Raw genomic sequence first — 55,960 nt, forward strand, 5'->3', positions numbered from 1 at the left:
GGATATGCAGATCAAGGTTGAAAAAGGTCGCGGCTATGTGCCCGGCACCATGCGCCGCCACGCAGATGAGCCTAACAAGTCCATCGGCCGCATCGTTTTGGATGCGTCGTTCTCGCCCGTCAAGCGCGTGAGCTACACCGTCGAAAGCGCACGTGTCGAGCAGCGTACCGATCTGGACAAGTTGGTTGTCGAAATTGAAACCAATGGTGCCATTTCTGCTGAAGATGCCGTTCGCGCGTCTGCCAAGATTTTGGTGGAACAACTGGCGGTGTTCGCACAGTTGGAAGGCAGCGAGTTGGCCGCATTTGATGCGCCTGCACCACGTGGCAATACGCAGTTCGATCCTATCCTGTTGCGTCCTGTGGACGAGCTGGAATTGACAGTTCGCTCTGCCAACTGCCTGAAGGCCGAAAACATCTATTACATCGGTGACCTGATCCAGCGTACCGAAAACGAATTGCTCAAGACCCCGAATCTGGGTCGCAAGTCGCTGAATGAAATCAAGGAAGTCTTGGCTTCCCGCGGTCTGACACTGGGGATGAAGCTGGAAAGCTGGCCACCTGCAGCGTTGGAAAAACGTTGATTCAACGCTTTCACTAAAAGCGCAAATTTTTTCGAACCCTCCGGGGTTCAACGCACAGGGCAGTACCTGATACGGCTGCCCACTTAAAACTCAAAGGAAATCTACCATGCGTCACGGACACGGACTACGTAAACTCAATCGCACCAGCTCACACCGCCTGGCAATGCTGCGCAACATGATGAATTCGCTCATCGAGCACGAAGTCATCAAGACCACAGTACCCAAGGCCAAGGAACTGCGCCGCGTGGTTGAGCCCATGATCACCCTAGCGAAGGAAGCCACTGTTGCCAACCGCCGTCTGGCGTTTGACCGCCTGCGCGACCGTGACAGCGTGACCAAACTGTTTAATGACCTGGGTCCCCGTTTTGCGGCCCGTCCAGGCGGCTACACCCGCATCTTGAAAATGGGTTTCCGTGTTGGCGACAACGCGCCCATGGCTTTGGTGGAATTGGTTGACCGTCCTGCTGCTGCAGAAACAAATCCTGAAACAGCTGCAGAATAAGCTATAATAGAAATCTACCGCGAGATGGAGCAGTCTGGTAGCTCGTTGGGCTCATAACCCAAAGGTCGGAGGTTCAAATCCTTCTCTCGCAACCAAATCAGTAAGCGGTCTCCGCTGACAGCAAACGCCCACTTCAAGTGGGCGTTTTGTTTTGTGCGCCTATCAGTTGTGGCGCAGCAGGTCACCAAAAACTGTGCGCTGACCCTCTCGTCGATCGTCGCCTGGCGCGTCGTACAAGACCAGCCAGCTAGGCTTACCGCCCGACAATGCTGGAGGCAGGTCGCAGATGGCCTCGGCGCGGTTGGTACCGCGTCCGTGCGGCAGTACGATCGACTCGGTCAGAGTCGACTCAAAACGAATCGGTTCTCGGTTGGCTGCCAATACTGCTTTCGCCGCTGGCCATTTGAAAACGCGGATTTCTCCGTTCAGCACCATCGTCGGGCCGGCCAGGATATAAAGGTCCTCACCACAAAAGTGCAGGTCGCGCACACCCAGACCGTCTAGTTGCAAGAAGTGTTTGCGCATCAGCAAGCCGCTGTCATCCAGCGGCGCCAGACGCAACTGATCGCCCCGTGCTTCTAACTTGATCTCCAGCAGCGCAGACCAGCCACGCAGCACCGGCCCACGCAGACCCAGCAGCAACCTGGGGCCATTTACCGCCAGGCCTTCGATGTCAAAGCCATTGTCCTTGCCCGGTATTGCCATATAGGGCCCGAAGTGCGGGTCGTTGGCCAGTGCGCGGGTCAGCAGGTTGTCGTGTGAGTCGCCTTTCAGCCGCAGTGCTTGCCGCCCATCCTTGGCCCTGCGAACGAGGCAGGGCGCGCCGTGTGCGTCGGGCTCGATGGGTATGCAGGCCAGCAGCCGACGGTTGCCGTCAAGCGTAACCTTGGCCAGGCGCTTGGCGTTGTCTGCGTGGTCCCTGTCCGGCTTGGCGTTTTTGCGTTTCAGGCCATGTGATCCGACCACCCAAAGAAAGCCTTCCGCTACCGCCATGCCTTCCAGGTCGGCCTCTTCTTCGGCTGAGCCGGGCAGGTCCAGCAGATCGGACAGTGGAAAGTCGCGCACTTCGCCAAACCGCAGAGACTCGGGCCCGACGGGGTCGAGCCGCCGCAAACGGTCGATGCCGCAGGCTTCATCACCCGCTACCCAGAGCCAGTCGCCTGTGAAGGCGGCACCCGACAGGTTGGTCTGAACTAACGAGTCCGGCGCAAACTCCAGACGGACAGCATTCGCGTTTCGGGCATTAGGCATCGGATAGGTTCTCTGGTGGATACATTGCGAAGCAGACCTGCGCCTCAGACCGCATGGCCCGCACAGGGCTCAGATTCGGCGCACAAAAGAAGCGGACACATGACAATCATGATTTTTTCTACCGAAGGTTTTCATGACTATCCCCGCATCTATAGCAGCCTTCTGGGCTGATTTTTGCGCCGCATCTGGCGGCGACCATTCGGCCCGCTTTTGCGAAGCCTACCACTTTGACGATAACCAGCCGAGTGCAGATGAATTGGCGGTGCTTGTACTGCGGGGTATCAAGCGTGCAACCGCCGGATTGGCCTGGTCATTCGAGGAGGAGGGCAGGGCCCTCCCCAAAGTTGGCGATCTGAATGTGGTGACCGACTGGTCCGGAAAGCCCGTGTGTGTGATTGAGACTGTCACAGTGGACATCGTGCCGTATGACCAAGTTGGCGCGGAGTTTGCCGCGATAGAAGGAGAAGGCGACGGCTCCCTGGCGTACTGGCAGCGTATCCACAGCGCCTACTTCGCACGGGAATGTGCGCGTATTGGCCGGCAGCCCAGCGGCACCATGCCCATCGTGTGTGAATGTTTTCACGTCGTCTATCGCCCGAACACCCCGCAGGCCACCTAGGCCGTGTGTAGTGGCTGGCACAACATTGCTGAACCCGCGTGCAGTGTGGCGTGTCGCACAGAAGGATTGGGCTCTGCAAAATACGATGGCGTCACTTTGAACGAGGACAAGCAACCATGAAACGTATGAAATGTATCGGTGCCCAATGTGTCGACGAGACGGAACTGACAGCCCCGCCGACCACTGTACCCATGGCATGCCGACGCAACCATGGCGACAGCGAGAACCGCAGCTTTGTCAGTGCCAGCTATTACTCGGATGAACCTGCAATGTCTGCTCTGCAGATGGCATTGTTTGATGACCCCCGCATGGGTGCACGTCTGTAGACGAAAGCGTGTGCAGCTTGGGCCGGGACCGTGCAGAATGCTCGGACCAAGAGGAACCATCCTATGTACCCATTCCCCGCGGACAGGCCAGCAAAGATGTTACTGGCGTCCATCGTTGCACTGGGCGTCGTCGCCTTCCACAATACTGCGGCCCTGGCCGCTGCGCCCGATGTACGCACGTTGCGGGTGCCAGCTGGGTTTCAGATTGAGGTGCTGACCGACGCAGTGCCCAATGCGCGCCAGATGGCACTGGGTGCGTTCAAGGACGGCAAAGGTGTGTTGTACGTCGGAAGCAGAAGCGCTGGAAACGTCTATGCCGTAGAGATAGACCAGGATCGCGCCAAAGCAGTGCACACGGTGGCATCCGGTCTGCAGATGCCGGTTGGCGTGGCCTGGCGCGACGGGCAATTGTTTGTGTCTGCCGTGTCCCGGATCCTGCGCTTCGACGGCATTGACAACCGCATCACCAACCCTCCGGCTCCGGTCACCGTCACCAGTGGTTTTCCGGCGGATACGCACCACGGGTGGAAATTCATCGCCTTTGGCCCCGACGGCCTGTTGTATGTACCGGTGGGCGCGCCTTGTAATGTGTGTGAGTCTGACGCGCGTTACGCCAACATCCAGCGCATGAAGCCCGATGGCAGCGCACTCGAAACCGTGGCGCACGGAGTGCGCAATTCGGTCGGGTTCGACTGGTATCCGCGTGACCGCGCGTTGTGGTTCACCGATAACGGGCGTGACCTGCAGGGCGACGATCTACCCAGTGACGAACTCAACCGCTTGGAAAAAACCGGCCAGCACTTTGGCTTCCCGTATTGCCACCAGGGCGATGTGCGTGACCCTGAATTCGGCAGCAAACGCCTATGCACGGAATTCGTAGCCCCGGTTGCCAAACTCGGTGCCCATGTGGCTGCGCTGGGCATGCGGTTTTACACCGGCCAACAGTTTCCCGTGGCCTACCGCAACAGTATCTTTATTGCCGAACATGGTTCGTGGAACCGCAGTTCCAAAGTCGGCTACCGGGTTGTGCGTGTGATGCTGGACGCGCAGGGCAAGGTCACGGGGCAGGAGACTTTTATGGACGGCTGGCTGGGCAAAGATGCGGCCGGCAAGGAGACCGTCAGTGGGCGCCCGGTGGATGTGCTGGTGATGCCCGATGGCTCCCTGCTCGTCAGCGACGACAGCGCCGGTGTGATTTACCGCGTTCGCTACCAGCCGTGAATGCCCTTGGGCAGGCGCACACAAACTAAGTCGGACCGATCCAACGGCCAGAACCCGGGCACACACTGGCCGGTGCGCCGTTACGCCAGACCTGCTCTTGTGAGACTAACAATGCAGTCGATGGGTCGGTGTCAAAGCGGATCTGCAAAGCCTGCGCAACGCCGGCATGTTCAATCGCAAGCTCCCAGGTCAGGAATGCCAAGGTGCAATCCAGATCGACCGGAAAATCGGCCGCATCAAAGCCACTGGCACCGCGCGGAATCACGGCATGCGGCTGGCACGTATCAAATATCACCACCGTACCTCGGCCCAATGCAATGCGCTGGCCGGTGGACGGGAAGTGCAAATCCAAACCCCTGTCATCACCCAGAAAAAGATTGCAGAAAGCCGAGCCACCGTACTGGGCGCCGTCGTGGTGGTAACGCGCACCACGGCAGACCATCAAGGCCATGTCGCTGCTTGCCAGCAGGCCCGTCAGACCCAGCGTGTGGGTCCACGCGCTTACCGCCTGCACACAACGCCCGTAGTCCGGCCAGCGCATCCGCGCGCGCGCCAAGGGCAGCTCCTCAACGTCACCAGGCTCCAACGCCAGGTGGTGCCGTATCTCGCGCTCCCAATCCGCCACCAGCTTCGCGGGCAGCGCGGGGATATCGACGGTGCCAGACAGCACCCCGCCACCCACACTGCGGCTGCGCATGGAACCATGGCTCCGGTAATAACAGCTCAGGGCCTCGCGCATGTCGTGGTTTTGCGGGGATGGAAGCATGGTGAGGATGCAGAGAAGAAAGCGAAATACTATAAAAATAGTAGCAAAACAGTTAATAAATACGGGGGCTAGAGGCCAATTCTACAAACAACAAAGGCCCACAAGGGGCCTTTGTTTTGGGTGCCACCGTGGGGTGGCCATGCACATTACTTCTTCACGACTTTCTTCGCAGCCTTCTTGGCAGGCGCAGCAGCCTTGGCGCTGGTCTTGCCCTTGGCGGCAACCGGTGCAGCTGCAGGCGCGGCTGCAGTCTTCAACGCGGTGCGCTGGTCACGCAAGGCCTGGATCTCTGCGCCCAGTTTGTCTTTGCGCTCGGTCAGCTTTGCAATGCTGGCCGTGATCTTGGTGATGGCCTTGGCTGTTTTGGACACTGGGGCTTTTTTGGGAGCCGCTTTGACCATGGGCTTGGTTGCCTTTGCGGGGGTCTTTGTTTTAGAAGTTGTTGCCGCCTTGGGGGCCGCTTTTTTCGCAGTTGCCATTTTTAAAATTCCTGTTTTTTATACCCGACACAGAACTTGTGCCGGACCCGTATTGTCGCAAGATTCTCGCGGGCCAAAAAATTACGTGAAATGTTGGTCGCGGACTCGCGCGATTCCACCCGTCACCGTATTAACCCTTGGTATCACGCCCAGCCGCAGTTCGTCACATACCAGATGCAATCGCAAGCTGGCGCAAATACATTCTCTTCAACGGGCCGCAGTGGTCTGACTTTCAGGAGAGATCAAATGTTTACAGCCACCAACAACAACACACGTCTGACTGCTTTCACCTTTGCCGTATTGATGACGATGATCGTGCATGGCAGCATGTTGCTGACCTTTCACGATGCAGCCAACGATGCCACGTTGGCGCAGACCACGCAGACCACGCAGACTCGCAACGTGGCCGTGCTCGATACCGTTACCATTGTTGGACGCCGTATCTAACAATAGTATGCAAACCTTCACGCCAGTTTCCATGCCATCCCCATCGGGGGCAGAGCTCAAAGCCGCACGCCTTGCCGCGGGGCTGAGTCAGGTGGATGCGGCTGAGCTGATGGCGTATCCGGTTCAGCCGGGTAGCCGTGGTGGCCTGCAGTCCCGCACCTGGCAGGCCTTGGAGAGTGAAAGTGATCCGCGCAATATGCCGGGCCCCATCTTTGCGATGTTTCTGCTGTTGACCCGGCAGCATCCGCTTTATGCGCTGGTGGGCAAGGACACCACTACACCGGCAGGCCAATAGGTCGCGCAAAATTCGGGCGGCATGCGCCGTGGCTGCCCTGTGCTCAGTTCAATACACACCAGGTCCCAGCGGCCACGCAGAATCGTGGCGTGGTCCCGGTTGCGCACCAGTTGAAACCTGCGCTCCATGCTTAGTTTGCTGGTGGTGGCCATGAGCCAGGTGGCCATGGTCAACTCCTCCAGCGCACCTGTGGGCAACAGGTAGTCGTACTCACCGCGGCGAATGGCCATGGCCCTGTCCAGGCGCTGGTAGTCCGCCAGTGCCAGGCCCAGAGATTCGGAATGTGCCCAGCCTATCTTTTCGCACCACTGCACATAAACTGCATTGTTGGTGTGCTGCAAACCATCGATGTCGTCAACCTGTGGCTGGGCGGGCAGGGTGAATGGATTTGGATAGTCCCACACCATCGGCCTAACCCAGCAGCGCCTGCTCTACGGCGGCCTTGGCGTCTTCAATGCCGGGGAAGAAGCGCGTAGGCTGGGGGGCGGCCTTGGGCATATGGCTGGGGGGAGGCCATAGGCGGTCATTCAGCCAACTGGCGGTAACGCCGCCAATATCCTTGGTTTTGAGCTCACACACGGGCACCCCATCCAGCAGGGCGGTGTACAAACCAGGCGACCCGTTCCAACTGATATTTGCCATAGTGTCCTCGCATAAAGCTCTGAGCCCAGCTGAGAGATTGACCGTGGAAACCACGTACGTCAAGCAGAATTTGGGTCCCTGGCTGTCATCAACACCCGCTAAGATGGGCGCCTGGCAGGCACCGCAGACCTGTTATTACACACGTCGTTTGGACCTATGGAACTGAAATTGGTGTCGAAATCCGCGCGCGCAAAGGGCCGCCGCCTTGTGCATGCCGTGTTGGTGGTGCTGCTGATCCAGATTGCAGCCTGTACCTCGGTTCCCAGAACAGCGAGCACCGATAGCGGTCCCATCGCATCGGCCACCCGCGACGCAGCACCGCCGTTTGAACAGTGGCAACACTACCCCTTGCCGGGCAAGGAAGCCACCGATTTCTCCCTCGTACAGCTGGATGGACGCAAGGTGGTGGCGGCATCGGCCAACGCATCGGCCAGCATGTTGCGCCAGGTGCTTCGCCGGGAGCCCGCCGATCTGGGCAAGATCAACTTCTCCTGGATGGTGCCCCAGCTGATTGAGCAGGCCGACATGGGCGTGCGCCAGACAGACGATTCACCGGTCCGCGTGGTGCTGGCGTTTGACGGCGACCGGTCCAAGTTCTCGATGAAGAATGCGATGTTGTCCGAGCTGTCGCTCACCATCACCGGCGAGCCCTTGCCCTATGCCACGCTGATGTATGTGTGGTGCAACACCCGACCGCCGGGCACCGTCATCATCAATCCACGCACCGACCGCATCCGCAAGCTGGTGGTGGAGTCGGGCGCCAAGGGCCTCAGCCGCTGGCTGAACTACGACCGCAATATCCGTGCAGACTTTGAAAAAGCCTTTGGAGAACCACCCGGCGCCCTGGTTGGCATAGGCATCATGACGGACACCGACAACACCAAAACCCAGACCCGTGCCTGGTACGGCCCGCTGAACCTGACCGCCGTCCAATGAGCGGCGGCCCTGGCCTGCAGTCCCTGCTGGGCACCATTGCGGCAATTGACTTGCCCGATGGTGCACAACGTGTCTTCCATGGCCGCGGCGGTCTGCACCCCGGCTGTGAGCATCTGGCGCTGGACTTTTTCCCGCCGGTCTGGGTGTTGACCAGTTTCCAGCCGATGGCGGAGGAGGAGCTGGCCGCCATCCACACCGCCCTGTCCGAACGCTGGAGCCAGCTGGCCCCGGGTGCGGCCCTCAACTGGGTCTTGCAGTGCCGCGTGGACGGCACAGCAGAGACCCGCCTGATGGCGGGCAGTGTGCCCACGCCCCATGTGGTCACAGAAGAGGGCGCACGCTACCTGGTGCACGTGCTCAAGGGCCAGAACCATGGCCTGTTTCTGGACATGGCCCACGGCCGCCGCTGGGTGCGTGAACACGTTGCTGCGCACCCGGGTTGCAAGGTACTCAACCTGTTTGCCTACACCTGTGCCTTCTCGGTGGTCGCGCGCCAGGCTGGGGCCGCCCACGTGAGCAACCTCGACATGAGCCAGGGTGCGTTGGCCATTGGCCAGCAAAACCACCAGCTCAACGGCTTGGCATCGGGCGCCGGTTTTTGGGCCCACGACATCTTTACCACCTGGGGCAAGATCAGCCGAGGCGGGCCGTATGACCTGATCATCGTAGACCCACCCAGCTACCAGAAGGGCAGCTTTGTGGCCACCAAGGACTATGCCCGCCTGATGCGGCGCCTGCCGGATCTGCTGCAGCCCGGCGGGCACGCGTTGCTGTGCCTGAACGCACCCGAACTGGGCATGGCCTTTCTGCAAGACCAGATGCAGGCGCTGGCGCCCGACCTGGCGTTTGTGCAGCGTGTGGCCAATCCCCCGGTGTTTGCCGATGTGTCGGAAGACCGCTCGCTCAAGGTGCTGGTCTACCGGGCGCCTGCCTAAGGCTTGCAGCGCTGCAAGCTATTCACGATTGGTATAACAAGGAGTCACAAATCCCTATTGCATGGGTTGGGCTTTACACGCATAGTGGCGGCAAGCCAAGAAGCGCTTCCCCAAAACCGGAGACCCACGATGCACAAGCGACAGGTATTTAAGGCCATAGCCCTCGCGGTTGCTGCTTTAGCAGCTACACAATCCATAGCAGACAGCGGCACCTTCAAGATCGGCCTGATCCTGCCCATGACTGGCCAACAGGCCAGTACCGGCCGCCAGATCGAGGCCGCCGCCAAGCTGTACATGGCGCAACACGGCGACACCGTGGCCGGCAAAAAGATCCAGCTCATCATCAAGGACGACACCACCATCCCCGACGTGACCAAACGCCTGGCGCAGGAGCTGGTGGTCAACGAGAAGGTGGACGTGCTGGCCGGTTTTGGCATCACACCTGCGGCCCTGGCCACGGCGCCCATCGCCACCCAGTCCAAAACCCCCATGGTGGTGATGGCGGCTGCTACCAGCAGTATCACCCAGGCCTCGCCCTACATCGTGCGCACCAGCTTCACGCTGGCCCAGGCCTCGGTCGCCATGGGGGACTGGGCGCCCAAAAATGGCATCAAGAAAGTGGTGACCCTGGTCAGCGACTATGGCCCGGGCATCGATGCCGAGAAGTACTTCATCGAACGGCTGCAGTTCAACGGTGGCCAGGTGGTGGATTCCCTGCGGGTGCCTATGCGCAACCCCGACTTTGCGCCCTTCTTGCAAAAGGTGCGCGATGCCAAACCCGATGCACTGTTTGTGTTTGTGCCCTCCGGCGCCGGCGCGGCGGTCATGAAGCAGTTTCTGGAGCGCGGCATGGACAAGGCCGGCATCAAGCTGATCGGCACGGGTGACGTGACCGACGACGACCAGTTGAATGACATGGGCGACGGCGCGTTGAACGTGGTCACCTCCCACCATTACGCGGCGGCGCACCCCTCGGCCGTCAACAAGAAGTTTGTCGAGGCCTTCCAGAAGGCCAACAAGGGTATGCGGCCCAACTTCATGGCGGTGGGCGGTTATGACGGCATGCGCGTGATTTATGAAGCGCTGAAAGCCAGCAAGGGCCAAGGCGGTGGCGACGCATTGCTGGCGGCCATGAAGGGCCAGATTTTTGAGAGCCCGCGCGGTCCCATGTTCATCGACAGCCAGACGCGTGACGTGGTGCACAACATCTACCTGCGCAAGGTGCAGCGGTTGGATGGGCAACTGCACAACGTGGAGTTTGATGTGATCAAGGATGTCAAGGATCCTGGCAAGAGCAAGTGATTGCTGGCCCCGCGTTTTGCCTGGTGACAGGACAAAACGTTCTGTCTGTCTGGCACACTGATTTTCTATGCTGACCATTTTGTTTGACGGCATTGCCTACGGCATGCTGCTCTTTATCCTCGCCGTGGGCCTGTCCGTGACCATGGGGCTGATGAACTTCATCAACCTGGCGCATGGGGCATTTGCCATGGTGGGCGGCTACATCACGGTACTGCTGATGCAGAAGTTTGGCGTGCCATTTCTGGTCTGCCTGCCGCTGGCCTTCCTGGGCTCCGCGCTCTTGGGTGCCGTGCTGGAGCGCACCTTGTACCGGCCGCTGTACCACAAGCCACACCTGGACCAGGTGTTGTTCTCCATCGGCCTGACCTTTATGGCCGTGGCCACGGCCGACTACTTCATTGGCTCCAGCCAACAAATCGTGCAACTGCCGGAATGGCTCAAGGGCCGTACCGAGCTGGGTGAGGGCGCCTGGATGTTGGGCATGGGGCATTACCGGCTGTTCATCATCGCCGTGTGTGCGGCGCTGACCGTGGGTTTGCAATACGTGCTGACGCAAACCCGTTTTGGCAGCCGCCTGCGCGCCGCGGTGGACGACCAACGGGTGGCGGCCGGCCTGGGCATCAATGTGAACTGGGTGTTCCTCGGCACATTCGCCGTGGGCTCGGGCCTGGCTGGACTGGGGGGTGCGCTGGGGGCTGAGGTGCTGGGGCTGGACCCGAGCTTTCCACTCAAGTTCATGATCTACTTTTTGATTGTGGTGGCCGTGGGCGGCACGTCCAGCATCACCGGGCCGCTGCTGGCTGCGCTGTTGCTGGGCATTGCCGATGTGGCGGGCAAGTACTACATCCCCAAACTGGGCGGATTTGTTGTGTACAGCCTGATGATTGTGATCCTGGTGTGGCGGCCACACGGCCTGTTTGTGCGCAAGGGGGGCAAGTGATGCCACACACCACAACATCCCCTTCGCAGAACACGCTGCTCAGCCGTGCTCGCTGGACCTGGTGGGAAGTGTTGCTGTGGGCGTTGGCACTGGCCTCGCCGTTGCTGCTCTCCAGCCATGCGCTGATCATCAACGAGATTGCCATCGTGGCGCTGTTTGCGCTCTCGCTGGATTTGATTTTGGGCTACACCGGCATCGTGTCGCTGGGCCATGCGGCTTTTTTCGGCATGGGTGCTTACAGCGCGGCGCTGTTTGCCAAACATTTTATGCCCGACCCGCTGGTGGGCCTGCTGGTGGGCATGGGCACGGCGGGTCTGCTGGGCGCGTTGTGCAGCGCCACCATCTTGCGCGGCACAGACCTGACGCGGCTGATGGTCACGCTGGGTGTGGGCCTGATCCTGATGGAGCTGGCCAACAAGCTGGACTGGCTGACCGGCGGTGCCGACGGCCTGCAGGGTGTGGTCATGGGGCCGCTGCTGGGGCGGTTTGAGTTTGATCTGTATGGCCGTGTGGCGGCCTGGTATTCGTTGACCGTGCTGCTGATCGTGTTTGTGGTTGCACGGCGCTTTGTCAGCTCGCCCTTTGGTGCCACGCTGAAGGCCATACGCGACAACCGGCTGCGCGCCATGGCCATTGGCATTTCGGTCAACAGCCGCCTGGCCGTGGTCTACACCGTGGCCGCCACGCTGGCGGGTGCGGCGGGCGCGCTGCTGGCGCAGACCACGGGTTTTGCGTCGCTGGACGTGTTTGAGTTCCACCGCTCGGCCGATGTGATGCTGATCCTGGTGATTGGCGGTGTGGGCTGGCTGTATGGCGGCGTGGCCGGGGCTATTGTGTTCAAGCTGATGCAGGATACGATCTCCAGCATCACACCGCAATACTGGACCTTCTGGATTGGTCTGTTCCTGGTCGTGCTGGTCTTGGTCGGGCGCGAACGCCTGATTCGCCCGTGGACCTGGTTTGGCGCCAAGGGCAAGAAGAGCGGAGGTGCACCATGAGCAAGACGGTGCTGTCCGCACAAGGCCTGGTCATGCAGTTCGGCGGCATCACCGCCACCAACAATGTGACGCTGGACCTGCACCAGGGTGCCCGCCACGCGCTGATTGGCCCCAATGGCGCGGGCAAAACCACGTTGATCAATCTGCTGACCGGCGTGTTGCAACCATCCAGCGGCAAGATTGTGCTGGAAGGTGAAGACATCACCACACTGGCGCCGCACCAGCGGGTGCGCCGTGGCATGGTGCGCACCTTCCAGATCAACCAGTTGTTTGACACACTCACACCGCTGGAAACCCTGGCCATGGTTGTCTCGCAGCAGCAGGGGCTGGGCGGCAAGTGGTGGCAGGCGCTGGGCCGCTCGGCCAGGGTGACCGAGCGTTGTGAACAATTGCTGGAACAGTTCCACCTGACCGCGGTGATGGCACAACAGACCCGTGTGCTGGCCTACGGCAAACGCCGCCTGCTGGAGATTGCGATTGCACTGGCATGTGAACCGCGGGTGTTGCTGCTGGATGAACCGGTGGCCGGTGTGCCGGCGGGCGAACGTGAAGAGCTCTTGCAAACCGTGGCTGCCTTGCCGGAAGACGTGTCCATCTTGCTGATCGAGCATGACATGGACCTGGTCTTCAGTTTCGCCCAACGCATGACGGTGCTGGTCAATGGCACGGTGCTGACCGAGGGCGATCCGGACCAGATTGCGAATGACCCTCGGGTCAAGGCGGTGTATCTGGGGCATGGGGATGACGCACCCCACGCGGCGCAGGGTGCGGAGGTCCAGCATGGCTGAGCTGCTGAAAGTCGAAGGCTTGAGTGCCGGTTATGGTGAAGCGGTGGTGCTGCACGGGGTCTCGTTCTCCATCAATGAAGGTGAGACGCTGGCGCTCTTGGGCCGCAACGGCACCGGCAAGACCACACTGATCAATACGCTGGCTGGGGCCACGCGCCAGCACGCTGGCAGCATCGCGCTGGGCACGTCCGCGTCCACTGTTGTCGCCTTGCACAAACTCCCCTCCCACGAACGCGCCGCCGCCGGCATAGGCTGGGTGCCGCAGGAGCGCAATATCTTCAAGTCGCTGACGGTGCACGAAAACCTGACTGCTGTGGCGCGGCCGGTGCGCGCCGGGCGTGCCAGCAGTCCGTGGACGCCGGAGCGTGTCTACGAACTCTTTCCCCGGCTGGCCGAGCGCAAGACCAACCTGGGTACCCAACTCTCCGGTGGTGAGCAACAAATGCTGGCCCTGGGCCGCGCACTGGTGCTCAACCCCACGCTGCTGCTGCTGGACGAACCCTGCGAAGGCCTGGCGCCCATCATCGTGCAGGAGCTGCTGCGCGCCATACGCCGCATCACGCGGGAAGAGGGGCTGTCCGCCATCATCGTGGAGCAGCACCCGCAGGCGATTCTGGCCATCTCCGACACCGCCGCCGTGCTGGACCGCGGCACCGTGGTGCACAGCGGCACCGCGCGGGGTCTGCTGGAGCAGCCCGCGCTGCTGGACAAGCTGCTGGGCGTGGCACGCTGATTCCAATTTACTCCTGATTTAATAGCGGTAGTCTTATATTCCACGGGGGCTAGAGCCCTATTTGACGTAAGGCATAGGCGGTAGAAGCATGAACATCCAACACATCGGCATGGTGGGTTACGGCGAGGTGGGCAAGATTTTCTGTGCCGCGCTGCAAAGCCACGTGGCCCGCGTCAGCGCCTGGGACCGAACGTTTGACCCCGAGGCCACACCCGTCAACCCACACAATGCCGCACTGGCCCACGCGGCCCAGGCCGGTGTGGTTGCCAGCACATCCCTGCAAGACCTGTGCGAGGGCGGGGTGGACATCATCATCTCCGCCGTCACCGCGTCCAACACGCTGGCCGTGGCCCAGGCGGCTGCGCAGCACATCCGCGTGGGCACCATCTTTCTGGACCTCAACTCCGCATCCCCCGGCACCAAACAACAGGCCGCGCAACTCATCGACGCGGCAGGTGGCCACTATGTGGAGGCGGGCGTCATGACCTCGGTGCCGCCCTACGGCATCCGCGTGCCCATGCTGCTGGGTGGCGCGTACGCAGCGGAGCTGGCCGACACACTCAACGGCTGGGGCATGGACGCCAAGGCCGTCGCCACCGAGATTGGTATCGCATCGGCCATCAAGATGTGCCGCAGCGTCATGATCAAGGGGCTGGAGGCGCTGGTCATCGAGAGCTACACCACCGCCCGCCACTATGGCGTGGAAGACCACATGATCCCCACGCTGGCGGAGACCTTTCCGTCCATAGACTGGCAAAAAACTGGCGCCTACTTCTTCAGCCGTGTGGCCCAACACGGCAAGCGCCGCGCCGAAGAAATGCGCGAGGCCGCCAACACCGTGCAAGAGGCGGGTTTTGAACCGTGGATGGCCGCTGCCATTGTGGGCAAACACGACTGGGTGGCACAACAAAGCGCTGCGGGGGTGTTCCAGGACCTGCCACAAGGCGCCATCTGGCAGGACTACGCCGACCGGCTGCTGGCCGCCCGCACACCCGAGTCCTGAGCTTCAAGCCCTGAGCCCGGCCCCCCTGAGTGGTGGCTACAACAGCGGCCGCAATTCACGCGCCGCCTCAAACAAAAGCGGCAACAAATCCCTTTGCATGGCCTGGGGCGACAACCGGTTGTGCGACGCCACCACATTCAGCGCCGCCACCGTCGTACCCTGGCTGTTGCGCAGCGGCACGGACAGGGCATGCACACCCAGCTCGTGCTCCTCGCTGCTCAGGCAGAAGTCCTGCTTGCGCACAGCCTCGATCAGCGCCCTGAACGCCTTGGGGTCGGTTGTGGTCGTGGGGGTCAACCGCGGCAGCATGCGGCCTTTCATCCAGGTGCTGAAATCGGTCTTGGTCTTGGCCGCCAGCAGCACGCGCCCGGTGGAGGTGGCGTGGGCTGGCAGGCGCGCGCCCATGTGCATGCCATAGGCAATCACCCGGCCAGATGGCGACGTATTGTTGCGGTCGTTGCCGCTGCGCGCCACGATAACCACCTCATCCGCATCCAGCACCACGGCCGAGAAGGACTCTTGCGCCTGCACAGCCAGCTGGTTCAGCGTGGGCTGGATCGCGCGGGGCAGGCGGCTGGACGCCAAATAACTGCCCGAGAAACGCAGCACCTTGGCGGACAGCCAGTAGTAGCTGCCATCGGTCTCCAGGTAACCCAGGTGCGCCAGCGTCAGCAAGTGGCGCCGGGCTGCCGCCCGCGTAATGCCCGAGCGCTCCGCCGCCAGCGTGGCGTTCAGGCGCTGGCGCTCGGTGTCAAAACTCTCCAGCACCGCCATGCCTTTGGCCATGCCCTCGATGAAATCTGCCTTGGCAATCGCCATGTTCTGGGTCTGTGATTGATTGCGCGGTGATCGCGCAGTGGGTGCAATCATCGCACAAACTCCGGCTTGACGGGGCGACAAAACGCGGCCCAGTGCCTAAGCTTGGAGCATTGAAACCAGGAGTCACAATCCATGCGAACCCAAGTTGCCATCATCGGTGCCGGACCCTCCGGCCTCTTGCTGGGCCAGCTGCTGTACAAGGCTGGCATAGACAGCATCATCATCGAACGCCAAAGCGGCGACTACGTGTTGACCCGCATCCGTGCCGGCATTCTGGAGCAAGTCACCACCGACCTGTTGGACGAAGCCGGGGTCGGCGCGCGTATGCACCGAGAAGGCCTGGTACACGGCGGCTTTGAGATGCTGTTTGACAACCAGCGCCACCGCATCGACCTGCAAAAACTCACCGGCGGAAAAAGTGTCATGGTTTATGGCCAGACCGAACTGACCCGCGATCTGATGGATGCACGTGCAGCCGCTGACCTGCCCACCGTGTACGAGGCCAGCAACGTGGCCGTGCACGACTTCGACGGCAAACAGCCCCGCGTGACCTATGAGAAAGACGGGCAAAGCTTCGAGATCCAGTGCGACTTCATCGCCGGCTGCGACGGCTTCCACGGCGTGTGCCGCGCCAGCGTGCCGCCGTCGTCTCTGCAGGAGTTTGAAAAGGTCTATCCCTTTGGCTGGCTGGGTTTGTTGTCTGAAACAACCCCCGTGCATGACGAGCTGATTTACGTGAACAGCCCGCGTGGTTTTGCACTGTGTTCACAACGCAGCCACACGCGCAGCCGGTATTACCTGCAGGTGCCGCTGACCGACAAGGTGGAAGCCTGGAGCGACGAGGCCTTCTGGAAAGAGTTGCGACTGCGGCTGGACCCACAGGGCCGTGATGCACTCATCACCGGGCCATCCATAGAAAAAAGCATCGCACCGCTGCGCAGCTTCATCACCGAGCCCATGCGTTTTGGGCGCCTGTTTTTGGCTGGCGACGCCGCCCACATCGTGCCACCCACCGGTGCCAAGGGCCTGAACCTGGCCGCCACGGATGTCAAATTTTTGTCCCAGGCTTTTATAGAGTTCTACCGAGACAAGACCGAGGCGGGCATCAATGGCTACTCGGCCCGTTGCCTCAAGCGCATCTGGCGTGGTGAACGTTTCTCGTGGTGGTTCACACAGCTGATGCACCGCTTTCCTGAAGGCGGTGCCATGGGCGCGCGTTTCCAGCAGGCGGAGTTGGACTACTTGATGCACAGCGAGGCCGGTGCACGCACCATTGCTGAGAACTATGTAGGTCTGCCGCTGAACTTTGCGGATGGGCCCGCGCCTGCCCCCGTCGCCACACAACCGGAGTGAACCATGGAGCCCACCAGCCTGACCATCATTCGTGAAGAACATGCCGCTCTTGTTGCACTGCTGCGCTCGGTCGGGCTGATGGTGGCGCGCGGCCCTGGCGTGGATCGCCAGAATTTTTTCGATGTGCTGGGCGCCATGCTGTTTTACATCGACGAGTTCCCTGAACGCCTGCACCACCCCAAGGAAACCGAGCTGCTCTTTCCCCGCGTGGCACGCCGGGTGCCCGAAGTAGCTGCGCTGATTGCGCGCCTGGACGGCGAACATGCCAGGGGCGAGTCCGCCGTGCGCGAGTTGCAACACCTGCTGCTGGCATGGCACTGGATAGGGGATTCGCGCCGCGCAGCCTTTGAAGCAGCCGCCGGCAGATACCAGGACTTCTATCTGGAGCACATTCGCATGGAGGAGAGTGTCATCTTGCCCGCAGCCTTGAAGGTTCTGAGCGCCGAAGACTGGCTGGAGGTGGACGCCGCCTTTGCGACCAATGCTGATCCACTGACCGGCCGTTATCCGCGCGACCCGGTGTACGACCGCCTGTTCACCCACATTGTCACGCGTGCGCCAGCGCCCATTGGTGTCGGCGCAGATACCTGACATTGCCCCCTATGTTCAATCTACGAGGTGACCATCTTGTTTCTCAAAAATGCCTGGTATGTCGCCAGCACCCCTGACGAGTTAACCGACAAGCCGCTGGGGCGCACCATCTGTGGCGAGAACATCGCCTTCTACCGGGGCGAAGCCAACCGTGTGGCCGCGGTGGAAAACTTTTGTCCACACCGTGGCGCACCGTTGTCATTGGGCAAGGTCTGCGACGGCAAGCTGGTCTGTGGTTACCACGGCCTGGAGATGGGTTGTGATGGCAAGACCATTGCCATGCCGGGCCAACGTGTGCGCGGCTTTCCGGCCATAAAAAGTTACGCCGTGGTCGAGCGCCATGGCTTCGTTTGGGTCTGGCCGGGTGACGCAGCGCTGGCTAGCCCTGACACCATCCCCCATCTGGAATGGCACAACAACCCCGCGTGGGCCTATGGCGGCGGCCTGTTCCACATCCAGTGTGACTACCGGCTGATGATCGACAACCTGATGGACCTGACCCACGAGACCTATGTGCACGCCAACAGCATCGGCCAGAAAGAGATTGACGAGGTGCCGTGCAAAACCACGGTAGAGGGCGACCAGGTCATCACCAGCCGCTTCATGCACAACATCACGGCGCCGCCGTTCTGGCAGATGGCGCTGCGTGGCAACAACCTGGCGGACGATGTGCCGGTGGACCGTTGGCAGATCTGCCGTTTTACGCCGCCCAGCAACGTGATGATCGAGGTCGGCGTGGCGCATGCCGGCAAGGGGGGGTATGACGCCGCGCCCGAGCACAAGGCAAACAGCATCGTGGTGGACTTCATCACGCCCGAGACGGCGACTTCCATCCACTATTTCTGGGGCATGGCTCGCCAGTTCAATCCTGCGGACCAGGCCCTCACCGCGTCCATCCGCGAAGGGCAGGGCAAGATCTTCAGCGAAGACTTGGAGATGCTGGAGCTGCAGCAGAAGAATCTGCTGGCCCACCCCGGGCGCGCCTTGCTGATGCTCAATATCGACGCCGGTGGCGTGCAGTCGCGCAAGGTGCTGGATCGACTGATTGCGCAGCAGCAGGCGGCCACCGCCGCAAGCACCACGTACTGAGGATCGAGACCATGTCCAGCAGTGCGCCTACCCTGACGGTCCGCGTGGCGTGCAAAGCCGTTGAAGCCACCGACATTTGCAGCTTTGAACTGGTCGCCGCGGAGGACAGCGCACCGCTGCCCGCCTTCTCCGCAGGCTCTCATGTAGATGTACATCTGCCCGGCGGCCTGACACGCCAGTACTCGTTGTGCAACGACCCCCATGAAACCCACCGCTACCTGATCGCCGTGTTGCGCGACCCGGCCTCGCGTGGTGGCTCGCAAGCCATGCACGCAGAAGTGCAGGAGGGACAACTGCTGCAGATCAGCGCGCCCAAAAACCACTTCGGGCTGGCGCACGACGCGCGGCGCAGCCTGCTGCTGGCCGGTGGCATTGGTGTGACCCCCATCCTGTGCATGGCTGAGCGCCTGGCGATGGTGGGCGCGGACTTTGCCATGCACTACAGCAGCCGTACGCGCGCCCGCACGGCCTTTGTGGAGCGCATCGCCGCGTCACCCTTTGCGCCGCAAGTGCATTTCCATTTTGACGATGGGGATGCCGCGCAAAAGCTGGACCTGGCCGGGTTACTGAAGGACCCGCAAGCCGGCGCGCACCTGTATGTCTGTGGCCCCAAGGGTTATATGGATGCGGTGCTCACCACGGCCCGCGCAAGTGGTTGGCCCGAGAGCCAGTTGCACTATGAATTTTTCGCCGCTGAGGTCGCCAAGTCAGAGACGGATGCCAGCTTCGAAGTCCAGTTGGCCAGCTCCGGTCGTGTCATAACCGTCACCAAGGATCAGACCGTTACGCAGGCGCTGTCCGCGGCGGGTGTAGAGGTGCAGACCGCCTGCGAACAAGGTGTTTGTGGCACCTGCCTGACCCGCGTGTTGTCGGGCGTGCCGGACCACAAGGATGTGTACCTGACGCCCGAGGAGCAGGCGGCCAACGACCAGTTCACGCCCTGTTGTTCGCGTGCCAAGACGGCGCGGCTGGTGCTGGACCTCTAAAGCCGGCAGTTGACAGGGTGAATAATCGTTAGTATGATACGCATCATGCGAAAGTCACCACCCAACACCCGAAGCGCCGCCAAAGAAGCCTCACACGAACGCATCGTCGATGCCGCCGCACGGGCCATCCGCCGCAGCGGGTATGACGGTACGGGTGTTGCCGACATCATGAAAGAAGCCGGCCTGACGCATGGCGCCTTCTACGCCCACTTTGCGTCCCGCGAAGCCATGCTGGCCGAAGCGGCAGACCGTGCGGGTGCCGAATCCAACGCCGTCGCGGCGAGTGTCATCGCCGCGGTGCCACCCGAGCAGGCGTTGCAGGCTCTGATGCAGGTCTACCTCTCGAAAGAGCATCTCGCGAGCATTGAGACGGGCTGCCCGATTTCGGCCCTGGGTTCCGAGATGCCACGCCAATCACCCGAGGTGCGTTATGCCGCCACGCGCCGCATCAAGGAAATGGTTGACCTGATCGCCCGCCAGTATCCCGACTGGGGGCAACCCGCCGCGCATGAGCGTGCGCTGGTGACCGTGGCCACCATGGTGGGCACGCTGACGCTGGCCCGCGCCGTCAATGATCCTGCGTTGTCTGACGCGTTATGCAGCGCAAGCTTGAGAAGCCTGACACCGCCAAAGCCCGCAGCCAAAGACTGACATTTTTTTTGCCCTTAAATATGATGAACATCATGCGAAATGCCGAATTTGTCCAAAACCACGTGTTCCACCCCGCCACTTTTTGAAAAGAGAAACCACCATGCAAGCCTTCACCGTTGAACGTTATGGAAAAAAAAACGCATTGCGCCTGGCGGATGTGCCAACGCCCGAGCTGCGCGATGACGAGGTCCTGGTCCAGGTGCATGCCGCTGGTGTGAACCTGCTGGACTCCAAGATCCGCAGCGGTGAGTTCAAGCTCATCCTGCCCTACAAGCTGCCGCTGATCTTGGGCCACGACGTGGCGGGCGAGGTGGTCAAGGTTGGCCGCCGCGTGCGGCAGTTCAAGATCGGCGACGCGGTCTACGCGCGGGCGGACGACTTTCGGATCGGCACGTTTGCGGAATTCGTTCCGGTCAAGGAAGCATCCCTGGCGCTTAAGCCCGAGGGCCTGACGATGGAAGAAGCTGCGTCGATTCCGCTGGTGGCCTTAACGGCCTGGCAGGCGCTGGTGGAAAAGGCCAAGATAAAGAAGGGGCAGAAGGTTTTCATCCAGGCCGGCTCCGGCGGCGTGGGCACCTTTGCCATCCAGCTGGCCAAACACCTGGGCGCCACCGTGGCCACCACAACCAGCACGGGCAATGTTGCACTCGTCAAGAGCCTGGGCGCGGACGTGGTCATCGACTACAAGACGCAAGACTTTGAAGAGGTGTTGCGAGACTACGACGTGGTGCTGAACAGCCAGGACAACGAGACGCTGGTGAAGTCGCTGCGTGTGCTCAAACCCGGTGGAAAACTCATCTCCATTTCTGGACCACCCGACCCCGCCTTCGGCAAGGAGATCAAAGCCCCTGGTTTCGTCCGGCTGGTCCTGCGGCTGCTGAGCGCGGGTGTCCGCCGCAAGGCAAAAGGCCTGGGTGTCGACTATTCGTTCCTCTTTATGAAGGCCAACGGTCCACAACTGCGCGAGATCACTCGCCTCTTGGAGACCGGCGTTATCCGACCCGTGGTGGACCGCGTCTTCCCGTTCGCAGAAACCAATGCAGCCTTGGCCTACGTCGAAGCGGGCCGTGCCAAAGGCAAGGTAGTTGTCAAGGTCAAGTGAGTCCAGTTTCCCCATCCCCCATCCCTTTTTGGAGTTCCCCATGAAAATCGAAAATGCTGTTGTTCTTGTTACCGGTGCCAACCGCGGTATCGGCCTGGAGTTCGCCCGTGCCTTGCTTGCCCGCGGCGCCCGCAAGGTCTACGCCGCCGCGCGCAATCCTGCTACCGTCACCTTGGCCGGTGTGCAGGCTTTGCAGCTGGACGTGACCAACGCAGAGCAGATCGCAGCCGCCGCACACCAGGCGGCGGATGTGACCCTGGTGATCAACAACGCAGGTATTGCTCAACCCGGCGGTTTTCTCGCGCAAGACAGCGAAGCCGTTACACGCCGCATTTTTGAAACCAATTTCTTTGGCATGCTGAACATGAGCAAGGCCTTTGCGCCGGTGCTCAAGGCCAATGGCGGCGGTGCGCTGATAAATGTGTTGTCGGTTGCGTCCTGGCTCAACGGCAGTGAATTGGCCGCGTACTCGGCAAGCAAGTCGGCCGCCTGGTCATTGACCAACGCATTGCGCCACGAACTGGCGGCGCAGAAGACCCAGGTGCTGGGCCTGCACATGGCCTACGTCGACACCGACCTCACACGCGGCTTCGATGTGCAGAAGAGCAGCGCCGAAGACATCGTCCAGCGCGCACTCGACGGACTGGAGGCCGGTGCGGATGAAGTGTTGGCCGATGTGTTGACTCAGCAGGTCCGGCAAGGGCTGGCCGCGCCGCGCCCGGTCTATCTGCCTCCGGCCAACTGAGCCGGGAATATCGAACGCACACAACGCCAAAGGTCAACCATGTTATTCACAACCCCAGCGCCGCCGGCGGCGGCCAAGGCGGCTGGCTACTCCTGGAAGAACGTCCCCACGCAAACCATCACGGTGGGCGATGTCAACTTCGCGTACCGAGAGTTGGGCAAGCAGAACGGCGGAACGCCCGTGGTGTTTCTCGTCCACCTGGCCGCCGTGTTGGACAACTGGGATCCCCGCATCATGGACGGCATGGCCGCCAAGCACCACGTGATCGCCTTTGACAACCGTGGCATCGGCGCATCCAGTGGCTCACCGGCGAACTCCATGGAGCAAATGGCCGACGATGCCATCACCTTCATCAAGGCAAAGGGATTGACGCAGGTTGACCTCTTGGGTTTCTCCATGGGCGGCATGGTCGCGCAGGAAATCGTGTTGAAGGAGCCACAACTCATCCGCAAAATGATCGTGGCGGGAACCGGGCCTGCCGGTGGCGAAGGCATCAGCTCGGTGGCGGGCGTCACCTTCTACGACATGCTGCGGGGCTTCTTCACGGGCCAGGATGCGAAGCAGTTCCTGTTCTTCACCCGCACACCTGGCGGCATCGCAGCTGGCAAGGCCTTCCTGGAACGGCTGAAGGAGCGCACGGAGAACCGTGACAAGGAAATTTCTGTGCGCGCATTTATGGCGCAACTGGAGGCCTTGCGCGTCTGGGGTCAGAAGACGCCGGTTGACCTGTCGGTGGTCAAGCAGCCTGTGCTTGTTGTCAACGGCGATGCGGACCGCATGGTCCCCACGCCCAACACACATGACCTGGCGCGGCGACTCCCGAACAGCACGCTGATCATCTATCCCGATGCAGGCCATGGCGGCATCTTCCAGTTCCATGCCGATTTTGTGCCCAGCGCACTGGCGTTCCTTGGCCGATAGATCAAATTGGCCTCTAGCCCCCGTGAAATATAGTGATATAGCTATACAAAACGTAGCATTTGTGCCAACTGAGGCGCACCATCTCGCACGCAGCCCGTAAACCCAAACGTGCGCGCGCGCAACAGAAGCGCCCTCAGCCCCGTTCCAGCGCGTGAACGGGCTGTTAATCCACTATTTGAGTGATTTGTGAAACAGTAATGGCCGGAACATGGGGTTTATCTGAACGGATATGGAAACTAAAGTCCATACCAACGCTACAGGGCGCTTTTAAACCAACCCCAATAGGAGCCTTTCATGATCCGCACTAATCGGGAAGAAGACAGCACCACGCACACCACCGTTACCTATTTGTTCGACCCCCTGTGCGGCTGGTGTTATGGCGCGTCGCCCGCGATCCAGCAACTGGGTCAGCAAGCCAATATCCAGCTGGAGCTGGCCCCTTCGGGGCTATTTGCCGGTGGCGGGCGCACCTTGGACGCGGCGTTTGCAGATTACGCGTGGTCGAATGACGTGCGCATTGAAAAGCTGACAGGCCAACGCTTCACCCAGGCCTATCGCAGCAAGGTACTAGGCCACCTCGGCAGCGCCTTTGACTCGGCAGTTACGACACTGGCGTTGACTGCGGTGTATTTGACCGCGCCGCAGCGCGAGCTGGAGACGCTCAAGGTTTTGCAGGAGACCCGCTATGTGCAGGGGCTGGACACCTGTGACGGTTCGGTGGTCGTATCGCTGTTGCGCGACCTGGGTTTGGCTGCTGCCGCGGACAGTTTGGCCGCAAGCGACGCCGAGCTGCTGGCCACCAACGCCGCGCGCATCCAGAAGGCGCGGGGCCTGATGCAGACCTTTGGTGTGCAGGGCGTGCCAGCCCTGGTAGTCCATGATGTCAAGGGCAGTCGGCTGTTGCGTGGCGATGCGCTGTACGGCAACTTTGACAAGCTGCTCAGTCAAATCGGTGCGGCCTGAGCATCGGCGCAGAACGCCTCGCACACAAAGAGAAGGAGCCTGCCATGACCATTCTTCGCCAAGTCCTGGTTCACCAGCGCGCGGGGCGTTGGCGCGAGGCGCACAACCTGGTGCAGAGCGACGACTCACCGCTGGGTGCCTGGCTGCACGGCATCCTGCACATCCAGGAGGGCGATCTGGAAGATGCCGAGTACTGGTATGACAAGGCCAACCGACACTTCCGCAGCCGGGGCAGCTTGGACGAAGAGCTGGCGCATTTCGAAGCGGCGTTGCTGCGTAGAGACGGAGCGGTGTAGCTGGCAGCACTGGCGGTGGGCGGTGGCGACGCCATCGCCGGCTTGCCCCGCAGTGTGTTCGTCAACAGCTTTTGTGGACAGGTTGTGCTGATGATTATCATGAATTTTGCCTGTATCCCCCGTGAAATATGGCAATGCAGCTATATAAAACATAGCGTCTATGCTGAAACTGCGCACGGCTCCACACTCAGTCAATCAACCCATGCTTGCGCGCCCGGTACGCCAGCTTGGGCCGTGTGGTGTTCAGCAACCGTGCTGCGGCGGACAGGTTGCCGTGTGCGGCGGTGATGGCGCGCTGCAAGGTCTCAATCTCGGTTTGCTCCAGTGTCTGGGGCCCCGGTTTGCTACTGCCATTGCTGTCACTACCTGTTTCGGGTACAACCCGCGCCGCATTTAGGTTCAGCGTGCCCGAGCCGGCTTGCAGCCGCAGGGTCATCACCTCTTCGCTCAAGGTCTCACCGCTGGTGAACAGGTGGTGCAGGTCGATCAGGCCGTCTGTATCCGCCGTGATCACGGCGCGTTCTACCAAGTTTTGCAGCTCGCGGATATTGCCCGGAAAGTCATAGTTCAGCAGCGCCCGCACGGCGGCCTGGCTGAAGCCGCGCACCTGGCAGGCATGTTTGTGCCGGTAGTGGTTCAAGAAGTGGTTCATCAGCAGGGGGATGTCGTCGCGGCGCTCACGCAGTGGCGGCAGGTGGATGGGAAACACGTTGAGGCGAAAGAACAGATCCTCGCGGAAGGTGCCGTTGCGCACGGCCTGGCGCAGGGCTTCGTTGGTGGCGGCCACCACACGCACATCGACCGCAATGCTGCGTGTGCCGCCCACGCGTTCGATCTCGCCCTCTTGCAGCGCACGCAGCAGCTTGCCCTGGGCCACAAAACTCAGCGTGCCGATTTCATCCAGAAACAAGGTGCCGCCACTGGCGCGTTCAAACCGGCCAGGCCGCGACTGGCTGGCCCCGGTGTAAGCGCCGCGCTCCACGCCAAACAGCTCGGATTCGATCAGCGTGTCCGGAATCGCCGCGCAGTTAACGGCCACAAACGGTTGGTCCTTACGTGGGCTGATCTTGTGCAACATGCTGGCAAATTTTTCCTTGCCCACGCCGGACTCACCGGTGAACAGCACCGTGGCCGATGTGCGGGCCACGCGGCTCAATTGGTGGCAGGCCGCGTTGAAGGCGGACGAGGCGCCCACCATGGCATCTCCGGCCACAGCAGCCGTGGGTAACTCGGCGGCGCTGGCGGCCGGGCGCGCATATGCGGCGGTGTCGACAAACTCCTTGGCGTTGAGGTAACGCATGTCCTCTTCCACGTCGTCCCACAGCTCGGCCGATTTGCCCAGCACGCGGCAATGTGCGTCGCCCATGGAGCGGCACTCGATTTCGCGGAACACCACCAGGCAGCCGAGCAGTGTGCTGACATATCCGGTGGCATACCCCACCTGCATCCAGCAGGCCGGTGAGCCGCCAATGCCGTAGGCGGCAATGTGTTCGTCGTCCTCACTGGCGTTGTGCCACAGGAATTCACCTTCGTAGCGGCTGGTGTCGGGGTCGTAGGACGCACGCACCAGTTCCACCTTCACCACGCCCTCCAGCGCATGCAGGCGCGTGCCGGCAATGGCAGCGGCCAGCGGGTCTGCGTCGGGCCATTGTTTGCGCACCATTTGTGCGTCGCGCGCGCCGCTCACGTATCCCGCGCGCGTGAAGAGGCCGCGGGCGCGCTCCTGGCCCAGGCTGTCGATCATTTCGCGGCGCAGCGAGCCCAGGGCCTCGGTGTGCAGCAGCACCATGCGCTGGTCTTGCAGCCAGATGCGCCCGTCACCGGGTGAGAAGAACAGGCATTCGCTGATGTCGGCCACGCTGGGGTGGGCCGCGCTGGGTGGAAGACCGCCGCCGACTTGGGTGCTGGTGAAGCTGCCCATGGCCTTGGCCACGGCTGTGCTGTCGAAATTACCCAAGGTGGTGCCGGTGGCACGGGCCACATCGGCCAGGGATATCCGCTTGGAGGGTGGCATTGTCTTGCTCGTTATTTTGATGCTTTGGATAAATGTAGCGGCATTTATTCACCATTTGGTAAAAGTTTTTGCCCAAATTGGCGCTGCTGCACCGCAATAGATCTTCCTAGGGTATGTCCCTAATTTCCCCAGCATGCAGGTGCCTTGCACGGGCATTTACAGCAACTGGGTGGCATGGCTTGGCCCGCGCATTGCAATGAAGTGCTACGCCACTCGGATGTGGTGACTTGATCAAACAACCCAAGGAGACAGCAAATGGGCGCTTCTGAAAACATTGCATTTTTGAATTTCTCTGGCCTGGCGCCCACCCCCAAGGGCGGTGGTGTGCGCGAGGTGCTGGAGCCCGCCACCGGGCGCCTGTTGTCGACCGTGGGCATTGCCAATGCGGCTGACATGGCAGTGGCGACGCGGGCTGCGGCTGCGGCGCAAAAGGCCTGGGTGGCGGTGCCACCGCGCGAAAAGGCGGAGGTGTTTCGCCGCGCCGGTGCGTTGTTCCAACAGCACTTTGACGAGCTGGCCTTGTACGCCACACGGGAGACCGGTGGCATCTTGCCCAAGGGCCAACACGAGATCCGCGAGGCCATCACCATCTGCCACCTGGCCGCCGCCATGCCACTGCAATCGCAAGGCCATGTGTTGCCCAGCGTGCCGGGGCGCACCAGCATCGCGCGGCGTGTGCCACACGGCGTGGTGGGTGTGATCTCGCCGTTCAACTTTCCGCTGATCCTAACCATACGCGCCGTGGCGCCGGCCCTGGCGGCCGGCAATGCTGTGGTCATCAAGCCCGATAGCCGCACGCCGGTGACCGGCGGCCTGATGATTGCCCGCGTCTTTGCCGAGGCCGGATTACCCGCAGGCCTGTTGCACGTATTGCCCGGCGATGCCGAGGCGGGTGAAGCGCTGGTGACCGATCCCCTGGTGCCCATGATTGCCTTCACCGGATCGCCTGCCGTGGGCCGCCGTATTGGTGAACTGGCGGGCAGGCATCTGAAGAAAGTGTCGCTGGAGCTGGGCGGCGCCAACTCGCTGCTGATTCTGGACGATGCCGATCTGGACATTGCCGCCAGCAATGCGGCCTGGGGCGCCTACCTGCACCAGGGGCAGATTTGTATGGCGTCCAACCGCATCCTGGTGCAGCGGAGCATCGCCGCCGAACTCACACAACGCCTCGTGGCCAAGGCCACGCATTTGCCGGTGGGCGATGGTGCCAGCGGCCAGGTCGCACTAGGCCCGCTGATCGATGCCAAGCAGCGCGACCGTGTGCATGCCATCGTGCAAGACAGCATCCAGGCCGGTGCCAAGCTGGAGGCGGGTGGCACGTTTGATGGCCTGTTTTACAAGCCTACGGTGCTGTCCGGCGTCAAGCCCGGCATGCGCGTGTTTGACGAGGAAACCTTTGGTCCGGTGGCCAACATCATCATCTTCGATACGGATGCAGAGGCCATCGCGCTGGCCAATAACAACACCGGCAGCCTGGCCTGTGCCGTCATTTCCCAATCGGTGGGCCGTGCCATGGCCGTGGGCCAGCAGCTCAAGTGCGGCATGGTGCACATCAACGACCAGACGGTGAATGACGATTGCGTCAATCCCTTTGGCGGCCCTGGCATCGCGGGCAACGGCACCAGCGTGGGTGGCCCCGCCGATTGGGAGGAATACACCCAGTGGCAGTGGATGACCGTCAAAGACACGGCCCCGATGTATCCGTTCTGAACCCCGCATTTCCATTCTTCAAACAACAAGGAGACACAGCATGCAACTGCAAGGCAAAACCATCGTCATTACCGGAACATCCTCCGGCATAGGCGCCGAGGTGGCCAAGCTCGCCCGCTTCCAGGGCGCCACCGTCATTGGCCTGGACCGCAACGACCCCAGCCTGACGCTGGACCATTTCGTCAAAGCCGATCTGGGCACGGCCGAGGCCATTGACGCGGCCGTGGCGCAACTGCCGGACCGCATCGATGCACTGTGCAATATCGCCGGTGTGCCCGGCACGGCCGATGGCGACCTGGTGGCCCGCGTCAACTACCTGGGTGTGCGCCACCTGACCGAAAAGGTGTTGGCCCGCATGCCGCGCGGCGGCAGCATCGTCAACGTCGCGTCCATCCTGGGGGCCGAGTGGCCGCAACGCCTGGCATTGCACAAGGAGCTGGCGGTGATGAAGAGTTTTGCCGCCGGTGCCCATTGGTTGCGCGACCACCCGGTGCCACACGCAACGTGTTACCAGTATTTCAAGGAAGCGCTGATTGTGTGGAACGCCACCCAGTCGCAGGAATGGTTCATGGGCAAAGGTGTGCGTATGAACTGCGTGGCGCCTGGCCCGGTCTTCACGCCGATCCTGGGTGACTTTGTCTCCATGCTGGGCCAGGAACGTGTGCAGGCCGACGCCCACCGCATGCTGCGCCCCGGCTTTGCCGACGAGATTGCACCGGTGATTGCCTGGCTGTGCAGCGATGCGGCGCGCTGGGTTAGCGGCGTCAACATCCCGGTCGATGGCGGCCTGGCTTCGACCTACCTCTAGTTAGAAACCACCATTCCGTTCTGAAAGTGACTCCATGAGCGACCTATTCGTTTCTATCAACGGCGTCAGGATCCGATACCGGGACAGCGGTGGCGAGGGGCCAGCGATCCTGATGACGCACGGCATTGGCGAATCGCTAGAGTTCTGGCACCGGCAGTTCGATGACCTGGGGCAGTCCCTGCGTCTGATCGCCTGGGACATGCCTGGGCATGGTTTGTCGGACGAATCCGCAGATGCGATGAGCCTTGAGGGGCAGGCCGGCATGGCCTGGAAGCTGCTGGACCATTTGGGGGTCAAGCGGGTGCATCTGGTTGGCAACTCGCTTGGGGCGGCCATGTCCCTGCGCATGGCCGACCAGACACCCACTCGCGTCAGTTCTCTGCTGCTGGCCAACTCGGCCGCTTTGGGTGCCGAAGTGTTCGGGGCCTTCAAGCTGATGACACTGCCTGGGCTGGGCGCGTTGATGAACAAGCCTGGCCCCATGGCGGTGGCGCAACAAATCAAGGCCATCGTCCATCGGCCTGAAGCGATCACGCCACTGGTGCGTGCCGCCATTGAGCGCAATGTGCACAGGCCAGGCGCTGCAACCCACTTTCTGAGCCTGCTTCGCGCACTGACCACGCTACGTGGCCAGCGCCGGGAGGTGTGGACGCGTTCACATCAGATTCTGAAAGGCCTGAGCATTCCGACGCGGATCGTTCATGGTGAACAGGATGTGGTGTTGCCGATCAGCCACTCCATCACAGCGCATGGCCTGTGCAACGGTTCAGAGTTTGTGCGGCTCCAGGACTGCGGGCATACCCCACAGCTTGAACAACCCGAAGTGTTCAATGCGCTGCTGCGTAAGTGGCTTCGCGAAAAACGGGAGACACCTTTGCCATGCGCAGTTTGATGGACACCGAATGCATGAAACACCCCGATTTCACCTACCGCTGATACATCCCAAAAATCTACAAGGATTGGAGACACTATGAAGAAGAAAATTTTGCGCGCCACGTGCGCGGCGGCACTGTTCACACTAGGTGCGGCGGCACACGCTGACATCAACATCGGCGTGAACCTATCATTGACGGGCCCGCTGTCCTCGCTGGGCCTGCCGGTCAAGACCTCGTTGGACCTGTGGCCCGAGCGCATTGGCGGCGAGAAGATCAAGCTCATCGTGCTGGACGATGGTTCTGACTCCGTAGGCGCGGTCAAGAACACACGCCGCTTCATTATTGAGAGCAAGGTGGACCTGTTGCTGGGTTCCTCGGGCGTTCCGGCCGTGCTGGCCATGGCGCCGGTAGCGGCCGAGACACGCACCGTGCAGCTTGCCTTTGCACCGGCGCCACGCCCCGGTGGCAAAGACGACTGGACCTTCCCGCTGCCGCAGCCGGTGTCGCTGATGTCGGACGCCGTGGCCAAACGTATGGTGGCCGACAAAGTGAAGAAGGTCGCCTTCCTGGGTTGGAACGAAGGTTATGGCGAGATGTGGCTACAGGCCTTCAGTGCCTCAGCCAAGAAGGCCGGGCTGGAGGTGGTGTCCACCGAGCGATTCGCCCCGCCCGACACAGCCATCACGTCACAGGCCTTGCGCGCCATTGCCTCCAAGCCCGACGCCGTGCTGATTGTGGGCGCCGGTTCGGCCGCCGCCATGCCACAAATCAACCTGCGGGAGCGTGGCTGGAGCGGTCCTATTTACCAGACGCACGGCGCCGCGTCGCCCGACCTGGTGCGTGTGGGTGGCAAGGCCATGGACGGTGCGATTCTGCCGGCCGGCCCGGTGCTGGTGGCCGAACAGTTGGCGGCCAACAACCCCATCAAGCCGGTCGCCACCGAATACGTGAATGCGTTTGAGAAAACCCATGGCGCCAATTCACGCACGCAGTTTGGGGCGCACGCCAATGACGCGCTCAAGGTGCTGCAACGCATCGTGCCGCTCGCGCTGAAAAAGGCCAAGCCGGGCACAACCGAGTTCCGCCAGGCGCTGCGCGATGCGCTGGAGAGTGAAAAAGAAATCGTCATTTCACATGGCGTACTCAACTTCACACCGACTGACCACATCGGCTTTGACGAACGCGCCGTGGTGATGCTGAAGATCGAAGGCGGGCAGTTCGTGCTGCAACGCTGAGACACAGAAGAGATAACACCGGGCGCCAAGCCCGGGCTAAACCACCTTTAACAGGAGACAAACCATGAACCACCGCCGCACTTGGGTTGCGGCAGCGGTAGCGCTCGCGCTGCCCGCTGCACACGCCTTTGACATTGACACACCCGACTCGGATTTCAAGATCCGGCTCGACCTGACACCCAAATACAGCACGGCCAACCGGTTGAAAGACCCCATGCCGGAGCTGACCCGCTTTGATGTGACAACCGACCCCGGCACCATCAACGAAGACGATGGCAACCACAATTTCCAGAAGGGCCAGATCTCCAACCGCTGGGATCTGTTGGCCGAGCTGGATGTGAGCGGCAAAAACTTTGGTGGCCGCATCAGCGCCACCGCCTGGCACGACAGCGTCTACCTGCGCAAGAACAGCTACCGGGGCACACCGGTCAATGTCGGCAGCATGGTTGTTGGCAACTACCCGTTGGCCAATAACCATGTCGCCACACAGGCGCCCGACGACTTCTTGCCATCGACCCGCGCCCAACACGGACAGGGCAGCGAGATCCTCGATGCCTTTGTCTACTTCAAGGGTGACATCAACAACATGAAGGGCACTGTGCGCGTCGGCAAACACACGCTGCAATGGGGCGAGAGCCTGTTCTTCGGCCAGAACGGCATTGCCAACGCGCAGGGCCCGGTGGATGTGGCCAAGGTCGTGTCAGTGCCGGGGTGGCAGTTCAAGGAAGTGCTGCTGCCAGTGGAGCAGGTATCGGGTTCGCTGCAAGTGGCCGAAGGTTTGTCGCTGGGCGCCTACTACCAGCTCAAGTGGCGCCCCAGCAAGATCCCTGGTGTGGGCAGCTACTTCTCCAACCAGGATTACGTAGGCACCGGTGTTGTCAACTTTGGCAACGACACCAAGGGCAACCCGATTCTGCTGGGCTACGACGCCACCAAGGACTTCAATCCCAAGGACTCGGGCCAAGGCGGTATGCAGTTGCGCTGGAGCCCCACCGGCAGCGAATACGAGTTCGGCTTTTACGCTGCGCAGTACCACGACAAAACTCCCGCCGTGCCGGTGTTCGATTTTGTGAACGGCAATGTGCACCTGGCCTACGCCAGCAACATCCGCACGGTGGGTGCCAGCGTGACCTATTCGGTGGGGCAACTCAACTGGGCGGTCGAAGGTTCGGTGCGCAGCAACGCGCCGCTGAACAGCGACCCCGCGGTGCTGGGCCTAGGCCCCATCCTGCACTGCGACACCAGTGACAACAAGCCCTGTTACGCGGTGGGTGACACCGCCCACTTGCAGGCCTCGGGCATCTATGTGCTGCAACCCAATGCCCTGTGGCAGGGCGGCGCCATTGTGGCGGAGCTGGCGTTCAACCGCACGCTCAAAGTGACCAAGGACATCTTCGCCATCGGGCCGGGCGGCAGCAGCGCCGGTCTGGGTGGTCTGGACCCCAACACCACGCGGGACGCCTGGGCCTTTCGCGTGTTGTTTGAGCCGCAGTACTTCCAGGTGCTACCGGGGCTGGACCTGTCGATACCGGTCGGTGTGGGCTACAACTTTGGTGGCCGCTCCTCGGCCATTGCCAACTTTGCCGGTGGCGCATCTAACGCAGGCGACTACAGCATAGGCATCAAGGGCAAGTACCAGGGTGTGTGGAACCTGGCCCTGGTTTACAGCGACTTCTTTGGCCCTGCCAAGACCTTTACCGAAACCCTGGTTGCGGGCACAGGCTCGCCCCGCCAGCTCACCTTTGGCCAGACGCTGAAGGACCGCGCCAACCTGTCCTTCACCGTGTCGCGCACGTTCTGATTGATCCGCACGTCTGATCCGCATTTCCTGAAACGGAGTTTTCTCATGCACCACAAACCTACTCTTTTGGCCACGCTTGTTGCGGGCCTTCTCGTCGCACCGCTGGCCACCTCCAGCGCCTGGGCCGCCGTCTCTGCTGACGAGGCCGCCAAACTCAAGACCACGCTGACCCCGCTGGGGGCCGAGCGCGGCGCCAATGCGGATGGCAGCATCCCGGCCTGGACAGGCGGCATCACCAAGGCCCCGGCAGGCTACAAAAGTGGCGACCCCCGCCCCGACCTGTTCCCGGGTGAAAAACCACTACTGTCCATCAACGCCAAAAATATGGACCAGCACGCCGCCAAGCTCACGGATGGCGTGAAGGCCTTGATGAAGAAGTACCCCGACTTCCGCATCGACGTGTACCCCACACACCGCAGCGCCGCCGCACCGCAATGGGTGTACGACAACACCTTCAAGAACGCGACCCGCGCCAAGCTGGTAGATGGTGGCCAGGGCACCGAGGCGGCCTATGGCGGAACACCCTTTCCCATACCCAAGGACGGGTACGAGGTGTTCCAGAACCACCGCCTGGCTTGGGTGGGCAGTTACGTGCAAACACCGGTGCGTGTGTGGGTGGTGACGGGTGATGGCAAACGCGCCATGGCCTCCGGCGGCATGCAGAGTTTCCGCAAGCAGTATTACGACCCCGAAGGCAGCATTGAGAAGTTTGACGGTTATGCAGGCTTGGGCAAGTTCGCGGTCAGCGAGCCCGGTTCCAAGTCGGGCGAGGCCATCCTGGCGCACGACGCCCTCAACGCCAGCCAACCACGCGGCCTGTGGCAATACCTGGTGGGCCAGCGTCGTGTGCGCAAGGCGCCCTCGGTGGCCTACGACACGCCGGATTCGGTGACCTCGGGCATTGGTCTGTTTGACGAGGCCTTCATGCTGTTCGGCCCCATCGACAAACACGAGTTGAAGCTGGTGGGCAAGAAGGAGATCTACATCCCCTACAACAACAACAAGGCCGCGTCGGCCCCGGTGGCGGATCTGGTGACACCCAACACGTTGAACCCGGCGCAGGTCCGCTGGGAGCTGCACCGCGTGTGGGAAGTGGAGGCCACACTGGCGGCAGGCAAACGCCATGTGGTGCCCAAGCGAAAGTACTACATCGACGAAGACAGCTGGCAAATCATGCTGTTCGACGGCTGGGATGCCAAGGGTGACCTCTGGCGCACCAACTACACGCTGACGCTGATGGCGCCCGACATTCCGGCCATCATCGGCAACATGATGTGGGGTGGTTACGACCTGCAAACCGGCGCCTACTACCTGAACATGGCGTCTAACGAATTGAAGACGCAGTACAAACCGGTAGCGCCCATTCCACGGTCCTTCTTCAGCCCTGAAGAGCTGGCCAACGAGGGGACACGCTGATGTACGCGGTCGCTGTCAGAACGCCCTCACGAAGGGGCTTGGCGCTGGCGCTGTGCCTGTGGGCCGTGGGCAGCCTGGCAGCGGCCCAGGCATCGCCAACTCCCGTGGGGTCTGGGGCGGTGCCACGTGTGTTGACCCAGGCCGCGCTGCAAAGTCCCAAGGCTCTGCAAGCTGCAACATTGGCCGTGACCCGCGCCGGGCAGCGCCTGGTGGCGGTGGGCGAACGTGGCACGGTACTGTGGTCGGACAACGCCGGCCAGAGCTGGCAACAAGCCCAGGTGCCGGTGCAGGTCACGTTGACGGCCGTGCGTTTTGTCAATGATCGCACCGGTTGGGCAGTGGGCCATCTGGGTGTGATCTTGAAGACCGAAGACGCGGGGCAAACCTGGGCGCTGCAACTCGATGGCGTGCAGGCGGCCCAGGCCGTAGCAACGGCTGCGCGTACCAGCACAGATGAACGCGTGCTGCGCGCGGCCCAGCGTTTTGCCGAAGAGGGGCCGGACAAACCTTTCTTCGATGTCGACTTCAGTGATACACAAAACGGCTTGGCGGTCGGCGCCTACAACCTGGCCTTTGCCACGGTTGACGGTGGCAAGACCTGGACACCCGCCCTGGACCGGTTGCCCAATGCCAAAAGTTTGCATCTGTATGGCGTGCGGTATGTGGGCAGCAATGTGTTTGTTGCAGGCGAACAAGGCCTGCTGCTGAAGTCTGCCGACGCGGGTGCCACGTTTACTGCGTTGACTTCACCCTACAAGGGCAGTTTCTTTGGCCTGCTGGCGGCCCGCTCGGGCACCTTGCTCGCCTACGGGCTGCGGGGCAACGCACTGCGTTCCGCCGACCAGGGCGCGCACTGGGACGCCGTGCAGACGGGCGTGCCGGTGTCCATCAGCGCGGCGGTGGAGCTGGACGGCGGCGCACTGGCACTGCTGAGCCAGACCGGCGACCTGTTGCTGAGCCGCGATGACGGGCGCAGCGTCAGCAAGATTGCACCGCCCGGTGGACCACTGCCAGCCTCTGGCGCCGCTGCGGCCGACGGCCAACTGGTGCTGGCCAGCCTGCGCGGCCTGCGTCGCCAAAAAGCACCCTGACCACCGACCGTCCCCACGCATTCAACGCCATTTCACGACCACCACGACACCATGCACGCCGATACCTCCCTGGACGCCCAACCGGTCGTCGCCCGACTCCAAGACTTTGACACCCACTCCGGCACGGCCTTGGAGCGTGCATTCTTCAACCACCGCCCCTGGGTCATGGGAATTTGCCTGCTGATCACGCTGCTGTTGGGCTGGCAGGCCTTGAGCCTGCGTCTGAACGCCAGTTTCGAAAAAACCATTCCCACCACACACCCCTATATCGCCAACTACCTGGCCAATAAAAGCAATCTGGCGGGGCAGGGCAATGCGATGCGCATCGTGGTGGAGACGACGGGTGCTTCCATCTTCGACAAGGACTACCTGGACACCTTGCAAAAGCTCAGCGACGAAATCTTTTTGTTGCCTGGCGTGGACCGTCCCTTCATGAAGTCGCTGTGGACCAGCAACACACGCTGGGTAGCGGTGACCGAGGAAGGGCTGGACGGCAACACCGTGATGGGAGACAGTTATGACGGCTCACCCGCCGCGCTGGCCGAGGTGCGTGCGAATGTGGAGCGCTCGGGCGAGATCGGGCAACTGGTGGCCGGTGACTTCAAGTCCAGCATCATTTTTGTGCCGCTGCTGGACAAGAACCCCAAGACGGGTGAGGCGCTGGACTATGGCGACCTGTCGCGCAAGATTGAAGTGTTGCGCAGCAAGTTTGAGAACGACTCGCTTCGCATCCACGTCATCGGCTTCGCCAAGGTGCTGGGCGATTTGATCGCGGGCCTGCAACAGGTCTTGCTGTTCTTCGGTCTGGCGCTGCTGATCTGCGCCGCCGTGCTCTATGGCTACACCCGCTGCGGGCGCAGCACAGCGCTGGTGGTGGCGTGTTCGTTGGTGGCGGTGGTGTGGCAGTTTGGCCTGCTGGCGCTGCTGCACTATGAGCTGGACCCGTATTCGGTGTTGGTGCCCTTTCTGGTCTTTGCCATCGGCATGAGCCATGGCGCGCAGAAGATGAACGGCATCATGCAGGACATTGGCCGTGGCACCCACAAGGTGGTTGCGGCTCGCTACACCTTTCGCCGCCTGATTGTGGCCGGTGCCACCGCGCTGCTGTGTGACGCGGTGGGTTTTGCGGTGCTGGCCATCATCCAGATTCAGGTGATCCAGGACCTGGCGGTGATTGCCAGTATTGGTGTCGCCGTGTTGATCTTTACCAACCTGGTGTTGCTGCCCATTCTGTTGTCATACGTGGGTGTGAGCGCGCGCGGTGCGCGGCGTAGCTTGCAACTGGAAGCGGCGGATGGCCGCGACGGCGCCACGGCGTACGACGGCCCCGCCATTGACCAACATGCACCGCGCCGCAACCGCTTGTGGGCGTTGCTCGATCTGTTCACCCAGCGCGGCCCGGCCTTGACCACCATTGTGGTTTGCCTGCTGCTGGCCGGTGGCGGCTACGCGGTCAGCCTGCACCTGAAGATTGGCGACCTGGATCCCGGAGCGCCCGAGCTGCGGGCCGACTCGCGTTACAACCGCGACAACGCCTACCTGGCCCAGCACTACGCCGCCAGCAGTGACATCCTGACGGTGATGGTCTCCACGCCCGAGGACCAGTGCACCCAGTACGACACGCTGGCCCGGGTGGACCAACTGGCCTGGCAACTGGAGCAGTTGCCCGGTGTGGAATCCACCAACTCCATGGCCCAACTGTCCAAGCTGGCCATGGTGGGCTACAACGAGGGCAACCTGAAGTGGTTCGAGCTGTTCCCCAACGCCAGCGCGCTGGGCGGTGTGCAGACCCGCGCGCCGCGCGAACTGTTCAACCAGGCCTGCTCCTTCCTGTCGTTATATGTCTACCTAAAGGACCACAAGGCCGAAACGCTGACACGTGTCGTGGATGAGGTGGAGCACTTCATTGCGGCACAACCCGCAGGCGATGTGCGCTTTATGCTGGCCGCTGGTTCGTCCGGCATTGACGCCGCCACCAATATCGTCGTGCAGAAGGCCATGCACGAGATGCTGTTGTGGGTCTATGGCGCGGTGCTGCTGCTGTGCTGGATCACCTTCCGCTCCTGGCGTGCTGTGGTGTGTGCGGTGTTGCCGCTGGTGCTGACCTCCATCTTGTGTGAGGCCCTGATGGTGGGGCTGGGCATGGGTGTCAAAGTTGCAACCCTGCCGGTGATTGCGCTGGGTGTCGGTATTGGTGTGGACTACGCGCTGTATGTGTTGTCGGTGATGCTGGCGCGGCTGCGCGCTGGCGACAGTTTGTCGGCTGCATATCTGCATGCGCTGGAGTTCACCGGGCGTGTGGTCATGCTCACTGGCATCACGCTGGCGCTGGCCGTTGCCACCTGGGCTTTTTCGCCTATCAAGTTCCAGGCCGATATGGGTATCTTGCTGGCATTTATGTTCGTCTGGAACATGGTGGGTGCACTGGTGTTGATGCCAGCGCTAGCGCACTTTTTGTTGCGGCCCGTTGCGGTGCCAGCGGTGCGGTCGGCACCCGCCACCGCCGCCACCGTGCTGGCATAAGTGGTGTTGCACATGCTGGTCCGTCGCACGTTGAGCGTTGTTGCTAGCCTGGTGTTGTGGAGCACCTGTACCCCGGCGCTGGCGGCACCTGAGGCAGTGGTGATTGGCCAATCTCTGCCCCTTACCGGAGCGGGCTTTCCGGTGGCCAACCGCGTGTTGGCTGGTGCCAAGGCGCAGGTGGAGCGGGTCAATACATCCGGCGGTATTTCGGGGCGACCGCTGGAGCTGGTGACGCTGGACGACGGGGGCGACCCCCAGCGCCTGGCCACCAACCTGCGCACCCTGGTGCGCCAGCACGGTGCGGTGCTGATCGCTAACTGCCTGGGTGAACGCGCCTGCCAGGAGGCGGCCCAGGCCACGCGGGAGCTGCGTGTGCCCTTGGTGGGGCCAATGTCGGGTGCGTTGCAACTGCGTGGGGTTGACGTACAGCATGTCTTCAGCACCCGGCCGGACGACACGCGGGAGGCCGACGCCCTGGTGCGCCAGTTGTTGTCCATCGGCATCCACAAGGTGGCGGTGCTCAGCGACGACTCCGAACCCGCGCGCACCGACGCGCTGGTGGCCGCGCTGCAACGCGCGGGCCAGCAGGTCACCCGCACCACGACCGACCTGCGAGGCCAGTCGCTGGCGGTGGCGTTGCAGGCATCGGCCCAGTCCGCCCCGCAGGCGCTGGTCATCAGCCTGGGGTATGCGGCGCTGGATGCGCTGGACCGCTTGCCACCCGCCGCACGGGCCGGTGTTCCGTTGACGATTGCAACCCTGTCGTCGGCCGGGTTGACGCAGTTGACACGCCTGTTCCGCGACCGGGTGATTGGTTACACCAGCGTGGTGCCACCGCTGGACGTGACCCGCCTGGCCCTGGTGCGCGCCTTGCAGCGCGATGCCGATGCTTTTATTGGCCCCGAGGCGGTGACCTTTGAAGGCCTGGAGGCCTACATCAACCTGCGCGTGTGCACCGAGGCGCTGCGGCGCGCCGGGCCGCGCGCCGACGGCCAACGCTTAAACGAGGCGTTGGAGAGTCTGGGCGCGTTAGACCTGGGCGGCTTTCGCCTGGTGTTTGGGCGCGACCGCCACCACGGCTCGGATTACGTGGAGATCGGCATGCGCGCACGCGACGGACGCACGTTGCGCTGAACCTGAACAACCCCATTTTTCTTCCACAACCCCAACCACCACCCGGAGAACACCCCATGAATGCTGCCATCAAACCCATGCTGGAAGTTGCCGATATCGACCCCGCCTTGGCCGGATTCCTGGCCCAGGCTGCGGCCATGGGCAACCCGCCCATCGAGTCCCTGCCGCCGCCCATAGCACGGCAAATCTACCGTGACATGGCCAACAACTTGGGGCTCCCGGCCCCCGCTGTTGGCACCGTGGAAGACACCACCTGCCCAGGGCCTGCGGGGGCGCTGCCCTTGCGTATCTACACGCCGCTAACGAATGGTGCAAACACGCCACTACCCGTGCTGCTGTTCCTGCACGGGGGCGGTTTTGTGATTGGTGACCTGGAAACACACGACAAGGTCTGCCGCACCCTGTGCCACCACACCGGCATGCTGGTGGTGGCGGTGGACTACCGCCTGGCGCCCGAACATCCATTCCCCGCCGCAACGGACGACGCCGAAGCGGCGCTGCGCTGGGTGCTGGCCCATGCAACAAGCCTGGGTGGTGATGCCAACCGCATCGCCGTGGTGGGCGATAGCGCGGGCGCGCAACTGGCCCTGGTGGCTGCGCGGCGCGTGCAGGCCGCCAACGTGCGGGCGCTGGGAATGATCTACCCGGTGGCGCAACACCCCGATGAACCCAGCGCGTCGTACCCGGAGAACGAAGGGAAATTCCTGACCATGGGCGTTATGCAATGGTTCATGGGCAGCTACCTCGGCGGACAGACCGAGGTGCTCCAGCACCCGGACTATGCGCTGCTGAAATCTGGCCGCTTTGAGACCTTGCCCGCCACCTGGGTCGCCACCATGGGCCACGACCCGCTGCGTGATGAGGGCCATGTGTTGGCCCAACGCATCGCCAACGCCGGTGTGGCGGTGGCCCACCAACACTACCCCAGCGCCATCCACGCCTGTATCCACTTCACGGCGGTGTCGCCGGTTGGGTTGACGGTGATGACGGATCTGGCGCAGTGGCTGCGCCAAAGCGTTTAAAGCCGGCGGATTCAAGTACGAAGTGCAACGTTTTAGAAACGGGTTAGGCCAAGAGTGAATAGGATGCACTTTTGTGACCGGCCAGTCCCAAACGTTGCACCATGACCTATACACACTTGACCCAAGAAGAACGATACCAAATTCACAACCTCACGCGCCAAGGCATTCATCTGTCGCAAATTGCAGCAGAGCTTGGACGTAGCAGCTCGACGATCAGCCGCGAGCTCAGGCGCAATGCCAGTGCCCGGGGCTACCAACCTGCACTGGCCCAAGACAAAGCGACTCAGAGACAGACACAGCGTCGCAATGCCCGCCAGTTCGATCCAGAGCAGTGGCAACTCGTGGAGTTGTATCTGCGCCTGAGCTTGTCTCCCCAGCAAGTCAGTGACCGCCTGGCTTTAGAGGATCGTTTGTCGATTAGCACCGAAGCCATCTACCAATACGCCTATGCCAACAAAGCCCAGGGCGGTGATTTAGTCGGGTACTTGCGCTGTCAAAAACTTCGTAGAAAGCGCTATGCCAGTGGTCGAGAGCGCCGTGGGGTACTCAAGAACCGGGTCGGAATTGAACATCGCCCGCAGTGGTGGATAGCAAGAAGCGCATAGGCGACTGGGAGGGCGATACGGTGATCGGCGGGGGGCGCAAAGGCGTGTTGGTGACACTGGTGGAACGCAAGTCCCGCTATACCTTGGCGCATCCACTACGCTCCAAGCACAGTGCGGGGTGACGCAGGCCATTGTCGATTTGCTGCGCCCCCACAGACATGCCTGCAAGACACTGACCTTTGACAACGGCAAGGAGTTCGCTGAGCACGAATTCATTGCAAGTTGTTTGAGGGCGAAGGTGTACTTTGCCAAGCCCTACTGCTCATGGCAGCGTGGGCTCAATGAGAACACCAACGGGCTGCTGCGACAGTTCTTTCCAAAGGGGTGCAGTTTGCTCAAGGTGACACAGGCTCAGGTCGATGAAGCTGTGTACTTACTCAATCATCGGCCTCGTAAGTGCCTGGGCTATCGCACACCGCATGAGGTCTTCTACAACCTACCCGTCAGACCTCTTACACTGCATTCCGTTGCGCTTTGTACTTGAATCCGCCGCCTTTTGAGGCTATAGCCCCCGTGAAATATAGCGATATAGCTATCTAAATAGTAGCAAATAGCAGTATTCCACGAGGGCTGATCAAAGGGGCGATTAAGCCTTGACCGACGCCAACACCTGGTTCAGCGTCGTGCTGGGGCGCATGATGGCGTCCAGCTTGGCCACGTCGGGCAGGTAATAACCACCAATGTCGGCAGGCTTGCCCTGCACGGCTGCCAGCTCGGCCACGATGGCTTGTTCGTTGTCTGCCAGTTGTTGGGCCAGTGGCGCAAACTGCGCGGCCAGTGTTGCATCGTCGGTCTGCGCGGCCAGTTCCTGCGCCCAGTACAGGGCCAGGTAGAACTGGCTGCCACGGTTGTCCAGCTGGCCGGTCTTGGGCGAGGGGTTCTTGTTGTTGTCCAGCAGCTTGCCGGTGGCCGCGTCCAGCGTCTTGGCCAGTACCTTGGCCTTGGCATTGCCGGTTTTCAGGCCCAGGTCTTCCAGCGACACGGCCAGTGCCAAAAACTCGCCCAGCGAATCCCAGCGCAGGTGGTTTTCTTCCACCAGTTGTTGCACGTGTTTGGGGGCCGAACCGCCGGCACCGGTTTCGTACATGCCACCACCGGCCATCAAGGGCACGATGGACAACATCTTGGCGCTGGTGCCCAGTTCCATGATGGGGAACAAATCGGTCAGGTAGTCGCGCAGGATGTTGCCGGTGGCGCTGATGGTGTCTTCACCGCGGATCACGCGCTCCAGCGTGTAACGCATGGCGCGCACCTGGCTCATGATCTGGATGTCCAGGCCGGTGGTGTTGTGCTCGTGCAGGTACATCTTGACCTTGGTGATCAGCTGCGCCTCGTGTGGGCGGTAGGCGTCTAGCCAGAACACCACCGGCATGCCGGAGTTGCGTGCGCGGTTGACGGCCAGCTTGACCCAGTCGCGGATGGCGGCGTCCTTGACCTGGCACATGCGCCAGATGTCGCCCTGCTCCACGTTCTGGCTCAGCAGCACTTCGCCGGTGGCCAGGTCGGTGATGTTGGCCACGCCGTCTTCCGAGATTTCAAAGGTTTTGTCGTGTGAACCGTATTCTTCGGCCTGCTGGGCCATCAAACCCACATTGGGCACGGTGCCCATGGTCTTGGGGTCGAAGTTGCCATGCCATTTGCAGAAGTTGATCATCTCCTGGTAGATGCGGGCAAAGGTCGACTCGGGCATCACGGCCTTCACGTCCTTCAGGCGGCCGTTGGCGTCCCACATCTTGCCGCCGTTGCGGATCATGGCCGGCATGGATGCGTCGACGATGATGTCGTTGGGCGAGTGGAAGTTGGTGATGCCCTTGGCCGAGTCCACCATGGCCAGCTCGGGGCGGTTCTCGTGGCAGGCGTGCAGGTCGCGCTTGATCTCGTCCTGCTTGCTTTGCGGCAGAGTGGCGATCTTGGTGTACAGGTCGGCCATGCCGTTGTTGACGTTGACACCCAGTTCCTTGAACAGGGCGCCGTGTTTTTCAAACGCGTCCTTGTAGAAGATACGCACGCAGTGGCCAAACACGATGGGGTGGGACACCTTCATCATGGTGGCCTTGACGTGCAACGAGAACATCACGCCGGTCTTGCGTGCGTCTTCGATTTCTTTCTCGTAAAACTCCAGCAGGGCTTTCTTGCTCATGAACATGCTGTCGATGACTTCGCGGTCCAGCAGCGACACCTTGGGCTTCAAGACGATGGTCTGGCCGCTCTTGGTGATCAGCTCCATCTTGACGTCACGGGCGCGGTCCAGCGTCATGGACTTTTCGCCGTGGTAGAAGTCGCCAGCATGCATGTGCGACACGTGTGAGCGCGACGCCTGGCTCCACTCGGCCATGCTGTGTGGGTTCTTGCGGGCGTATTCCTTCACAGCCTTGGGCGCACGGCGGTCCGAGTTGCCTTCGCGCAGCACGGGGTTCACGGCCGAGCCTATGCAGCGGGCGTAACGGGCGCGGATGGATTTTTCTTCTTCGGTCTGCGGGGCTTCAGGGTAGTCGGGTATGGCGTAACCCTTGGACTGCAGTTCCTTGATACAGGCCTGCAACTGACCCACAGACGCGCTGATGTTGGGCAGCTTGATGATGTTGGCATCCGCCTGCAGTGTCTTCTTGCCCAGCTCGGCCAGGGTGTTGGGCTGGCGTTGGGCTTCGGTCAGGCTTTCGGGGAACTCACCCAGTACACGCGCCGCCACCGAGATGTCGGCCTCCGTAACGTTGATGCCTGCCGGTGCGGCAAAGGTGCGCACGATGGGCAGGAAGGACGCCGTGGCCAGGCGCGGAGCCTCGTCGGTCAGGGTGTAGATGATGGTGGGGGTTTGGGTAGTCATCACTTGTCTCCAAAAATTGTTATGCAGTCTTGCTATCGTGTGTGATTGTGCTTTCAGCCGTCTGACCCGGCCGCACTTTTTTGGGCAAAAATTTCACATAACAAAAATTAAAACCATCGGAGGAAATTATTTTTTGTCGGCCGGCGCGGTTGGACCCAAAGCCGCCGCCAACCCACCCCAGTGCGCGCGGAAGATACCGGGGTCCATGGGCTTCACATTCGTGATGATGGGCTTGAAGCTCATGTGTGCCAGCACATCGCGCTCCAGGTCCACACCGGGGGCGATCTCGGTCAGCTCCAGGCCGTCGGCGGTCAGTTTGAACACGGCGCGTTCGGTGACAAACACCACCTCTTGCTGGCGCAGCGCGGCGTCATGGCCGTTGAAGGTGATTTGCTCCACCTGGTCGATGAACTTGCGTGACTTGCCTTCGGTCAAGATGCGCAGCTTGCCGTCGGCCACTTCCACATCGAGCCCGCCGGCGGTAAAGGCGCCGCAGAACACCAGCTTCTTGGTTGAGCGGGTGATGTTGATAAAACCGCCGCAACCCACGGGCCGCCCGTTGAACTTGCTGACGTTAACGTTGCCCTGGCTGTCGGTCTGCGCCAGGCCCAGAAAGCTGGCGTCTAACCCGCCGCCGTCGTAAAAATCAAACTGCGCACTTTGCTCGATGATGGACTCGGCGTTGTAGGCCAGGCCAAAGTCGCCCAATTGCGCCGGAATGCCGCCGCTGACGCCGCTCTCGATCGACAGGCTCAGAAGATCAGACACACCCTCTTCGGCCGCCACCGACGGGATGCCGGCCGGGATGCCGATGCCGAGGTTGGTGATCGCGCCGGGCGTGACCTCCATCGCCGCGCGGCGCGCAATCACCTTGCGTTCATCCAGCGGCATGGGCGCCAGGCTGCCCGTCGGCACCTTGATATCACCGCATAACGCGGGGTTGAACTGGGTGGCAATGGTTTGCATGTGGTTCTCGGGTTTGGCCACCACCACATAGTCGATCAGCAGGCCCGGCACCTTGACCGCCTTGGGGTGCAAGGTGCCGGCTTTCACGATGCGTTCCACCTGGCAGATGACGATGCCGCCCCAGCGCTTGGCCGCCTGCGCGATGGACAACTGCTCCAGCAGCACACCTTCCTTGTCCAGCGTGATATTGCCTTTCTCGTCGGCCAGTGTGCCGCGGATGATGGCTACGTCAATCTTGGGTGGCGGGAAGAACAACCATTCCTCACCCCTGAACTCGACCAGCTCCACCAGGTCTTCGGTCGAGCGGCTGTTCATCTTGCCGCCCTCCAGGCGCGGGTCGACAAAGGTACCCAGGCCGACCTTGGTCAGCAGGCCGGGGGAGCGGTTGGCGATCTGGCGTGTCAGGTGTGACAGGCTGCCTTGCGGAAAGTTATAGGCCTCGACTTCGCCGTCGAACACCATCTTCATCATCTCCTTGCCGGTCTGGCCAAAGTGGCCGGCTACCACACGCTTGATCATTCCTTTGTGCGCAAAGTGTTTCATGCCCGCCTCGCCGGAATTGCCGACCGCGCCGCAGGCCCAGGTGGTGACATTGCGCGGGTGGCCGGCGGCCAGGAATTGCCGCTCCACACCTTGCAAAATTTCTTCGGGCAGGCTGGTCACGGCCAGGCCGCCCAGGAAGATGGTGGCGTCGTCGGGGATCAACGCGCCGGCTTGGTCTGCTGTAATAACTTTCATGGGGTGTCTCCGTTAAGTGTTTGGGTTTTCGATGAGCAGCGCCATGCCCTGGCCACCGCCCACACAGGCCGATGCAATGCCGTAGCGCAGACCACGGCGCCGCAGTTCACGCGCCAGCGTCACGGTCAGGCGCACGCCGGTGGCGGCCAGCGGATGGCCTAGCGCGATGGCGCCGCCATTCACATTCAGCTTGTCGCGGTCCAGACCCAGTTCACGTTCCACCGCGATGGTTTGCGCGCCCTGCGCTTCGTTGATTTCAAACAGGTCGATGTCTGACAGCGCGAGCCCGCAGCGCTCCAGCAATGCGCGGATGGCGGGGGCCGGGCCTATGCCCATGGTCTCGGGTGGCACACCCACCGCTGCGGCACCGACCAGGCGGGCCAGCGGGGTAAGCTGGTGGCGTTGCACGTACGCGTCACTGGCCACCAGCGCGCCCACGGCGCCATCGACCAGGGCCGAGCTATTGCCGGCTGTCTGCACACCGCCCGCATACACAGGGCGCAGCTTGGCCAGCGCTTCTATAGGTGATGGCCGGGGGTGCGTGTCATGGTCCAACTGCTCCACCTTGCGCGGCAGTGCGATACCGCGTGTGGCGTAGCCTTCCAACGCAAAACTCTCGTTGGTCACCGGCACGATCTCGCCTGCGTGGAAGCCTTCGGCCTGGGCCTTCAGCGCACGCTCAAACGATTGGGCCGCATACGTGTCCACATCGTTGCGGCTGATACCGTATTGGCGGGCCAGGTTCTCGGCAGTCTGGATCATCGTGACCGGACCGGCTGGGTCGTTCAAGGCCTCGATCAGAAAGTCCTTGAACTCCACCGGCGCGCCCAGCTTGAAGCCGCTGCGGTGGGTGTAGGCCGCAATCGGGTTGCGCGTCATGGACTCGGTGCCCACCACCAGCGCCAGCTCGGCATAACCCAGCGCAATCTGGTCGGCCGCCTGGCGGAACAGCTCAAAACCGGTGCCGCAAATGCGCTGCACCAGAATGGCCGGCACCGCCACCGGCACAGCGGCGTACAGGCCAATATGGCGCGGCAGCACAAAGGCGTCAAAGTCGGCCTGCGCCATGGAGCCGGTGATGACCGAGTCCACATCGGTGGCCGGCAGGCCACTGCGTTCAATGACGGCGCGCGCCACTTTGATGCCCATATCGGTGGGCGACACCGCGCCCAGGGCGCCGCAGTAGTCCACCATGGGGGTGCGAACACCATCGACCAGCCAGGTATTCTGAAAACGTGCAGAGAAGTGTTGTGTCATGGATCAAACCAGGTTTAGGCGCGCAAGGCGTCCGATACGCGCAGCACCGTGGCATACCCGCTGTCACCGGCCGCGCAGCCGGTGAACAGGCCGACCCCGCCGCCGCGCAACACCAGCTCTTCGATCAGCTCAATGATGGCGCGCATGCCGGTGGGCGCTTGGGGGTGGCCCCAGATGATGGAGCTGCCGTAGTTGTTCATGCGCTCCCATGCAAAACCGGTGTCGCGCGCCAGAGCGATGTCGTTCACGGCAAAGGGGTTGTGGGTCTTGATGGCATCCACCTGGGCAATGGTCAGCCCGGCTCGGTCGAGTGCGCGCAGCGCGGCGGGGGCGGGTGCCATCGGCATATATCCGGGTTCCACACGGGCCATGCCAAAGCTCAGGATTTCAATCTCAATGCCCTGGTTCTTCGATACCGCACGTGCCAGTTCACGCGTGGTCACAATGGCGCCGGCATTGCCGTCGGCCGGATGGGTTTGCCCGCCAAAGGTCACGGTGCCGTCTGGCTTGACCGGCTTGAGTTTGGCCAGGCCCTCGGCGGTGGTGGGGAAGATGCCTTCGTCGGCGCTCAGCAGCCCGGTTTGTTTGCGGAATTTGGAATCTGACAGCGGCGCATCCACCATATAACGCTTCTGGAACGCGCGGTCGTTTTCCAGGGCCTGTTGGTATTGCTGGTAACGCCTGAGCTTGAGCTCGTGCTGCTCGGCAGTGCTGATGCCGTAGCGGCGTGCCACGTTTTCGCCGGTGTCCAGCATGGGGTTCTTGGCATAGGGGTCGTGCCCCATGTTGTCGGGTACCCAGTGTTCGGTGATGCCGTAACCGCCGGTGCCGGTGGCATCGGGGTAGTACACAACAGGTCCGTTGGACTGGCGGTCGGCCATCACCAGCAGGGCGCAGCGGGCCGTGCCACACACCACCTCTTGCGCAGCCATCTGCAAGGCGCGCACGCTGGTGGCGCAGGCCTGCTGGATGGTGGGGCCGGTCACGCGGTCTATGCCCATCATGCCGGTCACATAGGGCAGGCCATAGAAGCTGCCCTTCTGCGGATTGGTCAGCCCCAGGATGGCCAGGTCCACCTGGTCCAGATCAAAACCACGCGCGGCCAGGGCCTGTTTGCCCACCTGCGCCGCCAGCGGCAACGCGTTCAGATTGGCCAGTGAACCCTGCCACTTGGCGAAGGGTGTGGACCAGTACATGCCGTAGGGAATAAACGCTTGCATTGCCTTGTCTCCTCTCATGAAAGTCTTCACATTCGGGTGCCGGTTTGCAGGGCGGCGGGTGTGCCCTAGTACAAACCCTAGTTGCTTGCATTTCAGGTTGTCAATGCTGCAACTTGGTTATAGACTATAACTAAATTAATGTACCGAAGCAAGGAAATCCGAATGTCTGCAACCCCCGTTTCCGCCGATCTGTCCGTCGAGATTGTTGGTGCCGTCGCCGTGGTGCGGCTCACCCGCACGGCCAAGCGCAACGCTGTCAACGACGCGTTGGTGCTGGACCTGCGCCGGGTGTTTGAGAGCCTTGGTCCCGAGGTCAAAGCGGCCGTGGTGGATGGCGATGGTGACCACTTTTGCGCCGGGCTGGACCTGAGTGAGTTGAGCGAGCGCGACGCACTGCAAGGCCTGCACCACTCGCGCATGTGGCACAAGGCATTGGACGCGGTGCAGTTCGGCCCGGTGCCGGTCATCGCCGCGCTGCATGGGGCAGTGGTAGGTGGTGGCCTGGAGTTGGCCAGCGCCTGCCACATCCGTGTGGCCGATACCACCGCCTTTTATGCCTTGCCCGAAGGCTCGCGTGGCATTTTTGTCGGCGGCGGTGGTTCGGTGCGGGTGCCGCGTCTGATTGGTGTGGCCCGCATGACCGACATGATGCTGACCGGCCGCGTCTACAACGCCGAAGACGGCGAGCGTGCCGGTTTTGCGCAGTACCTGGTGGCCAAAGGCCAGGCATTTGCCAAAGCTATGGAGCTTGCTGAAAAGGTGGCGCAAAACGCACCGGCCACCAACTACGCGCTGACCCATGTGTTGCCCCGCATCGCCGACCAAACAGCCGACCATGGCCTGATGACCGAATCGCTAATGGCTGCCATTGCGCAATCGGCGCCCGAGGCCAAGGAACGCGTGCGGGCCTTTCTGGAAGGCCGCGCGGCCAAGGTGCAAAAAGACTGAGCGGGGACGGCACGCGCACGAGGAGAACCGCATGACCACCATCACAAACACAGAACCCAGATACCGCCCCATGCGTTTTGGCGTGACCCGCGTGGTGTTGCGCGAAGGCAGTCAACCGGGCGTACGTTACCTGCGCGCCGAAGCACCGTTGCTGGCGTATGCACACACCATGGGTGAACGCCTGGTGCACTGGGCCCAGGCCACGCCAGACCGCACCCTGTTCGCCCACCGCACGCGCAATGCCGACGGCAGCACGGGGGACTGGCAGCACCTGAGTTTTGCCCAGGCATTGGATGGCGCACGCCGCATCGGCCAGGCTTTGCTGGACCGCAAGCTCAGCGTGGACCGCCCGGTGGTCATCTTGAGCGACAACGACTTGCAACACGCGCTGCTGGCCCTGGCGTGTATCTACGTAGGCATACCCTATTGCTCCACGTCCCCGGCGTATTCCACGGTCAGCACCGACCACGGCAAGCTCAAACACGTGATGGCCACATTGACGCCGGGCCTGGTGTTTGCCAGCGACGGCCAGCGTTTTGGTCCGGCCATCGCAGCTGCCGTTCCCGCTGATTGCGAGGTTACTCTCAATTCAATAGCGGGTTATGTCCATACTACGGGGGCAACAAGCACATTTGACCAATTACTTGCCACCCAGGCCACCCCTGCGGTGGACCAGGCCTTTGGCCGCACGGGGCCGGACAGTATTGCCAAGTTTTTGTTTACCTCGGGCTCCACCAAGCTACCTAAGGCCGTCGTCAATACCCACCGCATGTGGTGCGCCAACCAGCAACAGATGCGCCAGTCCCTGACGCCGCTGGTGGAAGACCCGCTGGTGCTGGTGGACTGGCTGCCGTGGAACCACACCTTTGGCGGCAACCACAACTTTGGCATGGTGCTCTATAACGGCGGCACGCTGTACATCGACGATGGCAAGCCCACCCCGGCGCTGATGGCCGAGACGCTGCGCAACCTGCGCGAGGTTGCACCCACGGTCTACTTCAATGTACCCACGGGTTTTGAAGCCATCGCCGATGCGATGAAAACCGACGACGTCTTGCGCAAGAACCTGTTGAGCCGGGTCCGCATGTTCTTTTATGCCGCCGCGGCCTTGTCGCAACCCATCTGGGATGCGCTGCATGAGGCCCAGGAGCGCGAAATCGGCGAACGCATCACCATGTGTACGGGTTTGGGCATGACCGAGTCCGGCCCCTTTGCTTTGTCGGTCAACCGTGCCAAGGTCAAGGCCGGCGACCTGGGTGTGCCCACACCGGGGCTGGAGGTCAAGCTGGTAGATGTGGATGGCAAGACCGAGGTGCGTTACAAAGGTCCCAACGTCACGCCCGGCTACTGGCGCAGCCCCGAGGCCACCCAACAAGCCTTTGACGACGAGGGCTACTTTTGCAGCGGCGATGCCGTCACCTGGATAGATGCCGACGATGTGCACCAAGGCCTGCGGTTTGACGGGCGTATTGCCGAAGACTTCAAGCTCAGCACCGGCACCTTTGTCAGCGTGGGGCCGATGCGCAGCAAGATCATTGCCGCTGCTGCGCCCTATGTGCAAGACGTGGTGATCACCGGCCTGAACTGCAAGGAAGTGGGGGCCATGGTGTTCCCAAGCAACGAGGTGCGCAAACTCTCGGGGCTGGGCGCAGCGGCGACTATGGAGGCTGTGGTGGCCAGCGCGCCGGTGCAGGCACATTTTCAGCGTGTGGTGAATGACCTGGCCAAAACCGCAACCGGCAGCGCCAGCCGCATTGCGCGCCTGATCCTGCTGGCCGAGCCGCCGTCGAGTGACCGCGGCGAAATCACCGACAAGGGTTCCATCAACCAACGGGCTGTGCTCCAGCACCGCGAAGCCTTGGTCAATACGCTGCATGACGGCAGTGCAGCCCACATCATCAAACCGGAGAAAGCACAATGAACATCCAAGGACATGCCGCATTGGTCACCGGCGCCGCGTCGGGCCTGGGCGAAGCCACCGCACGTGAGTTGGCCCGCCTGGGCGCCAAGGTTGCGGTGCTGGACGTCAACATGGCGCTGGCGGAAAAGGTCGCCGCTGATATTGGCGCGCAATTTGGAAACGGCTGCGCCGTGGCTTGCCAATGCGACATCACCAATACCGAGAGTGTGAGCGCGGCAATTGCCAAGGCCACGGCGGCCCATGGCACGGCGCGTGTGCTGATGAATGTGGCCGGTATCGGCAGCGCCAAACGCATCGTGCAAAAAGACGGCTCGGCCGCGCCGCTGGAAGATTTTGTACGCGTGGTCAATGTGAACCTGATTGGCGCCTACAACGTCAGCCGCCTGTTTGCCGCCGCCTGCGCGCACTTGGACCGCCTGGAAGATGGCGAACGCGGCGTGTTGATGTTCACCGCGTCGGTGGCTGCCTTTGATGGCCAGGTCGGCCAGCAGGCCTATAGCGCTTCCAAAGGGTGGTTGGTCGGCATGACGCTGCCCATGGCGCGCGACTTGGCACAACATGGTATCCGCGTCTGCACCGTGGCACCGGGCCTCTTTGCCACACCGCTGATGCAGCAGTTGCCCGAGGCCGTGCAAGCCTCTTTGGCGGCGAGTATTCCGTTCCCACAACGCTTGGGCAAGCCGCAAGAGTTTGCCGAATTGGCCGCACACATCGTCAGCAATGGCCACTTGAACGGCGAAGTGATTCGCCTGGATGGCGCCTTGCGCATGGCGCCCCGTTGATCCAACATCTGATTCCTGTACCGCGCTAACCAAACCAAAAGGAGACATCGTATGAGCCCCAAGAAATCCCTGATCGCTGCAGCCGCCACGCTGGTCATAACCGGCGCGGCGCTGGCCGACATCACCATTGGAGTCAGTCTGCCACTGACAGGCCCAGCCTCGGGCCTGGGCATTCCGGTGGGCAACCAGATCAAGCTCTGGCCCACTTCCATAGCGGGTGAAAAAGTCAAGATCATTGTGCTGGACGATGCCACCGACCCCACCAACGGTGTCAAAAACGCCAAGCGGTTTGTGACCGATGACAAGGTGGATGTCATGCTCGGATCGGTTGCAACGCCGGTTGCCATTCCTATGGCCGCAGTCGCCGCCGAGGCCGAAACCGTGCAACTGGCGTTTTCGCCCATGCAGTTGCCACCGGGTAAAGACGGCTGGACCTTCCGTATGCCACAGTCCACTCCCGTCATGGCGCATGCCATTGTTGGCCTGATGAAAAAGCAGGGCATCAAGACAGTGGGATTTCTGGGCTACACCGATGCCTATGGTGAGAGCTGGCTGAAAGACTTCACGACCGAGGCGGACAAGAACGGCATCAAGGTGATCGCCACCGAGCGTTTCGCCCGGTCGGATACCAGTGTCACCGCGCAGGCCTTGAAACTGGTCGCCGCCAACCCCGATGCCATGCTGGTGGTGGCGTCGGGCAGTGGTGCCGCCATGCCCCACATGGCGGTGGTCGAGCGCGGCTTCAAAGGCAAGATTTACCAGACCCACGCTGCCGCCTCGCGGGACCTGATGCGGGTGGGCGGTAAAGATGTGGAGGGTGCGTTTGTGGTGTCCGGCCCGGCGGTGATTGCCGAGCAACTGCCCGACAGCCACCCGTCCAAGACCCTGGCGATCCAGTATGTGCAGCAGTATGAAAAGGCCTACGGTGTCGGCTCGCGCAACCAGTTTGCAGCGCACGGATTTGACGCGTTGCTGGTGCTGGAAAAGGCCGTGCCCCTGGCATTGAAGGCGGGCAAGCCTGGCACCAAGGAGTTCCGTGCCGGATTGCGCACGGCCCTGGAGACCATGGGCCGCACCGTGGTGTCTCACGGGGTGCTGAACTGGACCAAGGATGACCACTGGGGCTTCACGCTGGAGACCGGTGTGATGCTGAAGGTGGTCAATGGCGACTGGAAAGTAGAGTAACTTTTAAGGCTTATCCATGGACTTCTCCATCGTCAGCATCCTGATGCTGGACGGCATCACCAACGCTGCCGTTTACGCGCTGCTGGGCCTGGCCACCGTGCTGGTGTTCAGCGTCACGCGTGTCATCTTTATCCCGCAGGGGGAGTTTGTGGCCTATGGTGCGCTGACGCTGGCCATCTTCCGCACCGGCCAGGTGCCTGGCACCGTGTGGTTGTTGCTGATCATGGCGGCTTTGGCGGCTGCCATGGATGTGCACCAGCGTTGGTTACACACGCGCCTCGCCGCGCAGGCGGTCACGGCGGGCTTGCGCACGCTGGCCGTGCCGTTGGTGGTGGCGGGCCTGTCCATCTGGGCGGCGCCGCTCAACCCGCCGCTGCTGGTGCAGGCGGTGTTGACGGTGGCCATCGTCACCGCCTTTGGTCCACTGGTGTACCGCGTGGCCTACCAGTCGCTGGCTGATGCCAGTTCGCTGGTGCTGCTGATCGTGTCGGTGGGCGTGCACTTTGCGATGACCGGCCTGGGTTTGTTGTTCTTTGGTGCAGAGGGGTTTCGCAACCCGTCGTTCTGGGATGCGCGTTTCAGCGTGGGGCCGCTGTCCGTCAGCGGGCAGGCCATCATCATTTTTGGCGTGTCTCTGGCGCTGATCGTGCTGCTGTGGCAATTTTTCAGCCGCACCTTGTATGGCAAGGCCTTGCAGGCCACGGCGGTCAACCGTCTGGGCGCGCGGCTGATGGGTATATCGACACACGGCGCGGGGCAGACCACGTTTGCAATGGCGGCCTTGATAGGTGCGTTGTCGGGTCTGTTGATTGGCCCCACCACCACGGTGTTTTATGACTCGGGCTTTCTGATCGGTCTCAAGGGTTTTGTAGCCGCCGTCATGGGCGGGCTGCACAGCTACCCGCTGGCCGCAGTGGGCGCGCTGTTTGTGGGGCTGGTGGAAGCCTTTGGCTCCTTTTGGGCCAGTGCATTTAAAGAGGTGATTGTGTTTACGCTGGTTTTGCCCATTCTGTTGTGGCGCTCGGTGGCTGGTGGCCACGATGAGGAGCATTGAAATGGGTTCATTGCCCTCTACCGTGCAAGCCTGGGTGCGCTCGGCCAAGGCCCAGCGTGTGGCGCTGGTGGCCTGCATGCTGCTGTATGCGGTGTCGCCCGTGCCCGAGTTCTGGATCACCCAGCTCAACTACATCGCCATGTACAGCCTGGTCATTCTGGGCCTGGTGCTGCTCACCGGCATTGGTGGTCTCACCTCGTTTGGGCAGGCGGCCTTTGTGGGCATTGGCGCCTACACCAGCGCCTACCTGTGCACCAGCATGGGCTGGTCGCCGTGGCTCACGGTGTTTGCGGGCCTGCTGATCACCGCAGTTAGCGCGCTGATACTGGGTTGGCTCACGCTGCGCATGTCGGGCCACTACCTGCCGCTGGCCACCATCGCCTGGGGCTTGTCTTTGTATTACCTGATGGGCAACCTGGACGGGCTTGGCAAATATGACGGCATTTTGGGTGTGCCCTCCATCATGTTGTGTGGGTGGGACATCAGCCGGGGGCCGCAGCTTTTTGTGCTGGCCTGGGGTTTGGTGCTGTTCGCGGCATTTGCGCTGCAAAACCTATTGGATTCGCGCACAGGCCGCGCCATACGCGCCATGCGCGCCAGTACCCTGATGGCCGAGGCCATGGGCGTGGACACGCTGCGCCACAAGATCGGCATCTTTGTGCTGGCGGCGCTGTTTGCCAGTGTCTCGGGCTGGCTGTTTGCACACTTCCAGCACACGGTGAACCCGTCTCCTTTTAGCCTGAAGTTCGGCATCGAGTACCTGTTCATGGCCGTGCTGGGCGGCGCGGGTTATGTGTGGGGCGCCATCAGCGGCGCGGTGATGACCAAACTGCTGGAGGACGAGCTGCAGGTGTTGCTGCCCAAGCTGCTGGGCACCAGCGGTAGTTACGAGGTGATTGTGTTTGGCATCGTGCTGGTGCTGGTGCTGAAGTATTTGCCGGATGGTGTGTGGTCGCTGGTGGCGCGCTTCCTGCCCAAAACCCAGCGCGTAGTGGATTGGAACGACGCCCAGCCGCTGACCGAGCGTGCCAAGCCCACGGAGGGCGACACCGTGCTGCAGGTCCAAGACATTCGCAAGCAGTTCGGGGGGCTGACGGCTGTGAACTACATCAGCTTCTCCATCCAGGCGGGGCAAATCGTAGGTTTGATAGGCCCCAATGGCGCCGGCAAGTCCACCACCTTCAACCTGATCACCGGGGTGCTGGGGTTGACCTCGGGGGCGGTCACGTTCTGCGGTCAGCCCATCGGCGGCTTGCCATCACGCGAAATTGCGCGCCGCGGGGTGAGCCGCACCTTCCAGCACGTCAAGATGATCCCCGAGTTGACCGTGCTGGAGAACGTGGCGCTGGGCGCCCAACTGCGTGGCAACCAGGGTGCGTTGTCATCCATGCTGCGCTTGGACCGTGCAGAGGAGCAAAGCCTGCTGCGCGAGGCCGCGCGCCAGCTGGAGCGTATTGGCATGGGCCACTTCATGCACGAACTTGCCGGCAACCTGGCCATGGGCCCGCAGCGCCTGCTGGAGATTGCCCGCGCACTGTGTGGCGACCCGGCCCTGTTGTTGCTGGACGAGCCCGCCGCAGGCCTGCGCCACAAGGAGAAACAGGCGCTGGTCGCCGTGCTGCGCCAGCTGCGCAGCGAGGGCATGAGCATTCTGCTGGTGGAGCACGATATGGACCTGGTGATGGACGTGACCGACCACATTGTGGTCATGGAATTTGGCACCAAGCTGATGGAAGGCACGCCGCAAGAAGTGCAGCAAAGCCCCAAGGTACGTGCCGCCTACCTGGGCGTGGAACACTGAACCGTGAGCAAGACCATGAGCCAACCCTTACAACCCCTACTCACCGTCAAAGGTCTGCGTGCCGGATACGGCCGCGCCGAGGTCATACACGGCATTGATATACAAGCACCGCAGGGCAGTGTCATCACCGTCATCGGCCCCAACGGTGCGGGCAAGTCCACGCTGCTCAATGCACTCATGGGTGTATTGCCCGCGCAGGGCAGCATCGAATTCAATGGCCAGTCGATCAGCGCACTGTCGCTGGAGGAGCGCGTGATGCTGGGCATCGCCCTGGTGCCCGAAAAACGCGAACTGTTTGGCAGCATGCCGGTGGAAGACAACCTCGTCCTGGGCGCCTTTCGCCAGGTGCGGCTGGGCAACAAGGCCTGGCGGGAGCAGATGGACGTGGTGTTTGCGCTTTTTCCTCGCCTCAAGGAGCGGCGCACGCAGCTGGCCGGCACGCTGTCAGGCGGCGAGCGGCAGATGCTGGCCGTGGGCCGCGCACTGATGTCGCGCCCCACGCTGCTGATGCTGGACGAGCCCAGCCTGGGGCTGGCACCGCTGGTGGTGAAGGAAATTTTCCGCACCCTGGACGCGTTGCGCAGCACCGGTGTGACCACACTCCTGGTGGAGCAAAATGCCCGCGCCGCGCTGGAGGCCGCCGACTATGGGTACGTGCTGGAAATGGGCGATATGGCATTGAGCGGCCCCGCCAAAGACCTGGCCACCGATGCACGTGTCATCGACACCTATCTGGGCGCGGCCCGCA

Annotated in this window: 56 protein-coding genes and 1 tRNA gene (2 of these 57 running past the window's edge); 46 read left to right on the forward strand and 11 right to left on the reverse strand. The window is 61.9% G+C overall.

Features of this window, described 5'->3' with window-relative positions; genetic code table 11:
- From rpoA to HZ993_RS17485, 3 genes are all read left to right on the forward strand, one after another.
- Window positions 1–583, forward strand: the 3' portion of a protein-coding gene (gene rpoA, locus HZ993_RS17475) for a DNA-directed RNA polymerase subunit alpha (protein WP_209394008.1). 407 nt of this gene lie to the left of the window's left edge; the window shows 583 of its 990 coding nt (coding positions 408–990); its start codon lies off the left edge, out of view; the stop codon is at window positions 581–583.
- A 106-nt stretch (window positions 584–689) separates the two neighbouring features.
- Entirely contained in the window at window positions 690–1,085 is a 396-nt protein-coding gene (gene rplQ, locus HZ993_RS17480; protein WP_209394009.1) for a 50S ribosomal protein L17, read from the forward strand.
- Between the two features lie 18 nt (window positions 1,086–1,103).
- Window positions 1,104–1,180, forward strand: a tRNA-Met gene (locus HZ993_RS17485).
- A 67-nt stretch (window positions 1,181–1,247) separates the two neighbouring features.
- On the opposite strand, the gene HZ993_RS17490 is transcribed toward HZ993_RS17485, so the two are convergent.
- Window positions 1,248–2,336: a DUF3616 domain-containing protein gene (locus tag HZ993_RS17490; protein WP_209394010.1), complete on the reverse strand. Its 1,089-nt coding sequence runs from the start codon at window positions 2,334–2,336 to the stop codon at window positions 1,248–1,250.
- Window positions 2,337–2,469: 133 nt separating this feature from the next.
- On the opposite strand from HZ993_RS17490, the gene HZ993_RS17495 reads away from it, so the two are divergent.
- The 3 genes from HZ993_RS17495 (at window position 2,470) to HZ993_RS17505 (ending at window position 4,502) form a co-directional block, all read left to right on the forward strand.
- Window positions 2,470–2,955, forward strand: a complete 486-nt coding sequence (locus tag HZ993_RS17495) for an ASCH domain-containing protein (RefSeq protein ID WP_209394011.1) — start codon at window positions 2,470–2,472, stop codon at window positions 2,953–2,955.
- Between the two features lie 116 nt (window positions 2,956–3,071).
- Window positions 3,072–3,281, forward strand: a complete 210-nt coding sequence (locus tag HZ993_RS17500; protein ID WP_209394012.1) for a hypothetical protein — start codon at window positions 3,072–3,074, stop codon at window positions 3,279–3,281.
- 63 nt (window positions 3,282–3,344) lie between these two features.
- A complete protein-coding gene (locus tag HZ993_RS17505; protein ID WP_371816940.1) occupies window positions 3,345–4,502 on the forward strand; it encodes a sorbosone dehydrogenase family protein in 1,158 nt (385 codons plus the stop codon).
- Window positions 4,503–4,527: 25 nt separating this feature from the next.
- Here HZ993_RS17505 and HZ993_RS17510 read toward each other — a convergent pair whose 3' ends face one another.
- Both HZ993_RS17510 and HZ993_RS17515 read right to left on the reverse strand, forming a co-directional pair.
- The gene (locus HZ993_RS17510) at window positions 4,528–5,241 is read right to left on the reverse strand and encodes a hypothetical protein (RefSeq protein ID WP_371817003.1); all 714 of its coding nucleotides are present in this window, start codon (window positions 5,239–5,241) and stop codon (window positions 4,528–4,530) included.
- Between the two features lie 173 nt (window positions 5,242–5,414).
- On the reverse strand, window positions 5,415–5,747 hold the full coding sequence (locus HZ993_RS17515) for a histone protein (protein WP_209394014.1): 333 nt from the start codon (window positions 5,745–5,747) through the stop codon (window positions 5,415–5,417).
- Between the two features lie 246 nt (window positions 5,748–5,993).
- On the opposite strand from HZ993_RS17515, the gene HZ993_RS17520 reads away from it, so the two are divergent.
- Both HZ993_RS17520 and HZ993_RS17525 read left to right on the forward strand, forming a co-directional pair.
- Window positions 5,994–6,194 (forward strand): hypothetical protein, encoded by a 201-nt coding sequence (locus HZ993_RS17520; protein WP_209394015.1) that lies wholly within the window; start codon window positions 5,994–5,996, stop codon window positions 6,192–6,194.
- Between the two features lie 31 nt (window positions 6,195–6,225).
- Window positions 6,226–6,489 carry a RodZ family helix-turn-helix domain-containing protein gene (locus HZ993_RS17525; RefSeq protein ID WP_245213673.1) on the forward strand — a complete coding sequence of 88 codons (264 nt, stop codon included), beginning with the start codon at window positions 6,226–6,228 and terminating at the stop codon, window positions 6,487–6,489.
- Here the strand turns inward: HZ993_RS17525 and HZ993_RS17530 are convergent.
- Together HZ993_RS17530 and HZ993_RS17535 are read right to left on the reverse strand one after the other, a co-directional pair.
- Entirely contained in the window at window positions 6,444–6,896 is a 453-nt protein-coding gene (locus HZ993_RS17530) for a thioesterase family protein (RefSeq protein ID WP_209394017.1), read from the reverse strand. The genes HZ993_RS17525 and HZ993_RS17530 overlap by 46 nt on opposite strands.
- Before the next feature lie 4 nt (window positions 6,897–6,900).
- Window positions 6,901–7,131, reverse strand: coding sequence for a hypothetical protein (locus tag HZ993_RS17535; RefSeq protein ID WP_209394018.1), 231 nt, complete (start codon window positions 7,129–7,131; stop codon window positions 6,901–6,903).
- 156 nt (window positions 7,132–7,287) lie between these two features.
- Between HZ993_RS17535 and HZ993_RS17540 the strand changes: the two genes are divergently transcribed.
- The 8 genes from HZ993_RS17540 to HZ993_RS17575 all read left to right on the forward strand — a co-directional run bounded on the left by HZ993_RS17540 (window position 7,288) and on the right by HZ993_RS17575 (window position 14,766).
- Window positions 7,288–8,067 (forward strand): DUF3047 domain-containing protein, encoded by a 780-nt coding sequence (locus HZ993_RS17540; protein ID WP_209394019.1) that lies wholly within the window; start codon window positions 7,288–7,290, stop codon window positions 8,065–8,067.
- A 14-nt stretch (window positions 8,068–8,081) separates the two neighbouring features.
- The gene (locus HZ993_RS17545; protein WP_209398568.1) at window positions 8,082–9,002 is read left to right on the forward strand and encodes a class I SAM-dependent methyltransferase; all 921 of its coding nucleotides are present in this window, start codon (window positions 8,082–8,084) and stop codon (window positions 9,000–9,002) included.
- Window positions 9,003–9,131: 129 nt separating this feature from the next.
- Entirely contained in the window at window positions 9,132–10,304 is a 1,173-nt protein-coding gene (locus HZ993_RS17550) for an ABC transporter substrate-binding protein (protein WP_209394020.1), read from the forward strand.
- A 67-nt stretch (window positions 10,305–10,371) separates the two neighbouring features.
- Window positions 10,372–11,244 (forward strand): branched-chain amino acid ABC transporter permease, encoded by an 873-nt coding sequence (locus tag HZ993_RS17555; RefSeq protein ID WP_209394021.1) that lies wholly within the window; start codon window positions 10,372–10,374, stop codon window positions 11,242–11,244.
- Window positions 11,244–12,242, forward strand: a complete 999-nt coding sequence (locus HZ993_RS17560; RefSeq protein WP_209394022.1) for a branched-chain amino acid ABC transporter permease — start codon at window positions 11,244–11,246, stop codon at window positions 12,240–12,242. Before HZ993_RS17555 ends, HZ993_RS17560 begins: the two co-directional genes overlap by 1 nt.
- A complete protein-coding gene (locus HZ993_RS17565) occupies window positions 12,239–13,030 on the forward strand; it encodes an ABC transporter ATP-binding protein (protein WP_209394023.1) in 792 nt (263 codons plus the stop codon). Before HZ993_RS17560 ends, HZ993_RS17565 begins: the two co-directional genes overlap by 4 nt.
- Window positions 13,023–13,763 (forward strand): ABC transporter ATP-binding protein, encoded by a 741-nt coding sequence (locus tag HZ993_RS17570; protein WP_209394024.1) that lies wholly within the window; start codon window positions 13,023–13,025, stop codon window positions 13,761–13,763. The genes HZ993_RS17565 and HZ993_RS17570 overlap by 8 nt, the downstream gene beginning before the upstream one ends.
- 88 nt (window positions 13,764–13,851) lie before the next feature.
- Entirely contained in the window at window positions 13,852–14,766 is a 915-nt protein-coding gene (locus HZ993_RS17575) for an NAD(P)-dependent oxidoreductase (protein ID WP_209394025.1), read from the forward strand.
- 36 nt (window positions 14,767–14,802) lie between these two features.
- Here the strand turns inward: HZ993_RS17575 and HZ993_RS17580 are convergent, their stop codons facing one another.
- Window positions 14,803–15,585, reverse strand: coding sequence for an IclR family transcriptional regulator C-terminal domain-containing protein (locus HZ993_RS17580; protein WP_209398570.1), 783 nt, complete (start codon window positions 15,583–15,585; stop codon window positions 14,803–14,805).
- Between the two features lie 132 nt (window positions 15,586–15,717).
- On the opposite strand from HZ993_RS17580, the gene pobA reads away from it, so the two are divergent.
- From pobA to HZ993_RS17630, 10 genes are all read left to right on the forward strand, one after another.
- The gene (pobA, locus tag HZ993_RS17585; RefSeq protein ID WP_209394026.1) at window positions 15,718–16,938 is read left to right on the forward strand and encodes a 4-hydroxybenzoate 3-monooxygenase; all 1,221 of its coding nucleotides are present in this window, start codon (window positions 15,718–15,720) and stop codon (window positions 16,936–16,938) included.
- A 3-nt stretch (window positions 16,939–16,941) separates the two neighbouring features.
- A complete protein-coding gene (locus tag HZ993_RS17590) occupies window positions 16,942–17,529 on the forward strand; it encodes a hemerythrin domain-containing protein (protein ID WP_209394027.1) in 588 nt (195 codons plus the stop codon).
- Window positions 17,530–17,565: 36 nt separating this feature from the next.
- Window positions 17,566–18,618, forward strand: a complete 1,053-nt coding sequence (locus tag HZ993_RS17595) for an aromatic ring-hydroxylating dioxygenase subunit alpha (RefSeq protein ID WP_209394028.1) — start codon at window positions 17,566–17,568, stop codon at window positions 18,616–18,618.
- Between the two features lie 11 nt (window positions 18,619–18,629).
- Window positions 18,630–19,604 (forward strand): PDR/VanB family oxidoreductase, encoded by a 975-nt coding sequence (locus tag HZ993_RS17600; RefSeq protein WP_209394029.1) that lies wholly within the window; start codon window positions 18,630–18,632, stop codon window positions 19,602–19,604.
- Window positions 19,605–19,637: 33 nt separating this feature from the next.
- The gene (locus HZ993_RS17605; protein ID WP_209394030.1) at window positions 19,638–20,255 is read left to right on the forward strand and encodes a TetR/AcrR family transcriptional regulator; all 618 of its coding nucleotides are present in this window, start codon (window positions 19,638–19,640) and stop codon (window positions 20,253–20,255) included.
- Between the two features lie 100 nt (window positions 20,256–20,355).
- Window positions 20,356–21,357 (forward strand): NADP-dependent oxidoreductase, encoded by a 1,002-nt coding sequence (locus tag HZ993_RS17610; protein WP_209394031.1) that lies wholly within the window; start codon window positions 20,356–20,358, stop codon window positions 21,355–21,357.
- A gap of 40 nt (window positions 21,358–21,397) precedes the next feature.
- Window positions 21,398–22,102 (forward strand): SDR family oxidoreductase, encoded by a 705-nt coding sequence (locus HZ993_RS17615; protein ID WP_209394032.1) that lies wholly within the window; start codon window positions 21,398–21,400, stop codon window positions 22,100–22,102.
- A 39-nt stretch (window positions 22,103–22,141) separates the two neighbouring features.
- Window positions 22,142–23,023 (forward strand): alpha/beta fold hydrolase, encoded by an 882-nt coding sequence (locus HZ993_RS17620; RefSeq protein WP_209394033.1) that lies wholly within the window; start codon window positions 22,142–22,144, stop codon window positions 23,021–23,023.
- 294 nt (window positions 23,024–23,317) lie between these two features.
- On the forward strand, window positions 23,318–23,986 hold the full coding sequence (locus tag HZ993_RS17625) for a DsbA family protein (protein ID WP_209394034.1): 669 nt from the start codon (window positions 23,318–23,320) through the stop codon (window positions 23,984–23,986).
- 44 nt (window positions 23,987–24,030) lie between these two features.
- Entirely contained in the window at window positions 24,031–24,282 is a 252-nt protein-coding gene (locus tag HZ993_RS17630) for a hypothetical protein (protein WP_209394035.1), read from the forward strand.
- 187 nt (window positions 24,283–24,469) lie between these two features.
- Here HZ993_RS17630 and HZ993_RS17635 read toward each other — a convergent pair whose 3' ends face one another.
- The gene (locus tag HZ993_RS17635; RefSeq protein WP_209394036.1) at window positions 24,470–26,296 is read right to left on the reverse strand and encodes a sigma-54-dependent Fis family transcriptional regulator; all 1,827 of its coding nucleotides are present in this window, start codon (window positions 26,294–26,296) and stop codon (window positions 24,470–24,472) included.
- A 255-nt stretch (window positions 26,297–26,551) separates the two neighbouring features.
- On the opposite strand from HZ993_RS17635, the gene HZ993_RS17640 reads away from it, so the two are divergent.
- The 13 genes from HZ993_RS17640 to HZ993_RS25115 all read left to right on the forward strand — a co-directional run bounded on the left by HZ993_RS17640 (window position 26,552) and on the right by HZ993_RS25115 (window position 41,000).
- A complete protein-coding gene (locus HZ993_RS17640; protein ID WP_209394037.1) occupies window positions 26,552–28,006 on the forward strand; it encodes a benzaldehyde dehydrogenase in 1,455 nt (484 codons plus the stop codon).
- Window positions 28,007–28,046: 40 nt separating this feature from the next.
- A complete protein-coding gene (locus HZ993_RS17645; RefSeq protein ID WP_209394038.1) occupies window positions 28,047–28,814 on the forward strand; it encodes a coniferyl-alcohol dehydrogenase in 768 nt (255 codons plus the stop codon).
- Between the two features lie 34 nt (window positions 28,815–28,848).
- Window positions 28,849–29,706: an alpha/beta fold hydrolase gene (locus tag HZ993_RS17650; protein ID WP_209394039.1), complete on the forward strand. Its 858-nt coding sequence runs from the start codon at window positions 28,849–28,851 to the stop codon at window positions 29,704–29,706.
- Between the two features lie 78 nt (window positions 29,707–29,784).
- On the forward strand, window positions 29,785–30,924 hold the full coding sequence (locus tag HZ993_RS17655; RefSeq protein ID WP_209394040.1) for an ABC transporter substrate-binding protein: 1,140 nt from the start codon (window positions 29,785–29,787) through the stop codon (window positions 30,922–30,924).
- Between the two features lie 64 nt (window positions 30,925–30,988).
- Window positions 30,989–32,725, forward strand: coding sequence for a DUF1302 domain-containing protein (locus tag HZ993_RS17660; RefSeq protein WP_209394041.1), 1,737 nt, complete (start codon window positions 30,989–30,991; stop codon window positions 32,723–32,725).
- Window positions 32,726–32,770: 45 nt separating this feature from the next.
- Complete coding sequence (locus HZ993_RS17665; protein ID WP_209394042.1) at window positions 32,771–34,141, forward strand: DUF1329 domain-containing protein; 1,371 nt, start codon at window positions 32,771–32,773, stop codon at window positions 34,139–34,141.
- On the forward strand, window positions 34,141–35,232 hold the full coding sequence (locus HZ993_RS17670; RefSeq protein ID WP_209394043.1) for a YCF48-related protein: 1,092 nt from the start codon (window positions 34,141–34,143) through the stop codon (window positions 35,230–35,232). Before HZ993_RS17665 ends, HZ993_RS17670 begins: the two co-directional genes overlap by 1 nt.
- A 51-nt stretch (window positions 35,233–35,283) precedes the next feature.
- The gene (locus HZ993_RS17675) at window positions 35,284–37,755 is read left to right on the forward strand and encodes an RND family transporter (RefSeq protein ID WP_209394044.1); all 2,472 of its coding nucleotides are present in this window, start codon (window positions 35,284–35,286) and stop codon (window positions 37,753–37,755) included.
- 12 nt (window positions 37,756–37,767) lie between these two features.
- The gene (locus tag HZ993_RS17680; RefSeq protein ID WP_209394045.1) at window positions 37,768–38,889 is read left to right on the forward strand and encodes an ABC transporter substrate-binding protein; all 1,122 of its coding nucleotides are present in this window, start codon (window positions 37,768–37,770) and stop codon (window positions 38,887–38,889) included.
- 56 nt (window positions 38,890–38,945) lie between these two features.
- Window positions 38,946–39,911 carry an alpha/beta hydrolase gene (locus tag HZ993_RS17685; protein ID WP_209394046.1) on the forward strand — a complete coding sequence of 322 codons (966 nt, stop codon included), beginning with the start codon at window positions 38,946–38,948 and terminating at the stop codon, window positions 39,909–39,911.
- Window positions 39,912–40,012: 101 nt separating this feature from the next.
- A complete protein-coding gene (locus HZ993_RS24795; protein ID WP_209394047.1) occupies window positions 40,013–40,516 on the forward strand; it encodes an IS30 family transposase in 504 nt (167 codons plus the stop codon).
- A complete protein-coding gene (locus tag HZ993_RS24800; protein ID WP_209394048.1) occupies window positions 40,495–40,638 on the forward strand; it encodes a hypothetical protein in 144 nt (47 codons plus the stop codon). Before HZ993_RS24795 ends, HZ993_RS24800 begins: the two co-directional genes overlap by 22 nt.
- Complete coding sequence (locus HZ993_RS25115; RefSeq protein ID WP_209393993.1) at window positions 40,635–41,000, forward strand: IS30 family transposase; 366 nt, start codon at window positions 40,635–40,637, stop codon at window positions 40,998–41,000. The genes HZ993_RS24800 and HZ993_RS25115 overlap by 4 nt, the downstream gene beginning before the upstream one ends.
- Window positions 41,001–41,102: 102 nt before the next feature.
- On the opposite strand, the gene HZ993_RS17705 is transcribed toward HZ993_RS25115, so the two are convergent.
- The 4 genes from HZ993_RS17705 to HZ993_RS17720 all read right to left on the reverse strand — a co-directional run bounded on the left by HZ993_RS17705 (window position 41,103) and on the right by HZ993_RS17720 (window position 47,521).
- Window positions 41,103–43,340: an NADP-dependent isocitrate dehydrogenase gene (locus HZ993_RS17705; RefSeq protein WP_209394049.1), complete on the reverse strand. Its 2,238-nt coding sequence runs from the start codon at window positions 43,338–43,340 to the stop codon at window positions 41,103–41,105.
- A 126-nt stretch (window positions 43,341–43,466) separates the two neighbouring features.
- Window positions 43,467–45,044: an acyl CoA:acetate/3-ketoacid CoA transferase gene (locus HZ993_RS17710; protein WP_209394050.1), complete on the reverse strand. Its 1,578-nt coding sequence runs from the start codon at window positions 45,042–45,044 to the stop codon at window positions 43,467–43,469.
- Between the two features lie 12 nt (window positions 45,045–45,056).
- Window positions 45,057–46,301 (reverse strand): thiolase family protein, encoded by a 1,245-nt coding sequence (locus tag HZ993_RS17715; protein ID WP_209394051.1) that lies wholly within the window; start codon window positions 46,299–46,301, stop codon window positions 45,057–45,059.
- A gap of 14 nt (window positions 46,302–46,315) precedes the next feature.
- The gene (locus HZ993_RS17720) at window positions 46,316–47,521 is read right to left on the reverse strand and encodes a thiolase family protein (protein WP_209394052.1); all 1,206 of its coding nucleotides are present in this window, start codon (window positions 47,519–47,521) and stop codon (window positions 46,316–46,318) included.
- Between the two features lie 162 nt (window positions 47,522–47,683).
- On the opposite strand from HZ993_RS17720, the gene HZ993_RS17725 reads away from it, so the two are divergent.
- The 7 genes in view from HZ993_RS17725 to HZ993_RS17755 are tightly spaced (at most 51 nt apart) and all read left to right on the forward strand, a layout consistent with a single transcriptional unit that may run on beyond the window.
- On the forward strand, window positions 47,684–48,469 hold the full coding sequence (locus HZ993_RS17725; RefSeq protein ID WP_209394053.1) for a crotonase/enoyl-CoA hydratase family protein: 786 nt from the start codon (window positions 47,684–47,686) through the stop codon (window positions 48,467–48,469).
- A gap of 31 nt (window positions 48,470–48,500) precedes the next feature.
- Window positions 48,501–50,390 (forward strand): feruloyl-CoA synthase, encoded by a 1,890-nt coding sequence (locus HZ993_RS17730; protein WP_209394054.1) that lies wholly within the window; start codon window positions 48,501–48,503, stop codon window positions 50,388–50,390.
- Window positions 50,387–51,172, forward strand: a complete 786-nt coding sequence (locus HZ993_RS17735) for an SDR family NAD(P)-dependent oxidoreductase (protein ID WP_209394055.1) — start codon at window positions 50,387–50,389, stop codon at window positions 51,170–51,172. Before HZ993_RS17730 ends, HZ993_RS17735 begins: the two co-directional genes overlap by 4 nt.
- 51 nt (window positions 51,173–51,223) lie before the next feature.
- Window positions 51,224–52,357: an ABC transporter substrate-binding protein gene (locus tag HZ993_RS17740; RefSeq protein ID WP_209394056.1), complete on the forward strand. Its 1,134-nt coding sequence runs from the start codon at window positions 51,224–51,226 to the stop codon at window positions 52,355–52,357.
- A gap of 16 nt (window positions 52,358–52,373) precedes the next feature.
- A complete protein-coding gene (locus HZ993_RS17745; RefSeq protein ID WP_209394057.1) occupies window positions 52,374–53,411 on the forward strand; it encodes a branched-chain amino acid ABC transporter permease in 1,038 nt (345 codons plus the stop codon).
- A gap of 1 nt (window position 53,412) precedes the next feature.
- Window positions 53,413–55,212, forward strand: coding sequence for an ATP-binding cassette domain-containing protein (locus HZ993_RS17750; RefSeq protein WP_209394058.1), 1,800 nt, complete (start codon window positions 53,413–53,415; stop codon window positions 55,210–55,212).
- Window positions 55,213–55,227: 15 nt separating this feature from the next.
- A protein-coding gene (locus HZ993_RS17755) for an ABC transporter ATP-binding protein (protein WP_209394059.1) crosses the window boundary here: on the forward strand, window positions 55,228–55,960 show its 5' portion. The gene runs 17 nt beyond the window's last position; the window shows 733 of its 750 coding nt (coding positions 1–733); the start codon lies at window positions 55,228–55,230; its stop codon lies beyond the right edge, outside the window.

Origin of the sequence: Rhodoferax sp. AJA081-3, from assembly GCF_017798165.1 — a bacterium.
Taxonomy (GTDB): Bacteria; Pseudomonadota; Gammaproteobacteria; order Burkholderiales; family Burkholderiaceae_C; genus Allorhodoferax.

Excerpts from the sequence above, each read along its gene's own strand:
- rplQ (WP_209394009.1), top strand. The coding sequence starts at position 690 with ATGCGTCACGGACACGGACTACGTAAACTCAATCGCACCAGCTCACAC.
- HZ993_RS17490 (WP_209394010.1), bottom strand. The coding sequence starts at position 2,336 with ATGCCTAATGCCCGAAACGCGAATGCTGTCCGTCTGGAGTTTGCGCCG.
- HZ993_RS17495 (WP_209394011.1), top strand. The coding sequence starts at position 2,470 with ATGACTATCCCCGCATCTATAGCAGCCTTCTGGGCTGATTTTTGCGCC.
- HZ993_RS17500 (WP_209394012.1), top strand. The coding sequence starts at position 3,072 with ATGAAACGTATGAAATGTATCGGTGCCCAATGTGTCGACGAGACGGAA.
- HZ993_RS17505 (WP_371816940.1), top strand. The coding sequence starts at position 3,345 with ATGTACCCATTCCCCGCGGACAGGCCAGCAAAGATGTTACTGGCGTCC.
- HZ993_RS17510 (WP_371817003.1), bottom strand. The coding sequence starts at position 5,241 with ATGCGCGAGGCCCTGAGCTGTTATTACCGGAGCCATGGTTCCATGCGC.
- HZ993_RS17515 (WP_209394014.1), bottom strand. The coding sequence starts at position 5,747 with ATGGCAACTGCGAAAAAAGCGGCCCCCAAGGCGGCAACAACTTCTAAA.
- HZ993_RS17520 (WP_209394015.1), top strand. The coding sequence starts at position 5,994 with ATGTTTACAGCCACCAACAACAACACACGTCTGACTGCTTTCACCTTT.
- HZ993_RS17525 (WP_245213673.1), top strand. The coding sequence starts at position 6,226 with ATGCCATCCCCATCGGGGGCAGAGCTCAAAGCCGCACGCCTTGCCGCG.
- HZ993_RS17530 (WP_209394017.1), bottom strand. The coding sequence starts at position 6,896 with ATGGTGTGGGACTATCCAAATCCATTCACCCTGCCCGCCCAGCCACAG.
- HZ993_RS17535 (WP_209394018.1), bottom strand. The coding sequence starts at position 7,131 with ATGGCAAATATCAGTTGGAACGGGTCGCCTGGTTTGTACACCGCCCTG.
- HZ993_RS17540 (WP_209394019.1), top strand. The coding sequence starts at position 7,288 with ATGGAACTGAAATTGGTGTCGAAATCCGCGCGCGCAAAGGGCCGCCGC.
- HZ993_RS17550 (WP_209394020.1), top strand. The coding sequence starts at position 9,132 with ATGCACAAGCGACAGGTATTTAAGGCCATAGCCCTCGCGGTTGCTGCT.
- HZ993_RS17555 (WP_209394021.1), top strand. The coding sequence starts at position 10,372 with ATGCTGACCATTTTGTTTGACGGCATTGCCTACGGCATGCTGCTCTTT.
- HZ993_RS17560 (WP_209394022.1), top strand. The coding sequence starts at position 11,244 with ATGCCACACACCACAACATCCCCTTCGCAGAACACGCTGCTCAGCCGT.
- HZ993_RS17565 (WP_209394023.1), top strand. The coding sequence starts at position 12,239 with ATGAGCAAGACGGTGCTGTCCGCACAAGGCCTGGTCATGCAGTTCGGC.
- HZ993_RS17570 (WP_209394024.1), top strand. The coding sequence starts at position 13,023 with ATGGCTGAGCTGCTGAAAGTCGAAGGCTTGAGTGCCGGTTATGGTGAA.
- HZ993_RS17575 (WP_209394025.1), top strand. The coding sequence starts at position 13,852 with ATGAACATCCAACACATCGGCATGGTGGGTTACGGCGAGGTGGGCAAG.
- HZ993_RS17580 (WP_209398570.1), bottom strand. The coding sequence starts at position 15,585 with ATGGCGATTGCCAAGGCAGATTTCATCGAGGGCATGGCCAAAGGCATG.
- pobA (WP_209394026.1), top strand. The coding sequence starts at position 15,718 with ATGCGAACCCAAGTTGCCATCATCGGTGCCGGACCCTCCGGCCTCTTG.
- HZ993_RS17590 (WP_209394027.1), top strand. The coding sequence starts at position 16,942 with ATGGAGCCCACCAGCCTGACCATCATTCGTGAAGAACATGCCGCTCTT.
- HZ993_RS17600 (WP_209394029.1), top strand. The coding sequence starts at position 18,630 with ATGTCCAGCAGTGCGCCTACCCTGACGGTCCGCGTGGCGTGCAAAGCC.
- HZ993_RS17605 (WP_209394030.1), top strand. The coding sequence starts at position 19,638 with ATGATACGCATCATGCGAAAGTCACCACCCAACACCCGAAGCGCCGCC.
- HZ993_RS17610 (WP_209394031.1), top strand. The coding sequence starts at position 20,356 with ATGCAAGCCTTCACCGTTGAACGTTATGGAAAAAAAAACGCATTGCGC.
- HZ993_RS17615 (WP_209394032.1), top strand. The coding sequence starts at position 21,398 with ATGAAAATCGAAAATGCTGTTGTTCTTGTTACCGGTGCCAACCGCGGT.
- HZ993_RS17620 (WP_209394033.1), top strand. The coding sequence starts at position 22,142 with ATGTTATTCACAACCCCAGCGCCGCCGGCGGCGGCCAAGGCGGCTGGC.
- HZ993_RS17625 (WP_209394034.1), top strand. The coding sequence starts at position 23,318 with ATGATCCGCACTAATCGGGAAGAAGACAGCACCACGCACACCACCGTT.
- HZ993_RS17630 (WP_209394035.1), top strand. The coding sequence starts at position 24,031 with ATGACCATTCTTCGCCAAGTCCTGGTTCACCAGCGCGCGGGGCGTTGG.
- HZ993_RS17635 (WP_209394036.1), bottom strand. The coding sequence starts at position 26,296 with ATGCCACCCTCCAAGCGGATATCCCTGGCCGATGTGGCCCGTGCCACC.
- HZ993_RS17640 (WP_209394037.1), top strand. The coding sequence starts at position 26,552 with ATGGGCGCTTCTGAAAACATTGCATTTTTGAATTTCTCTGGCCTGGCG.
- HZ993_RS17645 (WP_209394038.1), top strand. The coding sequence starts at position 28,047 with ATGCAACTGCAAGGCAAAACCATCGTCATTACCGGAACATCCTCCGGC.
- HZ993_RS17650 (WP_209394039.1), top strand. The coding sequence starts at position 28,849 with ATGAGCGACCTATTCGTTTCTATCAACGGCGTCAGGATCCGATACCGG.
- HZ993_RS17655 (WP_209394040.1), top strand. The coding sequence starts at position 29,785 with ATGAAGAAGAAAATTTTGCGCGCCACGTGCGCGGCGGCACTGTTCACA.
- HZ993_RS17660 (WP_209394041.1), top strand. The coding sequence starts at position 30,989 with ATGAACCACCGCCGCACTTGGGTTGCGGCAGCGGTAGCGCTCGCGCTG.
- HZ993_RS17665 (WP_209394042.1), top strand. The coding sequence starts at position 32,771 with ATGCACCACAAACCTACTCTTTTGGCCACGCTTGTTGCGGGCCTTCTC.
- HZ993_RS17670 (WP_209394043.1), top strand. The coding sequence starts at position 34,141 with ATGTACGCGGTCGCTGTCAGAACGCCCTCACGAAGGGGCTTGGCGCTG.
- HZ993_RS17675 (WP_209394044.1), top strand. The coding sequence starts at position 35,284 with ATGCACGCCGATACCTCCCTGGACGCCCAACCGGTCGTCGCCCGACTC.
- HZ993_RS17680 (WP_209394045.1), top strand. The coding sequence starts at position 37,768 with ATGCTGGTCCGTCGCACGTTGAGCGTTGTTGCTAGCCTGGTGTTGTGG.
- HZ993_RS17685 (WP_209394046.1), top strand. The coding sequence starts at position 38,946 with ATGAATGCTGCCATCAAACCCATGCTGGAAGTTGCCGATATCGACCCC.
- HZ993_RS24795 (WP_209394047.1), top strand. The coding sequence starts at position 40,013 with ATGACCTATACACACTTGACCCAAGAAGAACGATACCAAATTCACAAC.
- HZ993_RS17705 (WP_209394049.1), bottom strand. The coding sequence starts at position 43,340 with ATGACTACCCAAACCCCCACCATCATCTACACCCTGACCGACGAGGCT.
- HZ993_RS17710 (WP_209394050.1), bottom strand. The coding sequence starts at position 45,044 with ATGAAAGTTATTACAGCAGACCAAGCCGGCGCGTTGATCCCCGACGAC.
- HZ993_RS17715 (WP_209394051.1), bottom strand. The coding sequence starts at position 46,301 with ATGACACAACACTTCTCTGCACGTTTTCAGAATACCTGGCTGGTCGAT.
- HZ993_RS17720 (WP_209394052.1), bottom strand. The coding sequence starts at position 47,521 with ATGCAAGCGTTTATTCCCTACGGCATGTACTGGTCCACACCCTTCGCC.
- HZ993_RS17725 (WP_209394053.1), top strand. The coding sequence starts at position 47,684 with ATGTCTGCAACCCCCGTTTCCGCCGATCTGTCCGTCGAGATTGTTGGT.
- HZ993_RS17730 (WP_209394054.1), top strand. The coding sequence starts at position 48,501 with ATGACCACCATCACAAACACAGAACCCAGATACCGCCCCATGCGTTTT.
- HZ993_RS17735 (WP_209394055.1), top strand. The coding sequence starts at position 50,387 with ATGAACATCCAAGGACATGCCGCATTGGTCACCGGCGCCGCGTCGGGC.
- HZ993_RS17740 (WP_209394056.1), top strand. The coding sequence starts at position 51,224 with ATGAGCCCCAAGAAATCCCTGATCGCTGCAGCCGCCACGCTGGTCATA.
- HZ993_RS17745 (WP_209394057.1), top strand. The coding sequence starts at position 52,374 with ATGGACTTCTCCATCGTCAGCATCCTGATGCTGGACGGCATCACCAAC.
- HZ993_RS17750 (WP_209394058.1), top strand. The coding sequence starts at position 53,413 with ATGGGTTCATTGCCCTCTACCGTGCAAGCCTGGGTGCGCTCGGCCAAG.